The 45295-nt window shown below is 48.8% G+C and carries 42 protein-coding genes and 2 pseudogenes; 19 read left to right on the forward strand and 25 right to left on the reverse strand.

The window, feature by feature from the left end; genetic code table 11:
• The 7 genes and pseudogenes from ACN0TT_RS17225 to ACN0TT_RS17255 form a co-directional block, all read left to right on the forward strand.
• Nucleotides 1-521, forward strand: a pseudogene (locus tag ACN0TT_RS17225) (hypothetical protein); the annotation flags it as partial.
• A gap of 74 nt (nucleotides 522-595) precedes the next feature.
• Nucleotides 596-895 (forward strand): hypothetical protein, encoded by a 300-nt coding sequence (locus tag ACN0TT_RS17230; RefSeq protein ID WP_417763380.1) that lies wholly within the window; start codon nucleotides 596-598, stop codon nucleotides 893-895.
• On the forward strand, nucleotides 892-2349 hold the full coding sequence (locus ACN0TT_RS17235) for a protein adenylyltransferase SelO (protein ID WP_417763381.1): 1458 nt from the start codon (nucleotides 892-894) through the stop codon (nucleotides 2347-2349). Before ACN0TT_RS17230 ends, ACN0TT_RS17235 begins: the two co-directional genes overlap by 4 nt.
• A gap of 12 nt (nucleotides 2350-2361) precedes the next feature.
• The gene (locus ACN0TT_RS17240) at nucleotides 2362-2673 is read left to right on the forward strand and encodes a DUF3630 family protein (RefSeq protein ID WP_417763382.1); all 312 of its coding nucleotides are present in this window, start codon (nucleotides 2362-2364) and stop codon (nucleotides 2671-2673) included.
• On the forward strand, nucleotides 2670-3659 hold the full coding sequence (locus ACN0TT_RS17245; RefSeq protein ID WP_417763383.1) for a serine/threonine protein kinase: 990 nt from the start codon (nucleotides 2670-2672) through the stop codon (nucleotides 3657-3659). The genes ACN0TT_RS17240 and ACN0TT_RS17245 overlap by 4 nt, the downstream gene beginning before the upstream one ends.
• Nucleotides 3660-3776: 117 nt before the next feature.
• Nucleotides 3777-4385 (forward strand): thiol:disulfide interchange protein DsbA/DsbL, encoded by a 609-nt coding sequence (locus tag ACN0TT_RS17250; RefSeq protein ID WP_417763384.1) that lies wholly within the window; start codon nucleotides 3777-3779, stop codon nucleotides 4383-4385.
• A 284-nt stretch (nucleotides 4386-4669) separates the two neighbouring features.
• Nucleotides 4670-4894, forward strand: coding sequence for a DUF1107 domain-containing protein (locus ACN0TT_RS17255; protein WP_417763385.1), 225 nt, complete (start codon nucleotides 4670-4672; stop codon nucleotides 4892-4894).
• Here the strand turns inward: ACN0TT_RS17255 and zapB are convergent.
• A complete protein-coding gene (zapB, locus tag ACN0TT_RS17260; RefSeq protein WP_417763386.1) occupies nucleotides 4887-5090 on the reverse strand; it encodes a cell division protein ZapB in 204 nt (67 codons plus the stop codon). The two genes, ACN0TT_RS17255 and zapB, sit on opposite strands and share 8 nt — an antisense overlap.
• A gap of 256 nt (nucleotides 5091-5346) precedes the next feature.
• On the opposite strand from zapB, the gene ACN0TT_RS17265 reads away from it, so the two are divergent.
• A complete protein-coding gene (locus ACN0TT_RS17265) occupies nucleotides 5347-6435 on the forward strand; it encodes a branched-chain amino acid aminotransferase (RefSeq protein WP_417763387.1) in 1089 nt (362 codons plus the stop codon).
• A 92-nt stretch (nucleotides 6436-6527) separates the two neighbouring features.
• On the opposite strand, the gene ACN0TT_RS17270 is transcribed toward ACN0TT_RS17265, so the two are convergent.
• The 6 genes from ACN0TT_RS17270 to ACN0TT_RS17295 all read right to left on the reverse strand — a co-directional run bounded on the left by ACN0TT_RS17270 (nucleotide 6528) and on the right by ACN0TT_RS17295 (nucleotide 17860).
• Nucleotides 6528-10892, reverse strand: a complete 4365-nt coding sequence (locus ACN0TT_RS17270; RefSeq protein WP_417763388.1) for an EAL domain-containing protein — start codon at nucleotides 10890-10892, stop codon at nucleotides 6528-6530.
• Nucleotides 10893-11108: 216 nt separating this feature from the next.
• Nucleotides 11109-12299 carry a 2-methylaconitate cis-trans isomerase PrpF gene (gene prpF / locus ACN0TT_RS17275; RefSeq protein ID WP_417763389.1) on the reverse strand — a complete coding sequence of 397 codons (1191 nt, stop codon included), beginning with the start codon at nucleotides 12297-12299 and terminating at the stop codon, nucleotides 11109-11111.
• Nucleotides 12296-14890, reverse strand: a complete 2595-nt coding sequence (gene acnD, locus ACN0TT_RS17280; RefSeq protein WP_417763390.1) for a Fe/S-dependent 2-methylisocitrate dehydratase AcnD — start codon at nucleotides 14888-14890, stop codon at nucleotides 12296-12298. Before acnD ends, prpF begins: the two co-directional genes overlap by 4 nt.
• Before the next feature lie 87 nt (nucleotides 14891-14977).
• Nucleotides 14978-16102, reverse strand: coding sequence for a bifunctional 2-methylcitrate synthase/citrate synthase (gene prpC / locus ACN0TT_RS17285; RefSeq protein ID WP_417763391.1), 1125 nt, complete (start codon nucleotides 16100-16102; stop codon nucleotides 14978-14980).
• 156 nt (nucleotides 16103-16258) lie between these two features.
• Nucleotides 16259-17128, reverse strand: coding sequence for a methylisocitrate lyase (prpB, locus tag ACN0TT_RS17290; protein ID WP_417763392.1), 870 nt, complete (start codon nucleotides 17126-17128; stop codon nucleotides 16259-16261).
• Nucleotides 17129-17149: 21 nt separating this feature from the next.
• Nucleotides 17150-17860: a GntR family transcriptional regulator gene (locus ACN0TT_RS17295; protein WP_417763393.1), complete on the reverse strand. Its 711-nt coding sequence runs from the start codon at nucleotides 17858-17860 to the stop codon at nucleotides 17150-17152.
• A gap of 286 nt (nucleotides 17861-18146) precedes the next feature.
• Between ACN0TT_RS17295 and ACN0TT_RS17300 the strand changes: the two genes are divergently transcribed.
• Nucleotides 18147-18623 (forward strand): DUF523 domain-containing protein, encoded by a 477-nt coding sequence (locus ACN0TT_RS17300; protein WP_417763394.1) that lies wholly within the window; start codon nucleotides 18147-18149, stop codon nucleotides 18621-18623.
• On the opposite strand, the gene ACN0TT_RS17305 is transcribed toward ACN0TT_RS17300, so the two are convergent.
• From ACN0TT_RS17305 to ACN0TT_RS17315, 3 genes are all read right to left on the reverse strand, one after another.
• A complete protein-coding gene (locus tag ACN0TT_RS17305; protein WP_417763395.1) occupies nucleotides 18599-19549 on the reverse strand; it encodes an acyltransferase in 951 nt (316 codons plus the stop codon). The two genes, ACN0TT_RS17300 and ACN0TT_RS17305, sit on opposite strands and share 25 nt — an antisense overlap.
• Complete coding sequence (locus tag ACN0TT_RS17310; protein WP_417763396.1) at nucleotides 19549-20439, reverse strand: acyltransferase; 891 nt, start codon at nucleotides 20437-20439, stop codon at nucleotides 19549-19551. Before ACN0TT_RS17310 ends, ACN0TT_RS17305 begins: the two co-directional genes overlap by 1 nt.
• A 429-nt stretch (nucleotides 20440-20868) precedes the next feature.
• On the reverse strand, nucleotides 20869-21615 hold the full coding sequence (locus ACN0TT_RS17315; RefSeq protein WP_417763397.1) for an outer membrane protein OmpK: 747 nt from the start codon (nucleotides 21613-21615) through the stop codon (nucleotides 20869-20871).
• 438 nt (nucleotides 21616-22053) lie between these two features.
• Between ACN0TT_RS17315 and ACN0TT_RS17320 the strand changes: the two genes are divergently transcribed.
• The 3 genes from ACN0TT_RS17320 to ACN0TT_RS17330 are packed head-to-tail and all read left to right on the forward strand — an operon-like array spanning nucleotide 22054 to nucleotide 24387.
• Nucleotides 22054-22512 (forward strand): NfeD family protein, encoded by a 459-nt coding sequence (locus ACN0TT_RS17320; RefSeq protein WP_417763398.1) that lies wholly within the window; start codon nucleotides 22054-22056, stop codon nucleotides 22510-22512.
• A 19-nt stretch (nucleotides 22513-22531) separates the two neighbouring features.
• The gene (locus ACN0TT_RS17325) at nucleotides 22532-23458 is read left to right on the forward strand and encodes an SPFH domain-containing protein (RefSeq protein ID WP_417763399.1); all 927 of its coding nucleotides are present in this window, start codon (nucleotides 22532-22534) and stop codon (nucleotides 23456-23458) included.
• Nucleotides 23455-24387 carry an SPFH domain-containing protein gene (locus ACN0TT_RS17330; RefSeq protein ID WP_417763400.1) on the forward strand — a complete coding sequence of 311 codons (933 nt, stop codon included), beginning with the start codon at nucleotides 23455-23457 and terminating at the stop codon, nucleotides 24385-24387. The genes ACN0TT_RS17325 and ACN0TT_RS17330 overlap by 4 nt, the downstream gene beginning before the upstream one ends.
• A gap of 144 nt (nucleotides 24388-24531) precedes the next feature.
• Here the strand turns inward: ACN0TT_RS17330 and rho are convergent, their stop codons facing one another.
• A complete protein-coding gene (gene rho, locus ACN0TT_RS17335; RefSeq protein ID WP_417763401.1) occupies nucleotides 24532-25794 on the reverse strand; it encodes a transcription termination factor Rho in 1263 nt (420 codons plus the stop codon).
• A gap of 213 nt (nucleotides 25795-26007) precedes the next feature.
• Nucleotides 26008-26334, reverse strand: coding sequence for a thioredoxin TrxA (trxA, locus tag ACN0TT_RS17340; RefSeq protein ID WP_238897094.1), 327 nt, complete (start codon nucleotides 26332-26334; stop codon nucleotides 26008-26010).
• A gap of 152 nt (nucleotides 26335-26486) precedes the next feature.
• On the opposite strand from trxA, the gene rhlB reads away from it, so the two are divergent.
• Both rhlB and ACN0TT_RS17350 read left to right on the forward strand, forming a co-directional pair.
• Complete coding sequence (rhlB, locus tag ACN0TT_RS17345; protein ID WP_417763402.1) at nucleotides 26487-27782, forward strand: ATP-dependent RNA helicase RhlB; 1296 nt, start codon at nucleotides 26487-26489, stop codon at nucleotides 27780-27782.
• A 51-nt stretch (nucleotides 27783-27833) separates the two neighbouring features.
• Nucleotides 27834-28697, forward strand: coding sequence for an exopolyphosphatase (locus tag ACN0TT_RS17350; protein ID WP_417763420.1), 864 nt, complete (start codon nucleotides 27834-27836; stop codon nucleotides 28695-28697).
• A 57-nt stretch (nucleotides 28698-28754) separates the two neighbouring features.
• On the opposite strand, the gene ACN0TT_RS17355 is transcribed toward ACN0TT_RS17350, so the two are convergent.
• From ACN0TT_RS17355 to rraA, 11 genes are all read right to left on the reverse strand, one after another.
• Entirely contained in the window at nucleotides 28755-29291 is a 537-nt protein-coding gene (locus ACN0TT_RS17355; RefSeq protein WP_417763403.1) for a TlpA family protein disulfide reductase, read from the reverse strand.
• A gap of 138 nt (nucleotides 29292-29429) precedes the next feature.
• Nucleotides 29430-31331 carry a diguanylate cyclase gene (locus ACN0TT_RS17360; RefSeq protein WP_417763404.1) on the reverse strand — a complete coding sequence of 634 codons (1902 nt, stop codon included), beginning with the start codon at nucleotides 31329-31331 and terminating at the stop codon, nucleotides 29430-29432.
• Nucleotides 31332-31333: 2 nt separating this feature from the next.
• A complete protein-coding gene (locus ACN0TT_RS17365; protein ID WP_417763405.1) occupies nucleotides 31334-32125 on the reverse strand; it encodes a TatD family hydrolase in 792 nt (263 codons plus the stop codon).
• Entirely contained in the window at nucleotides 32122-32598 is a 477-nt protein-coding gene (locus tag ACN0TT_RS17370; protein WP_417763406.1) for a hypothetical protein, read from the reverse strand. Before ACN0TT_RS17370 ends, ACN0TT_RS17365 begins: the two co-directional genes overlap by 4 nt.
• 75 nt (nucleotides 32599-32673) lie before the next feature.
• Nucleotides 32674-33426 (reverse strand): twin-arginine translocase subunit TatC, encoded by a 753-nt coding sequence (gene tatC, locus ACN0TT_RS17375; RefSeq protein ID WP_417763407.1) that lies wholly within the window; start codon nucleotides 33424-33426, stop codon nucleotides 32674-32676.
• A 3-nt stretch (nucleotides 33427-33429) separates the two neighbouring features.
• On the reverse strand, nucleotides 33430-33843 hold the full coding sequence (gene tatB, locus ACN0TT_RS17380; RefSeq protein WP_417763408.1) for a Sec-independent protein translocase protein TatB: 414 nt from the start codon (nucleotides 33841-33843) through the stop codon (nucleotides 33430-33432).
• Between the two features lie 6 nt (nucleotides 33844-33849).
• Nucleotides 33850-34092: a Sec-independent protein translocase subunit TatA gene (gene tatA, locus ACN0TT_RS17385; protein ID WP_417763409.1), complete on the reverse strand. Its 243-nt coding sequence runs from the start codon at nucleotides 34090-34092 to the stop codon at nucleotides 33850-33852.
• Between the two features lie 63 nt (nucleotides 34093-34155).
• On the reverse strand, nucleotides 34156-35808 hold the full coding sequence (ubiB, locus tag ACN0TT_RS17390) for a ubiquinone biosynthesis regulatory protein kinase UbiB (protein ID WP_417763410.1): 1653 nt from the start codon (nucleotides 35806-35808) through the stop codon (nucleotides 34156-34158).
• Nucleotides 35805-36434, reverse strand: a complete 630-nt coding sequence (locus tag ACN0TT_RS17395; RefSeq protein ID WP_417763411.1) for a ubiquinone biosynthesis accessory factor UbiJ — start codon at nucleotides 36432-36434, stop codon at nucleotides 35805-35807. Before ACN0TT_RS17395 ends, ubiB begins: the two co-directional genes overlap by 4 nt.
• A 1-nt stretch (nucleotide 36435) precedes the next feature.
• The gene (gene ubiE, locus ACN0TT_RS17400; RefSeq protein ID WP_417763412.1) at nucleotides 36436-37191 is read right to left on the reverse strand and encodes a bifunctional demethylmenaquinone methyltransferase/2-methoxy-6-polyprenyl-1,4-benzoquinol methylase UbiE; all 756 of its coding nucleotides are present in this window, start codon (nucleotides 37189-37191) and stop codon (nucleotides 36436-36438) included.
• Between the two features lie 231 nt (nucleotides 37192-37422).
• Nucleotides 37423-37908 (reverse strand): ribonuclease E activity regulator RraA, encoded by a 486-nt coding sequence (rraA, locus tag ACN0TT_RS17405; protein WP_417763413.1) that lies wholly within the window; start codon nucleotides 37906-37908, stop codon nucleotides 37423-37425.
• 324 nt (nucleotides 37909-38232) lie between these two features.
• Here rraA and ACN0TT_RS17410 point away from each other — a divergent pair, with 324 nt between their 5' ends.
• The 3 genes from ACN0TT_RS17410 (at nucleotide 38233) to ACN0TT_RS17420 (ending at nucleotide 40197) form a co-directional block, all read left to right on the forward strand.
• On the forward strand, nucleotides 38233-38481 hold the full coding sequence (locus tag ACN0TT_RS17410) for a YgjV family protein (RefSeq protein WP_417763414.1): 249 nt from the start codon (nucleotides 38233-38235) through the stop codon (nucleotides 38479-38481).
• A 96-nt stretch (nucleotides 38482-38577) separates the two neighbouring features.
• The gene (locus ACN0TT_RS17415; protein WP_417763415.1) at nucleotides 38578-39099 is read left to right on the forward strand and encodes a phosphatase PAP2 family protein; all 522 of its coding nucleotides are present in this window, start codon (nucleotides 38578-38580) and stop codon (nucleotides 39097-39099) included.
• A gap of 3 nt (nucleotides 39100-39102) precedes the next feature.
• On the forward strand, nucleotides 39103-40197 hold the full coding sequence (locus tag ACN0TT_RS17420; RefSeq protein WP_417763416.1) for an MJ1255/VC2487 family glycosyltransferase: 1095 nt from the start codon (nucleotides 39103-39105) through the stop codon (nucleotides 40195-40197).
• Between the two features lie 10 nt (nucleotides 40198-40207).
• Here the strand turns inward: ACN0TT_RS17420 and ACN0TT_RS17425 are convergent, their stop codons facing one another.
• A complete protein-coding gene (locus ACN0TT_RS17425) occupies nucleotides 40208-40588 on the reverse strand; it encodes a gamma-butyrobetaine hydroxylase-like domain-containing protein (protein ID WP_417763417.1) in 381 nt (126 codons plus the stop codon).
• 221 nt (nucleotides 40589-40809) lie between these two features.
• Between ACN0TT_RS17425 and ACN0TT_RS17430 the strand changes: the two genes are divergently transcribed.
• Both ACN0TT_RS17430 and ACN0TT_RS17435 read left to right on the forward strand, forming a co-directional pair.
• A complete protein-coding gene (locus tag ACN0TT_RS17430) occupies nucleotides 40810-44040 on the forward strand; it encodes a winged helix-turn-helix domain-containing protein (RefSeq protein WP_417763418.1) in 3231 nt (1076 codons plus the stop codon).
• A 10-nt stretch (nucleotides 44041-44050) separates the two neighbouring features.
• Nucleotides 44051-44425: a DP-EP family protein gene (locus ACN0TT_RS17435; protein WP_417763419.1), complete on the forward strand. Its 375-nt coding sequence runs from the start codon at nucleotides 44051-44053 to the stop codon at nucleotides 44423-44425.
• Nucleotides 44426-44776: 351 nt separating this feature from the next.
• On the opposite strand, the pseudogene ACN0TT_RS17440 reads toward ACN0TT_RS17435, so the two are convergent.
• Nucleotides 44777-45295: pseudogene (locus ACN0TT_RS17440) on the reverse strand (alpha-amylase family glycosyl hydrolase); the annotation flags it as partial.

A 45295-nucleotide genomic window follows, 5' to 3' on the forward strand; every position in this document is an offset into this window, starting at 1 on the left:
AAGCAGAAGCAGAAGCAGAAGCAGAAGCAGAAGCAGAAGCAGAAGCAGAAGCAGAAGCAGAAGCAGAAGCAGAAGCAGAAGCACAGCAAGACGTTAACCAAGTTGCCCCATTAGCGGCGGCAGAGGTCAGCTGGGGCAACGCCTCACTGAAAAAAGCGGTAGAAAAATGGCAGGCCGCTAGCACGCCCGTTCCGCAGCATGATGCGATGTTAGCGGTGATTGCGGAGTGCTACAAACAACGTAAAAATGCGCCATATTTACAGTTGGGTACCCAACTGGCCGCCGAGTATCCAAGCGTATTTGCCGCCAGCAGCGAAGTGCTAATCAAACGCAAACCTAAAGGTGAACTCAAAGGGGTTGGCTTTATGCAGTTGTCTACCTTGTGTAACGACAGCGGCGACTTTGTTACTGCCGTCGCCTTGTGTCAGCAAGCACTTGACTACGGTCTACAAGATGGCACCGTCAGCGGCTTTGAGGGCCGTATACAACGGATTGAAAAAGCGCGTGCTAAAAGCGAATAACTAAGCAAGTATAAGTTGGAACAGGGTGGTCTACTGACCACCCTTTTTATTGCAATCACCTATGAGGAGCGGTAATGCGTATTGCAGTAACTATGGCGGCAGTGTCGCTAATACTAATGGTCAGCGGTTGTACTAAAACCCCCGAGTGGACTTTGTTTTACTACGCTGGTCAGCAATCGGTACCGGAGAGCGATCATTACCATGCCATCAAAGGGTATTACGCGAGCCTTGAGCAATGTAAAAAGAAAGCTGAGGGACTGGAATATCTCACCGAAACGGCCGCTGTTTACCAATGCGGCTTTCAGTGTCAGCTTGATGAGCATGATGTGGTAAAGTGTGACCAATGGCACACTTTTACGCCTAAGCAACCATGAAGTTAAAACAAGATTTTTTTGAGCAGCTCGACGGCTTTTATCAACAGGTGTTACCGACGCCATTGCCTGCGCCACATTGGCTGCTGTGGAGTGATGACGCCGCTGCCTTGATAGGGCTGCAACAGCCTAGCGAAGAGTTGTTGCAGGTATTTTCCGGCAATCAGCGCTATGCTGACGCACGTTATTACGCCCAAGTGTATAGCGGCCATCAGTTTGGGGGCTATTCACCGCAGCTCGGTGATGGGCGTTCCATTATTCTCGGTGAAGCTGTTGGCCCGCAGGGCAGTTGGGATGTGGCATTAAAAGGGGCGGGGCCTACGCCATATTCTCGCCGCGGTGATGGCCGCGCCGTAACGCGTTCGGCCGTGCGTGAGTTTTTAGTGTCTGAGGCGCTGGCTGCGTTAAGTATTCCAACCACGCGCGCGTTAGCGGTAGTGGGTTCAGCGTTACCCGTCTGGCGTGAAACGCTGGAGAAAGGCGCGACCACAGTGCGGTTGGCGCGTAGCCATATTCGCTTCGGCCATTTTGAACATAGCTTTTATGCCTTTAGCGGTGAGCAACAAACTGACCGTGTGAAACGCTTGGCCGATTTTGTGATCACCCAGCATTTTCCACAATTTAGCTGCGATACTGCGGGTTATAAGGCTTGGTTTACTGAAGTGGTGCAACTCACTGCCCGTTTGATTGCCAAGTGGCAGGCGTTCGGTTTTGCCCACGGCGTGATGAACACCGATAACATGTCGATTGTCGGCGATAGCTTTGATTTCGGCCCGTTCGCCTTCCTCGATACCTTCCAAGAGAACTTCATCTGCAACCATTCCGATTATGAAGGCCGCTACGCCTATGGTCAGCAACCTGGCATCGGGCTGTGGAATCTGCGCTGTCTGGCGCAAGCGCTAACCCCATTGCTGAGTAGTGATGATTTAGTGGATGGCCTACGCGCCTATCAGCCTGCGCTAGTGGCCGAGTATGTTGCCTTGATGGCGCGACGAATGGGCTTTGAGCCGCAGTTGGATGACTCGCATGCGCTTGATTTTGATCTGCAATTGATCGGCGGCTTTACCCAACTGCTGGAACAGCAAAAATTGGATTATACCAACACCTTGCGCCAGTTTAGTGCTATCGCCCCCACCGAGAATGCCGCAGCGCTGCGGGATGAATTTGTCGATACGCATGCTTTCGATAGCTGGTGGCAGCATTACTGCGGACGGGTTGAAGCCGTGGCAGATCTCGATGCATGGCAACAGGCGCGGCGCTTAGCTAATCCCAAGTATATTCTGCGTAACTATCAGGCACAGCAAGCCACAGAACAAGCGTTAGCTGGCGATCTGTCAGGCTTACGCACCTTACAGCAACTGCTGCAAAAGCCCTTTGACGAACAGCCTGAGCTGGCTCATTATGCGGCGCGTCCGCCACAATGGGGCGAAGGGTTAATTATGTCGTGCAGCAGTTAAGGACAAAAAATCATGAGTAATTCTGCGTTAGCCGCCGTGAGCGATCTGCGGCTTGATCGCGCCAATGTGAGTTTGTCGATGAGTGCCGACATCGACTTTGATGCATTTGATGGGCTAGCCGCAGCGTTGTGCCAAGCGATGGATCTGCGTGTGCTGGAGCGGCAGTGGGGCGCTGATCGCCATCAATGGCTGGTGGAATTTGAAGACAGCCGTTTGTGGCTTAACTTTGAGTTGTACGGCCGTTGTTGCTGGTTAAATAGCGAAGACAGTGCGGATGTGGAAGTGCTAGCCTATCTGCAGTCGTTATTGGAGGCACAACTATGAGCAGCTCCGCGTTTCATTTTGCGGGTTTAACGCCCGATCTGATTTTAACGGCAATTGAATCTGTCGGTATCTATCCAGAAACAGGCCTCATCGCACTTAACAGTTATGAAAACCGCGTGTATCAGTTTCGCTGTGATCGCGGCAATCGTTATGTGGTGAAATTTTATCGGCCTGAGCGCTGGAGTAAGGCGCAGATATTGGAAGAGCATCAGTTTGCGGCTGAGCTATTGGCGGAGGAGTTCCCCATTGCTGCACCCGTGGTCATTGATGGTGCCACGCTGCATGAATACCAAGGTTATCTCTTTACGCTGTTTCCTTCGATGGGCGGACGACAATTCGAGGTTGATAACCTTGAGCAGCTATTTGAGGTTGGTCAGTTTATTGGCCGTATGCATCAGTACGCCAAGGGCAGTCGCTTTAGTCAGCGCCGCAGTTTAACGCCGACGACCTTTGGTGCTGAGTCGCTGACAGTATTGCAGCAATCAAGTTTGATTCCCGCGCAGTGGCGCGAGCAAGTGCTCAGCAGCGCCACAGAGTTAGTGCAAGCCATTGAGCAACAATGGCATAAGTTAACGCCATCAGTGATGCGCCTGCATGGCGATTTGCATATCGGCAATATTTTGTGGACGCCCGATGGCCCAGGTTTTGTCGACCTCGATGACGCCTGCAACGGCCCAGCGGTGCAAGATTTATGGATGATGTTGTCAGGTGAGCGCGAGCAGCAACAAGCGCAGCTGGCAGAACTGGTGGAGGGTTACCAAGAATTCTGTGATTTTCATCCCGCTGAACTGCGCTTGATTGAACCGCTGCGTGGTTTACGCATGTTGCACTATAACGCGTGGCTTTGCCGCCGTTGGGACGATCCGGCATTTCCGCAACATTTTCCATGGTTTGCCGAACCACAGTATTGGCAACAGCAATACCAGAGTTTTACCGAGCAGTTACAGCAACTGTCACAACCGCCGTTGAGTTTGATCCCTTATTAAAAAGGTCGTATCTGATACATCATTACGGAACTGAATTGTTGGATTCGACTCAAAAGACACGCTATGTTATTGCCCAGCATGAATTTGCAGGCTTAGTTTAAAAATAAAGGAAAGGTCATGAGAAAGATTTGGATGTTGGCAGCCTTGTTGTTGCTTCCCTTGGCAGCAAATGCCGCAGATTTTAGAGAAGGTGTGAATTACAAGGTGATTAGCAGTGCGCCAGCCAGTGCCAAACCTCATGTCACTGAATTCTTCTCTTACTATTGCCCACACTGCTATGTGTTTTCTAAGCAGTATATTCCGCAGTTAGAAGCTAACCTGCCCGCAGGGATGGAGTTCAAACAGAATCACGTTGATTTTATCGGCGGCGATATGGGTAAAGTGATGAGCCGTGCTTTTGCGATCTCAGAAGTGCTTGGCGTGACCAAGCAGATTGAACCGCTGGTATTTAGCGAGATCCACGAAAAGCATCATCGCTTTCAGTCGCTGGAAGAGGTAAAAGCCTTTTACGTGGCGAATGGGGTTGATGCCAAGAAGTTCGAAGCGGCTGCCGGTTCATTTATGGTGAATAGCATGGTGGATTCAATGCGTCGTGCTACCCAAAACTCCGGTATTGAAGGCGTCCCTGCAATCATCATCAATGACAAATATCTGATCAAAAACGAATCGTTGAAGTCATTTGACGAGATGATGGAATTGGTAACTTATTTGAGTACTCAACCGTAACTTGCGACGGTGGTGTTAAAGAAGCGATGCTGTGGCATCGCTTTTTTTTATGTAAAAAAAACCGTACAACCTAGCGGTGGTACGGATTTAGAGCCAATGGCTCAGTTTTTTACCCTGAGTAACGTCAATAACTTAGCATTGCGTCAAAAAATTGGCAACATAAAAACAAGCAAATGATTCATGGAGTTAATCTGGAACTGCCAAAAATCGCGATCGCAGTATGAAACTAACTAGAGTGCACTGTGGTCAAATGTCTGGATTCAGCCGAAAATTAGGAGGGTTCAATGCGTGTTTTTCCGGTTTATGCCCCTAAACTCATTGCCAAGCATGCGCGAATTTTTATGCAGGGCGTTATTTGGGTAAAGGATTTAGGACGACTGGAATTCGAACGAGGGCGGTTTTTGTTACCAAAAAATGCGGGACTGCCAAAAGTGAAGCAAGCGGTAATTGAGTTAAATCAACTGCTTGATTCGCAAACCAAGCAGCTTTCACTGAATGACACTAATTAATTTCGTGATTCAGTAATCCTACCAGACCTGACACTTTGTCGCTCCACGTCTCAAGGTCTTGCTGCAACTGCTCGTTTTTCTCTGTGAGCTGCTGATTTTTTGTTTTCTCTTCTTCAAGTTCCATTTTCAGCAGCTCGATATGTTCCAGCGCTGATTGAATTTTTTGTTCCAGTTGGGACAGTAATTCAAGGCTCATGAGGGAGTCCTCCTGGGGTTAGTATAGGGATGGGATTCTAGCAGCCTGTTGACCATGCTGGATAGCGGGCAAATTTTGACTGCTGCATTTATCACCGTACTTAACCCCGTGATACTACTAAGTGCAAGGGAAAACAGTGGTTGTTGACAATTGTTGCCAAAAAAATTTTCATCCTTTTGACAAAGCGGCCTAATGGCTATTGACTTTCAATCGTACGATTCCTAGTCTGCCTAGACGATAATTAGGGTTGTACACAATGGAAATCAAGTATTGTTTGAAGCCTGCCGCAGAACGCCGTCAAGAGCAGTTCCGTCCGGAAGGTAATGTAGGGTTTGGTCGGTTACGTACTGATCATATGTTTTTGATGGACTACTACGATGGCGAATGGCGTGATCCGCGTATTGTGCCTTATGGCCCATTTGAATTGGCACCGGGTGCAATGGCATTGCACTATGGTCAGTCCATTTTCGAAGGTGCTAAAGCCTTTATGCATGACGATGGCGAGATTTACGCTTTCCGCATTAATAAAAATGCTGAGCGTTTAAACCGTTCTGCCGACATTCTTTGTATTCCGAATATTGCTGAAGCAGACCAACAGCAAGCGATTCAAGCGCTGCTGGATGTGGATCGTTTATGGTTCCCAATGCAAGATGGTGCTTGCTTGTATATTCGGCCATTCATTTTTGCGACGGAAGATCGCCTGTCAGTGAGTCCATCTACTCGCTACACCTTCTGCGTGGTGGTGAGCCCAAGTGGCGCCTACTACGGTAAAGACTTAAGCGCGATTCGCTTGCTGATCAGCAAGAAATATCACCGTGCCGTGCCTGGTGGTACTGGTGCATCTAAGGCGTCTGGCAACTATGCGGCCTCTTTGCGTGCTGGTCGTGCTGCGGCTGAAGCGGGTGCGGCGCAAGTGCTGTATCTGGATTCTACCAACACCTATCTGGAAGAAGCGGGCGCGATGAACCACTTCCATATTCTGAAAGATGGCACAGTGATTATTCCAGAATTTACCGACACTATTTTGCGGTCAATTACCTCACAATCCATCATTGAGCTGGCGCCAACGCTGGGTTGTGATGTACGCCAAGAAACCATCAAACTGGATGACTTCATTGCGGGTATTGAAGCCGGTGAGATTGTTGAAGCCGGTGGTTTTGGTACCGCCGCAGTGGTATCGCCTGTGGGCTCTTACATCTTTGAGGATGGCCGCGTGGTGACCGTGGCTGATGGTCAAGTGGGAGCTAACGTAAAACGTATTTACGATACCTACACCGCCATTCAAAGAGGTCACCACCAAGCCCCAACGGGTTGGTTGCAAAAAGTGCCTCATCTTGAGAAATAATCTCGAGTAGTTCCCTGTAAGACCTCAGCCAAGCGCTGGGGTCTTTTGTTTTATAGCTAAGTTGATCTATACGCTTTGCTGAGAATTCAAGATTAGGCAGGTGCTTGCTGTTGCAGTAATAACGCGAGGTAATCACTTGCCGCTAGCGGCTTACTGAGCAGGAAGCCTTGGATTTGGTCGCAACCTTGGCTGGCGAGGTATTGTAACTGCTCCTCCGTTTCTACCCCTTCGGCGACCACTTGCAGTTCTAAGCTGTGGGCGAGGGCGATAATCGCGCTAGTAATCGCGGCATCATCCGGGTCTTCTGAAATATCACGGACAAATTCGCGATCGATTTTTAGGGTATTGATCGGGAACCGCTTCAGGTAGGCCAAACTGGAGTAGCCTGTACCAAAGTCGTCGACGGCTAAGCTAAGCCCTAAGGCTTCAAGACGATTCAAGATGGCAATAGATTGCTTCGGATGTTTCATCACTGCTGACTCAGTTAACTCAATTTCTAGTAACTGTGCCGGTAGCTGATATTGCAGCAGGATCTGTTCAATCTCTGTTAGCAACTCATGTTGTAGCTGTTTGGCGGAGATGTTGACTGCGACAGGCAGCAGGCTAACCCCTTGCTGGCGCCACTGACTCATTTGCTGTGCCACATGATCGAGCAGCCAAGAACCAATACTGGTAATCAGCCCCGTTTCTTCTGCGAGCGGAATAAATTCGGCGGGAGAGACTGGCCCCAACTCGTTACTGTGCCAACGCATCAGCGCCTCACAACCGACAATGCAGCCGCTGGTGACACTGTATTTGGGCTGATACATCACTTCTAATTCGTTTTTACTGATGGCTTGTTTCAAGCCTGTTTCCAGTTGTAGATGGCGCACTGCGGACACATTCATGTGGCTGCTATAAAACTGGAAGTTATTGCGTCCCATCGATTTTGCGTGATACATCGCGGTATCGGCATACTTCAGCAGTTCTTGCACGTCACACGTATCGTCAGGCGAGAGACTGATGCCGATGGAGGTGGTGATATCGAGGGTATTTTGCGACAGCTCAAACGGTTGATCGAGCAGATGAATGATCTTCTCGGCAATCACAGTGGCGGCTTTGGCCTTGGCAACACCTTCCAGAATGATGGTGAACTCATCGCCACCGATACGGGCCACCGTATCGCCAGCACGCACGGCTCCAGCTAGTCGCTGGCCTACCGCTTTGAGTAGCTCATCACCGACATGATGACCCTTAGAGTCATTGATGGTCTTAAAGCGATCGAGATCGAGGAATAGTAGCGCGACTTTGGTGCCATTACGTTGGGCTTGGTCTAGCGCATGTTTCAGATGTTCTTTAAATAGCGTGCGATTAGGCAGCCCAGTGAGGGGGTCATAATTGGCTAATAGCCGTAGATCTTCTTCCACTTTTTTGCGATCGGTAATGTCGTTGAACACCATGACCAGATGGCTCGCTTCGGCGTTGTGGTCAACCACCTGATTCACTTCTAGCCACGCCAGAATGACCGTTCCATTGGCTTGCCGTAGTTGGATTTCGCCAGACCAATGGTGTTCTGTCAGCAAGATACGTTCGATATCGCGGTAATGGTTTATTGGGTACAAACCACGCGTGAGCGCTAAGCAGTATTTGCCGAGAATGCATGACTCTTGGTAGCCTGTGGTCTCGCTAAAGGCACGGTTTACCGAGATGACGCGATAGTCCAAATCACAAATCACCACCGCTTCATTCATGCTTTCCAGCACTTGATGCGACAGCTTAAGTTCATCTTCCTGCTGCTTACGATCAGTAATATCGGTGGAGGTCCCGGCCATACGAATTGGGGTATTGTGTATGCCCACTTCGGCAATTTTGCCGCGATCTAAGCGCCAACGCCATTCGCCATCCGCGGAGAAGCTGCGGTATTCCGCCTCAAAATAGGGGATCTTGCCAGCTAAATAACGCGCCAGTGTTTGTTGCAGCACTTGGCGGTCTTCGGGATGGATCAGCGCAAGATATTGCTGCCGAGTCAGTTGCTGCGTTAACTCATTATCTTGACTGAGTTGGGTCATGGTGAGCGTTTCGCTGACCAAGTGCCAGTCCCACAACCGATCCCCTGAGCCCCACATCGCCAGCTTAAAGCGCTCGTGTGAATCACTGATTTGCTGCTGTATCTGCTTCTCTTTATGCCACTTTTTGACATAGTGGCGTGCAAGCAGCGCAATCATTATCACGCAGAATAGGCAATACAGCACGTAGGCTGATGGTGTGCGATACCATGGCGCAATAATGGTGATATCGGCCAGTTGCTGTTGACTAAACTCAGCGCTACCAGTGAGTTTGTGGCGTACCAGTAATTGATAACTGCCAGCGGGCACTGCGGTGTAGCTGATCTCGTTCATCGCTTCGAACGGGTGCCAATTACTCTCCAAGCCTTTGAGTAAGAAGCTATATTGGTGGTGATTAGGGTAGCTAAAGTCGATGGGGGTGACTTTAAAACTCAGCAACTCGTTGCTGTAATGTTGAGTAATATAGATATTGTCAGTGAAGCGATAGAGCGGGAACAGTTGTTCACCTATTCGGTAGCTGGCGAGGGCAATTTCAACATTTTGCCGCGCTGCTGGAATCCTGCTAGGCTGAAAATAGTTGATGCCGTTGATGCCACCAAACCAGATGCTACCGTCCGGATCCTGCCAACGTACGCCACCGTTAAATTCCAGCGATTGCAGCCCTTCATTCTCGTTGAAACTGAGGAATTTACCGCTAGCGACTTCAAGACGACTGACCCCAGCATTGCTGGTAAACCACACATTGCCTAAGTGGTCATCAGCTAAGGCATAGATGGTGTTATTCGACAGTTTATGGGTGGCACTAAAGTTAGTTAGTTCATCGTCTTGTAGTAATACCAGCCCTCCGTGGGTGGCAATCCATATGTTGCCATCGTCCATTTCAAGTACGTCACGCACTATAGGATGTGGCAGCTCCTGCGGTGAAAAGTAGCGTATCAGATCGCCGTTGCTCGCCAGTTGGTATAAGCCGTTCATCGTCATCACCCACAGGCCGCTGCGGGTACGCCGCAGATTGAGAATGGCGCTATCGGGTTGCGGTGTGGCGTACTTGAGATTGATGTTATTGAGTTGCTTGTTGGCAACATCGTAGCGATATAAGGCATTTTGCGCCGCAAACCACAGTTGATGTTTACTGCTATCTAAACTGATTGCTCGAATGTGCGTAATGTTTTGTGGCAGCTCAATTGGCATAAGCGTATTGGGCAGCGCCAATTGAAATAGTCCTGCGCTGGTGGCTAACCAGAGGCTATTGTCGGTATCGGCGGCGATATCCAGCACGCGTAAATCGTCACTCGCTTCTGCACCAATGAGTGGCATAAACAGCGCGTTAAGTGATTCGAATTTGCCGCTATCTGTCAAACGGAACAGCCCTGAATCGTTGGTGCCAACGTACAATTGGCCATCACCAGCGCGGCAAATGGCGCGAATATTATTATTACGTCTGAGCCGTTGGGTATCGGTCTTGTTGTAGATATGGGCAAAATACTGACGATCAATATTGATACGGTTGAGGCCCGAGTAGTAACTGCCCACCCATAAGTTGCCTTGTCTATCGAGCAGCAAGCTGGTGATGTCATTATCGCTCAGGCTATCTTGCTCATCTGGTTGGTGCTGGATCTTTTCAACGAACCATTGCCCCTGCCGCGGCAAAAGGTGAACCAATCCGGTGCCGATGCCACCAAGCCATACGCCGTGCTGATGGTCAAAGATAAAGTCTCGAATGGTCTGGCGATGGTCGGTTAACTTAAAAATGCGCTGAGGCGGTTGCTCAAGCGAGGGATAACGCCAAAGCTCGCTACCGAGCGCCAGCCAGACTGCATTGTCCGCTGCCACATGCCCTTGGCTAATCTGCTGCGCACCATCGGGCAGTGGAAAGGGATTAAATTGACCGTCACGATACAGAAACGCGCCGTGGTGTTCAGTGCTGAGCAACAGCGTTTGCGAATCAATGCTGAGAATGCGCGTCACCACTGGGCTGGTCAGTGGCCCCAATTCCACTTTAGTTAATTGCAGTGGGGCCGATTGGCGATAAAGACCATCTTCGGTGGCCGCCCACAATTGATCGTTAAAAATGGCTAGCTGGTAAATACGTAAGCTGGGTTTACCATTTTTTATCGTGAGCTGCTTAAACTTGCCGGTCGTTAAGTCTAATGCATTCACCCCACCGCTGACGGTGCCGACCCACAGCGTATTGCCCTGTTGCAGCATATCGACGATAAAGGAATCACTAATACTGGTTGGATCGTCCGCTTGGGGACGGAAGAGGGTAAAGTCGGTGCCGTTATAACGATGCAACCCATCTTGAGTTCCCACCCACAGCATGCTGCTGTCGCTCTCAAATAGGCTGTAAACACTGTTTTGATGCAGGCCATCAAGACTGTTGATATGTTGAAAGCGATATTTCTGTGGCATAGCGGCTGCATTCGGCCAACAGCATAAAGCTGCGCCGACAATCAACATCCATTGGCAGAGAACTCGAAACAACGGCAACTCAGTCATCTAATTAGCAAAGCTTGTAACATACCTTATAACAAATGTAGTTGATATGGCTTTATCGCCGTAGGAATAAAAAAAAGGCCTTGCCGGAAGGGGGAAAAGCAAGGCCTTTTTGGCTTGAAACTCGGTGACTTAGAAGCTGTCCTCGGGAATGCGCACCCAGCCCTCCATCAAGACGCGGGCACTGCGGCTCATCACTACTTGGCGGACTTGCCACTGTCCAGCCACGACCTCAGCGCTGGCGCCCACGTTAAGTGTGCCTGATGGATGGCCGAAGCGCAGACGTTGAGGCTCGCCGCCACCTGCGGCACGATTGACTAAGGTGCCGGGCACTACTGCTGCGGCCGCAATGGCAACTGCCGCGGTGCCCATCATGGCGTGATGCAGTTTGCCCATGGATAGTGCGCGTACGCACAAGTCTATGTCAGTGGCGGCAATGGTTTTGCCGCTGGACGCGGTATAGCTTGCGGCTGGCGCCACAAACGCGATCTTCGGCGTATGTGGTCGTGCAGCTATCTCATCGAGCTGTTTAATCAGCCCCATTTTCAACGCACCATAGGCTCTAAGTTGCTCAAAACGGCTCAAGGCTTGTGGATCATCGTTGATGGCGGCTTGTAACTCAGTACCTTGATAGCCGATATCGGCGGCGTTAACGAAAATCGTCGGGATGCCCGCATTGATCAGCGTGACTTGTAGCTTACCGCTAGGCACCAGCGATGGTGGAACCTCCAGTTCATCTATCAGATTGCCAGTAGGGAACATACTGCCGCCGTCGTCCTCATCTGCAGGGTCAATAAAGGTGATTGGGATTTCAGCGGCGGGAAAGGTCACGCCGTCGAGCTCAAAGTCACCGCATTCCACCACGTCACCCGCGGCCATGGGAACTTGCGCCAAAATGGTTTTGTGAATATTGGCCTGCCAGATCCGTACGGTACAAACGCCATCTTGCGGGATTCGGCTGGCGTCAATTAGCCCTTTGCTGATGGCAAAGGCGCCGACAGCGGCGGTGAGATTACCGCAGTTGCCACTCCAATCAATAAACGGTTTATCAATTGCGACTTGGCCAAACAGGTAATCGACATCGTGCTCCGGCTGTTGGCTACGGCTTAAAATCACGGTTTTACTGGTGCTAGAAGTGGCACCGCCCATGCCATCGGTGTGTTTGCCGTAAGGATCTGGACTGCCAATGACGCGCAGCAATAGTGCATCGCGTGCAGGCCCTGGCTGTTGTGCGGCAACTGGCAGATCATCTAACGCAAAAAATACGCCCTTACTGGTGCCGCCGCGCATATAGGTCGCGGGGATTTTTAGTTGCTTGGTCATGTGTTTTGCTCCTCAAGAAACTCTTGTGCAAAACGTTGTAGTACGCCGCCTGCTTGGTAGATGGTGACTTCCTCTGCGGTGTCGAGGCGACAGCGCACTGGCACATCAATACTGCTACCGTTAGCGCGATGGATCAGTAACGTCAATGTGGCGCCTGGCGTCGGCTCGCCCAACACATCAAAGGTTTCACGGCCATCAATCGCGAGTGTATGGCGGTCAGTACCCAGCATAAATTGCAGTGGTAACACCCCCATGCCGACTAAATTGGTGCGGTGGATCCGTTCGAACCCCTCGGCAACGATGACCTCAACCCCCGCAAGGCGCACACCTTTGGCTGCCCAATCACGGCTTGAACCTTGGCCATAATCCTTGCCGGCAATAATACAAAGTGGCTGGCGGCGCAGCATATAGGTTTCAATGCCTTCCCACATACGCAGTTGCTTGCCGTCTGGTTCTAGCCGCATCAGTGAGCCTTGGATCACTTCGCCAGTGCTATCACGCACCATTTCATTAAACAGTTTCGGGTTGGCTAGGGTGGCCCGCTGCGCAGTGAGGTGATCACCACGGTGGGTCGCGTAGGAGTTAAAATCAGCCTCCGGTAAGCCCATTTTGGCCAAATACTCCCCTGCGGCACTGCTGGCCATAATCGCATTGGAGGGCGACAGATGATCGGTGGTGATGTTATCGCCCAGCACTGCTAATGGGCGCATGCCTTTGAGCGTGCGCTCGGCGGCGAGCGCTCCTTCCCAGTAGGGCGGGCGACGAATATAGGTGCTCATCGGCCGCCAATCATATAGCGGGTCAATCTTTTCGCCGTAGTCGACCTTGAGCGCAAACATCGGTTCATATACTTGGCGGAACTGCTCTGGCTTGACGGCGGTTTTGATAACGGCATCAATCTCCGCATCGTCCGGCCAGATATCTTTGAGATATACCGCTTGGCCTGCGGCATCATAGCCTAGAGCGTCTTTTTCGATATCAAAACGAATGGAGCCAGCTATCGCATAAGCCACCACCAACGGCGGCGATGCCAGAAACGCTTGCTTAGCATAGGGATGAATGCGGCCGTCAAAGTTGCGGTTGCCGGAAAGCACGGCGGTGGCGTATAAATCGCGGTCGATGATCTGTTGCTGGATGAGCGGATCTAACGCACCGCTCATGCCGTTGCAGGTGGTACAAGCAAAGGCCACCACGCCAAAACCTAGGCATTCCAGACTGGCGAGCAAGCCCGCTTCTTCCAGATACAGTTTGACGGTTTTTGAGCCGGGCGCCAGCGAGGTTTTCACCCATGGTTTACGCTGTAAGCCTTTAGCTACGGCGTTGCGCGCCAGCAAGCCTGCCGCAATCACATTACGTGGATTACTGGTGTTAGTACAACTGGTGATGGCGGCGATAATCACAGCCCCGTCGGGCATCAAGTCACCTTGCTGACGATAGTCGTTGGCGATACCTTTGTCGGCTAAGCTGCTGGTGGCCACCCGTTTGTGCGGATTTGATGGCCCAGCAATATTGCGCACCACGCTGGAGAGATCGAACGTCAACGTGCGCTCGTACTGCGCTTGCGTGAGGGTATCACTCCATAATCCTGCGGCTTTGGCGTAGGTTTCCACCAGCTGTACTTGCGGTTCATCACGGCCGGTGAGTCGCAGGTAATCTAAGGTTTGCTGGTCAATCGAGAACAGCGCCGCAGTGGCGCCATACTCTGGCGTCATATTGGAAATGGTGGCGCGATCGCCGAGTGTCAGATGTGCCGCACCGCTGCCGAAAAACTCCAAATAGGCTGATACCACGCGTTGATCCCGTAGAAACTCAGTTAATGCCAACACGATATCGGTCGCGGTAATGCCCGCCGCGGGTTTGCCGGTGAGTTCTACACCAACAATATCAGGCAAGCGCATCCACGAAGCGCGACCTAGCATCACGCTTTCCGCTTCTAAACCGCCAACGCCAACCGCGATAACTCCCAAGGCATCTACATGCGGTGTATGGCTGTCGGTGCCGACTAAGGTATCGGCAAAGGCCACGCCATGTTGGGCGTGTACCACTGGTGACATGCGCTCAAGGTTAATTTGATGCATGATGCCGTTGCCGGGGGGGATCACATCGACATTATCAAAGGCAGTTTTGCACCAGTTGATGAAGTGGAAGCGATCTTCGTTACGGCGATCTTCAATGGCTCGATTCTGCTCAAAGGCATCGGTTTCAAACCCTGCGTGTTCTACCGCGAGCGAGTGATCGACAATCAACTGAGTCGGCACCACCGGATTCACTTTGGCCGGATCGCCACCTTGCTCGGCAATCGCATCACGCAACCCTGCTAAATCGACTAATGCGGTTTGGCCGAGAATATCGTGGCACACCACGCGGGCAGGAAACCAAGGAAAATCTAAGTTGCGTTTGCGCTCGATTAGCTGGTTTAAATAGCTGTCCAAGTGGGTGGGGTCAGCCTTGCGCACTAAGTTTTCAGCATGTACCCGCGAGGTATATGGCAAGCCTTGCCAACTCCCCGGTTTAATGGCGTTCACCGCCGCTGCAGCGTCGAAATAATCCAGCCCTGTATTTGCTAGAGCTTTGCGATAGCGTGTGTTCATAATCCTTGCACTCAACTGATGACCGCGGTTTGCGCCGCTGCCTGATGACTCGTTGGCGTGGTTGGCACGTCGTTCAAAACTGACTCATTAACGCTGACTTATCGGCGTTACTGGGCGTAACTGTTCACCGACATAATCGGCACTTGGACGAATTATGCGGTTGTTAGCACGCTGCTCCATCACGTGTGCCGCCCAACCTGTCAGCCGTGAGCAGACAAAAATGGGCGTAAACAGTTTGGTGGGAATGCCCATGTAGTGGTAGGCGCTGGCGTGGAAGAAATCCGCGTTACAGAACAGCTTTTTCTCTTGCCACATCAGCGCTTCACATGTGACAGACACCCGATATAAGCGGTCATCACCGATTTCGTTCGCCAGTTTTTCTGACCATGATTTGATGATGGCATTACGTGGATCGGACTCGCGATAGATGGCGTGACCGAAGCCCATGATTTTCTCTTTGCGCTCAAGTTTACCCAGCAGCACTTCGCGGGCGTGCTCTTCATTGCGCATATCTTGGATAAGTGCCATGGCGGCTTCATTGGCGCCGCCATGCAGCGGGCCGCGCAGCGAGCCGATAGCGCCAGTGATGCAGGAAAACATGTCCGACAGCGTGGAGGCACAGACGCGGGCAGTAAAAGTGGAGGCGTTAAATTCGTGCTCGGCGTAGAGGATCAGCGAGACGCTCATCACTTTGGCATGCAGCGGTGAGGGCGCTTTTCCATGCAGTAAATGCAGAAAATGCGCGCCAATTTCATCATCGTCGGTTTCGGTATTGATACGCACCCCGTCGTGGCTAAAGCGATACCAATAGCAGATGATTGACGGAAAGGCGGCTAGCAAACGGTCGGCGACATGCAGTTGCTCACCAAAATGATGTTCTGGCTCTAAGTTGCCTAGCATAGAGCAACCAGTACGCATCACATCCATTGGGTGGGCAGTGGCTGGAATACGTTCCAGTACCTCTTTTAATGCTTGCGGTAGGCCACGCATTTTTTTTAGTTGGTGTTGATAGTCCGCCAACTGGGCCGCTGTGGGCAATGCACCGTGAAGAATGAGATAGGCGACCTCTTCAAAGCCGGTATTCTCGGCCAGATCTTTGACATCGTAACCGCGATAAGTCAGGCCTGAACCTGATTTTCCTACCGTGCTGAGTGCGGTTTCTCCGGCGCTTTGACCGCGCAAACCTGCGCCGCCCAGTTTTTTGTCAGTCATGACTGCTTCCCTCGTTCCGTTAACGCTTTATCGTATGGCGACCTCAGTCGCTATCGGTTATGGCAACGATATACTCATCCCATATGAGTGCATCGCTGTACGGCATTGGGTCAAGCCACCACCTGGACGCGTTCGCCCGGATTGACCAGCTATGTGTTACTTAAATAGTTGATCTAATTTGTCTTCGTAGTTGTGATAACCCAGAAAGTCGTAAAGCTCTTCTCGGGTCTGCATCGTGTCGATCACATTGCGTTGATGGCCATCTTGCAGCAGCGCTTGCATCACTTTCAGCGCCGCTTGGTTGGCCGCGCGGAAGGTACTGAGCGGATAGAGAATCATCTCGACACCCACCTCAGCTAACTGTGCTTTGCCGAATAGTTCTGTTTTACCAAACTCGGTCATGTTGGCGAGAATTGGCGCTTTCACTACCTCTTTAAAGTGGCGATATTGCTCAAGCTCAGTCAGTGCTTCGGCAAAAATCATATCGGCACCCGCTTCGATATATCTGGCGGCACGTTCAATGCCTGCTTCCAACCCTTCCACGGCTACCGCATCGGTACGCGCCATAATCACAAAGTTATCGTCTTGGCGGGCATCCACCGCAGCTTTGATACGGTCCACCATCTCATCGGTGCTCACCACGGCTTTATTGGGGCGATGTCCGCAGCGCTTTTGTGATACTTGGTCTTCCATGTGCACCGCAGCAACGCCTGCTTTTTCAAACTCTTTGATGGTACGGGCAATGTTAAACGCGCCGCCCCAGCCAGTATCGATATCCACTAACAGCGGTAAATCTACGGCAGAGGTAATACGGCAGGCATCAATCAGCACGTCGTTCATTGACGTCATGCCAAGATCGGGTAAACCGTAGGAGGCATTGGCTACCCCAGCGCCTGACAGATACAGCGCTTGCACGCCAGCCTGTTGCGCCATCAAGGCGAAATACGCATTAGTGGTGCCGACAATTTGCAGCGGTGAATTGGCATCTAGCGCTTGGCGAAAGCGTAATCCAGCACTCTTTTTCATAGTGTTGCTCCTTGAGTTAGCTCAGGAAACGGCGCTAGCTTCTTGCGCGGTTAACTGTCGCAGTCGCTGTTCGGTGTTTTGGCGACCTTGTTCAATATGACGGCGCATCAACAAGCCTGCGAGTTCTGCATCACGCGCAGCAATGGCTTCCACAATGCGTCGATGTTCGGCAATCGCGCGGACTGGCCGCGAGCTGCTAGTGCACTGATAACGGTACATGCGCAGCAGGTGGTACAAGCCGCCAATCAGCGTTTCTTGCAGATGGCGGTTACCGCTGGCTTGAATAATTTGATAGTGAAAGTCAACATCACCTTCCTGCTGAAAATAGCTATCTCCGCGCGCGAGATCTGCTTCTTGCTGTTCAAGCAGCGCCCATAATTGGCTTAGCTGTTGCTCGTCAATCCGTTGTGCGGCAAGTTCGCAGGCCATGCTTTCTAAAGTGCTGCGCAGCTCGTACAGGTCGTTAAGTTCTTCAATGGTGAGCGTTGCTACTCGAGCGCCGACATGGGGAATGCGTACGACTAAGCGTTGGCGTTCTAGCTGTTGCAGCGCTTCCCGCGTTGGGCCACGGCTGATACCGTATTTTTCCGCAAGGGCTTGTTCATTAATCTTACTGCCGGGGCGGAGTTCGCCTTTGATGATGCTCTCTTGGATCTGCACCAAAATCTGCTCAACCAGCGTCTGGTTTTTATCTGTTGTGGCAGACTCAGCAGTGATTTTTTGCGGTTGCATACGGCTTACTCAATGAGAGATTGTTGACAATGTTGTTCACAATATGAACGGTTTGGCTTGTTGTCAACAATCTATATGGCTAGACGTAAGTCTAAAAGTAGCTAAAGTTATCAATTATAATATTGATAAATAGTGATATTTTATATTTTGGCTCATGCTTTTGTCTAATAAGCTGAATTAGTGATGAAGCAATCTTTTGTCAACAATGTGGCGAGGCGATGGAGTGTCATTGCATGGCAAGGTAAAGTAAGCCGCTATTAGCGATACCCATAAAGGATAGTTCACAATGCAAGCAAAAGTGTTGGTGAGTGCCTGTTTGCTAGGCGAATTGGTGCGTTACGATGGCGGCCACAATTTGCAGCAACATCCGTTGTTGGCGCAGTTACGTGAGCAACAGCGGTTGGTGCCATTTTGCCCCGAGTGTGCAGGTGGCTTGCAGACGCCACGGCCACCGGCGGAGCAGCAAGGTGAGCGTGTGCTTACCATTAACGGGGATGATGTCACTGCTGCTTTTCAGTCGGGGGCAGAGTTAGCCCTACAGACGGCGAAGGCTCAAAGTGTGGTTATGGCCATTTTGAAAGCGCGCAGCCCATCATGCGGGGTTGCGCAGATCTACGATGGCAGTTTTAGTAAAACCTTGATTGACGGTGAGGGGGTGACCGCCGCCCGTTTACAGGCGGCGGGCATCGTGACATTTTCTGAGTTGCAGTTGTTACAGGCGAGCCAGTGGCTGGCTGTTTATGACGCGAGTTGTGAGTTGTAACTGCTGTCTTTCGGTTTGCCGCTTTGGTCTGGCTGCTCAGTTAATAACGCATCAATTTGGTCATCTTTTTGTTCCCACACACCGTTTAACCAACGTTGGAACTCTACGCGATATTCTGGCTCGCTAAAGTAGCGTTCAGCATCGACTTGTGGTACCGGCATCGGCTCCACTCGCACAATGATTTTATGCACTCTACCGTGCATCACGCTGCTAAGAATATCCGCGGGGGCGTCAGGGTAAACCACTGTGACATTCAACAACGCATCAAATTGCTCACCCATGGCTGATAGGGTAAAGGCAATACCGCCAGCCTTAGGTTTGAGCAGGTGTTTGTACGGCGATTTTTGGCGGTGACGTTTCTCTTCGGTAAAGCGGCTACCTTCGACATAGTTGATGATCGATGTCGGCAAATCTTTAAACTTCTCGCACGAGCGGCGAGTTGTCGCTAAGTCTTTACCTTTCAATTTGGGATTCTTTTTTAGCTTTTCTGGGCTAGTGCGGTTCATAAATGGCATATCTAACGCCCAGCAACCTAGTCCCATCAGCGGAATATACAGCAGTTCTTTTTTCAAAAAGAACTTTAGCATTGGAATATGGTTACGTAACACATAGGTGTGTGCCGCAATATCAAAGCCACTGAGATGGTTGCTGATCACCAAGTACCAGCCATTTCTGTGCAGCGATTCTAGACCTTGTACATCCCATTCGACTTTGGCTATCAAGTGCAGAATGCCACCATTCCAGGTAGCCCACGCCCACATGAACCTGTTCATGACACGGGTCATGTTGATGCGGATCGCTTTGATCGGCAATAGCAATTTCACTAAGCCGCCTAGACACACCAGCAAGCTCCACAACAAAGTGTTTAACACCAGCAATACCGAACTAATAAAAAACAGTAGCGGGCTCGGCAGAAAATTGAGCATTAAACGTCCTCCTTAGAAGCTTTGGATTGCAGCTGTTCAAACACTTCATCTTTGTGCTGCCAAATCTGGTTCAGCTTTTCTTGAAACTGCTGTTTGAATTCACGGTCATTCATATAATCGCCACGCATTTCGGCCCCGATCTCGCTCAATTCCACAGCCACGTAAACATGCTTCACTTTGCCGCTGATATATTCCCAGAAGGTCGGGATTTTGCTGGGGTAGTGAATAGTGACGTTCAAAAGTTGCTGAATCTGGTCACCCATTGCTGATAGCGCAAACGCCATGCCGCCAGCTCGTGGACGTAGCAAGTGTTTATAAGGTGAGTTCTGCTTGGTGTGTTTTTCAGGCAGAAAACGAGTGCCTTCGACAAAGTTCATCACGCTGACCGGATTGTGCTTAAACTTGGCGCATGCTTTACGGGTGATCTCGATGTCTTTGCCCTTTAATTTAGGGTTTTTCTTCAGTTGTGCGGTGGTATAACGGCGCATGAATGGAAAATCGAGCGCCCACCACGCCAGCCCCAATACAGGCACATAGATGAGTTGCTGCTTTAAGAAGAACTTCAAAAATGGTACGCGGCCATTGAGTAGGCGTTGCAGCATCAGAATATCCACCCAGCTTTGGTGGTTAGCAATCACCATGTACCACTCTTTGGTTGAGAGTTCTGGCATCGCCTCAATGTGCAGCTGCACCGGATGGAATATCTGTTCAATGAGCCCATTGGTGCTGATCCAGCCAGTGGCACAGGCATCAAGAAAACGGCTACAAACCCGTTGCAATGGCTTGAGCGGAATCAGCTTAACTAAACTCCCCAGTAAAATTGGGATTGCCCAAAATAGGGTGTTGATGACGTAGCAGATAAACGCCAATGAACCACGGATGAGTGCCAACTGATAAGCTCCAAAAATACGAGGGGGAATAATTAAGAGGGCTTATGTTACCTGCTGTTGCCATTTGGCTCAATCGCCGAGCCGTGCTTGGGAAGGTGCGAATAAGTCCTATGCGTGCTCTGCGTGGGGATACAGCTTTCAGATGCAAGGCACAGTTTGCCGCGAATGGTGAACCCTTTGCAAAAACTGCAATCTGGTAGATGACGCTGTATGCCTCGCCCTGCGGGGATTTGTAAGCTAACGCATTTCTTCGTTAGCCAACTTTTCCATGCTCCAGCATGTCCGTGGTTAGCTGCCTGGAACTGCTATGGCTTACCAATCCAGAACTTGTTCACACCTTCCTTTGTTCGACCTGTGAAGTTGCCGTAGATACGGCACAAACAAAAATTCCCCGGCGAGCCGAGGAGTTTCAAACCAAGCGATGGCCGCTTAGAAGTGGTATTTCACAATCAGTGAATAGGTGTTTTGGTTTACGCCATCCACGCCATATTTATTTTTCCAGTAATCATACTCGATACCTACCATCAGACGGTTTTTCTGTGATTGGCCAAAGATTACCGAACCCAGATCGTACTTGATCTGCGGGTTGATATGGATGTTGTTGGAGTAGTCGTTTTCGTCAGAGGCAAATACCCAGTCGATATAACCATCAATGACTAGGTTGCTGCTACCTACTGGAATATCAACACGATATACCGGGGTAAACTGCCAGCCGCTGCTGTTGTTGTCATTGGCATCACGACGGTAAGTGTTCAGCTGCAAGTAGGTGAAGTAAGGCACTTGCACATCTAAACCTACACCGTACAGAAAGGTTTCTACTGGGCCTTCGCCATGTTCCATGGTGAACGCTAATGACACGTCAGATATCGCGCCTGCCCCCACTTTAGTACCGAGAATTTTACTGGCACTAAAACGTGGCGAGATTTCACCGTAGTTAGTGTGCGAATCACCCACACCACCGTTGAAGTTGATAAAGTCATGGAATACAAACCAATCACCGTATTTCCATGCACCAGCTGATTCCACTGTAACAGTAGTTTGTTCATCGGAATTCGCTAGCTTGTAATCATCGCCATAAAGTACGGTGACGCTGGTGTCAGTCCACTGAACCCAATCTTCACTATATGCCTGAGGGGCGGCAGCGAGTAGCGCCAGACATAAACAGGTTTTCTTCATCGTTTTTCCCTTGGTAGAGTCGGAAGCAAAATGTCGTTTTACCGGCTATTGCGACGTCCGCTAAATTCAGTCTGCGACTAAGTCTGGTGGGCGAATTCTATTTGTTGTCACCGAGTAAAAATCCCGAGCACTATAGGGAAAAACGCCCTCAGACTCAAAGATTTTTTGCTTATTAGCATTAAATTGAATATTTATCGTTAACGCTATGAAAAATAATATTTTTTATAGATGATAAGTTAAGTTTTAGACCCAAGCTTATGCCGTAATCCATAAAAAAATTAAATATTTGTGATCAGATTTAAAATTCGTCAACGGCTTAACAGGTCACCATCAGCCCCTATGAACGATAATTTTAAGTAAATTTTGACATAATATGTCGCTAGGCGGTAAAACTGTTGTTATAGTGCTGCTGTGGAGGCAGTTACAGGGGGAGAATGAATGTCTTCAAATTCACTGTTTTGGTGGGGGATCGCTGGCGTGCTATTAATGCTGGCCGAGTTGATCATCCCAGGCGGTATCGTCGTGTTTCTCGGCGCGGCGTGTTTAGTTGTTGCTGCAGCACTGTGGCTGGGGCTTATCAGTGGCATAGCCCAAGCCTTTACGTTGTGGTTTATTGCTTCCATCGTGTTACTGCTGGCTTTTCGGCAAGTAACCCAAAGATTGGTGGGGGGCGATTCCCATGTAGACAACACCGATGAAGAACTCGATATTTACAACAAAATTGCCGTTGTTAAACAAACCATTGGGCCGGGCGAACAACTTGGGCGCGTGAGCTTTCAGGGCGCAGATTGGCCCGCTTTGGGCGACGGAAGTCAAATTGCTGCTGGCAGCCAAGTTCGCGTGGTATGCCGTGACAATATAGCGCTAGTGGTGGAGCCGCTAGTCAACATCGAATGATAATTGCAGGGAGATTGCAATGTTAACCATTACCATCCTATTTTTGTTGGTGCTGTTCATTCTGTACAAGCTTATGTTGATTGTACCGATGCGTGAAGTACATGTGATTGAACGATTAGGAAAATTTCGCACTGTATTAGCACCAGGATTTCATTTTCTTATTCCGTTCTTTGATCGTGTGGCATATAAACACGACACCCGCGAGCAGGTGCTCGACGTACCCCCACAAAGCTGTATCTCAAAAGATAATATCCAACTGGAAGTCGATGGCTTGGTCTATCTGCGGGTGATGGACGGCAAGCTTGCTAGTTACGGTATCGAAGATTATCGCTTGGCCGCCATCAATTTGGCGCAAACCACCATGCGCTCAGAAATCGGTAAGCTGAGTCTTAGCCAAACTTTTTCAGAACGTGACAACCTCAATGAATCGATTGTGCGCGAAATAGATGAAGCTTCAAACCCTTGGGGCATCAAGATGTTGCGCTACGAAATCAGAAACATTACCCCGTCGCGCCATGTGATCCACACGCTTGAGAAACAGATGGAAGCGGAACGCCGTAAGCGGGCGGAAATCACCCTCGCGAGCGCTGAGAAAGAAGCTACCATCAATATGTCGCAAGGCGAGCGTCAAGAAGCGATCAACATTTCTGAGGGTAAAAAGCAGCAGCGCATCAACGAAGCTAAAGGTACCGCACAAGAGATTGCCATCGTAGCAAATGCGCAAGCTGAAGCTATGAGTATGGTAGCCAAAGCCATTGCGGTTAACGGCGGTAATGAGGCGATGAATATGCAGTTAAAAGAGCAATTTATTGATCAACTCGGCGCTATCATGAAAAAGTCAGAAGTGGCTGTCGTACCAACGGAACTCGCCAAGCTGGAAGGTTTTTTTGAGGGGATGCAGCAAGTGGCTGGTAGTGTGAATGCGGCTAAAGGAGTAAAAGCATGAACAACGTCGATACCGATTTAATCGTACTTGGCATTTGGGGCGTTATCTTTTTGGTGTTCATTGTGAACCTGTTTCGCTCTATTCGCTTAGTGCCCACCAAATCAGCTTATATTGTCGAACGCCTAGGTAAATACCACGCTACTTTGGATGCCGGTTTTCACGCACTGATCCCGTTTGTGGACAAAGTCGCCTACATTCACGATTTGAAAGAGGAAACCATCGACGTACCGCCGCAAGAGTGTTTCTCCAGTGATGAGGTGAATGTTGAAGTGGATGGGGTGATCTACATGTCAGTGGTTGACCCAATTAAAGCCAGCTATGGCGTAACCAACTACCGTTATGCCGCGATTCAATTAGCGCAAACGACCACCCGCTCAGTGATCGGTACCTTAGAACTGGACCGCACTTTTGAGGAGCGCGATTTGATTAGCGCCAAGGTGGTTGAAGTCTTAGATCAAGCCGGTGCAAGCTGGGGGATTCGGGTGCACCGCTACGAGATCAAAAACATCGCTCCACCGGAAACCGTGAAAAATGCCATGGAGATGCAGGTGAATGCGGAACGTGAACGCCGTGCGTTATTGGCAAAAAGTGAAGGCGACAAGCAAAGCCGCATCAATCGCTCTGAAGGGGTGAAGCAGGAGATGATTAACGTCTCCGAGGGGGAAATGCAGCGCCGTGTTAATGAAGCGGAAGGTCGCGCCGAAGAGATCCTATCAATCGCTAGAGCCACAGCCGATTCGATTGAGAAACTGGCAGCCGTCATTAGTGCGCCGGGCGGCGAAAATGCGCTGCGGATGCAACTGGGTGAGCAATATCTGGCAACGCTGGGTGAGCTAGGAAAAGCGGGCAACCGCGTCATTGTGCCCGCGAATATTATCGACTTTGAACAGTGGATGACCACCGTTGGGTTAGAGGAAAAACCACAATAACGTGCTAAGCTGTCCCGCGCTAACATAGGTTGCTAGTTTTAGGTCGGCACTAGTCGCTGACCTTTGCATTGGCACTTGATTAGATGAAATTCCTAAAACAAAAAAGCCGCTAATGAGCGGCTTTTTATGGGGTTAACCAACAGATTACTTAGAACGCTTCATAGCGCTAAAGAACTCATCGTTAGTTTTGCTCATCGCCAATTTGTCGATCAGGAATTCCATCGCGCTAACTTCATCCATTGGGTTGAGGATTTTACGCAGGATCCACATTTTCTGCAGTTCATCAGCAGAAGTGAGTTTCTCTTCACGACGTGTACCTGAGCGGTTGAAGTCAATCGCTGGGAAGATACGTTTTTCAGCCGCTTTACGAGACAGGTGTAACTCTTGGTTACCAGTACCTTTAAACTCTTCGTAAATCACTTCGTCCATTTTCGAACCCGTGTCGATCAACGCAGTGGCGATAATGGTCAAGCTACCACCGTTTTCGATGTTACGTGCAGCACCAAAGAAACGCTTCGGACGATGCAGTGCGTTAGCATCTACACCACCGGTCAGTACTTTACCTGATGAAGGTACGACGGTGTTGTAAGCACGCGCTAGACGAGTGATAGAATCGAGCAAAATCACCACGTCTTTTTTATGTTCAACTAAACGTTTGGCCTTTTCGATCACCATTTCCGCAACTTGAACGTGGCGGCTTGCTGGTTCGTCGAAGGTTGAGGCGATAACTTCACCATTCACCAGACGTTGCATTTCGGTCACTTCTTCAGGACGTTCGTCAATCAGCAACACCATCAAGGTCACTTCAGGGTTGTTGTAGCTGATAGATTGCGCAATGTTTTGCAGCAGCATGGTTTTACCCGCTTTTGGCGGAGCAACAATCAAACCACGTTGACCTTTACCGATAGGTGAACACAAATCCAGAATACGAGCAGTGATATCTTCGGTCGAACCGTTACCACGTTCCATTCGCAGACGTTCTTCTGCATGTAGCGGGGTTAAGTTCTCAAACAGGATTTTTGTGCGGGAGTTTTCAGGTTTGTCGAAGTTGACTTCAGCGACTTTCAGCAGTGCGAAATAGCGTTCGCCTTCTTTTGGCGGGCGGATTTTACCAAAAATGGTGTCACCCGTGCGCATGTTGAATCGGCGAATTTGGCTCGGCGACACATAAATGTCATCGGGGCCTGCAAGATAAGAACCATCGGCACTACGTAAAAATCCGAATCCGTCTTGCAAAATCTCCAGCACACCACCGCCAAAAATGTCTTCACCACTTTTAGAGTGGGCTTTCAGAATGGCGAAAATAATATCTTGCTTACGGGCACGCGCCATGTTCTCGATGTTCATGGCTTCGGCCAGCGCGACTAAGTCAGCAATAGACTTGTTTTTTAATTCACTTAAGTTCATTTCTGGTGGGTCTTGTTTTAGCGAAAAAGCTACGCGGTCAACCACTCAATTATTGACTCGAAGAAGGATGATTGAACTGCGAAGAAGTGGGTTTAGATAGAATCTGGTTAATACGTTAGCACTGAAAGATGGGATCGTCCAGAGATTTAGACCGTCCAACACGCTTTTTAGATAAGAGCGTGTTGGACGTCACTCAAAACTTAGCCTAATGGCTTAGATTTGAGCGTCAATAAACTCTCTTAATTGAGTTTTAGACAGCGCGCCAACTTTCGTTGCAGCCAGCTCACCGTTTTTGAACAACAACAAAGTTGGGATGCTGCGCACACCATACTTCACTGTAGTTGTGTTATTTTGGTCAACGTTAAGTTTGGCGATAGTCAGTTTACCTTCGTATTCACCAGCTAAGTCATCGAGGATTGGCGCCACCATTTTACATGGTCCGCACCATTCGGCCCAGAAGTCTACCAATACTGGTGTGTCAGATTTCAGCACGTCGTTACCAAAGCTGTCATCGCTTACGTAGATAATTTTGTCACTCATGATGTTCTCCAAATGGGTGCCTTTACTGGTATGTAATCGGCTTAACCTTTATATTGGGCCACAAAACAGCGTTTCAAGTCGCCATTTTCCCTTGTGGCTATTTCAAACTATCGTATATCTTATTGCAACCCTAACTGCTATGCTTCTCCGCTATGAGCGAAACACATTTATCCCAACAAAAATTTGCCGACTTGCCGTTGCAGCCTCAAGTGCTCGCCGCGTTGCAAGAAACTGGCTACGAACACTGTACACCCATTCAAGCGTTATCTTTGCCTGTGCTGTTGCAAGGTAAGGACATTGCCGGACAAGCACAAACGGGTACTGGTAAAACATTAGCGTTCTTGGTAGCAACGTTTAACCACTTGTTGACGACCGCTAGTCCAGAAGGGCGCCAGTTAAATCAACCGCGTGCAATCATTATGGCACCTACCCGTGAATTGGCGATTCAAATTGCCAAAGACGGGAGCTTGTTAGCCAAACATACTGGGTTAAAACTCGGTATCGTTTATGGTGGTGAGGCGTACGAAACCCAACGTAAAGTCTTAGATCAAGGCGTTGATATTCTGGTGGGTACCACCGGCCGTATCATCGACTATGTACGTCAAGGCGTTATCAACTTAAACTCGATTCAAGCTGTGGTGCTGGATGAAGCCGATCGTATGTTCGATCTCGGCTTTATTAAAGATATCCGCTTCCTGTTCCGTCGTATGCCGGATGCTGCTGATCGTTTGAATATGCTGTTCTCTGCCACGTTATCGATGAAAGTGCAGGAACTGGCTTATGATCACATGAATGATCCCGTCAAAGTCGAAATTGCACCGGAAGAGAAGACTTCACGCAACATCAAAGAAGAGTTGTTCTATCCGTCGATGAAAGACAAGGTGTTGTTGCTGCTCAGTCTGATTGAAGAAGACTGGCCAGATAAAGCGATTGTTTTTGCCAATACCAAGCATCAGTGTGAAAACCTCTGGAGCTGGTTGGAAGGTGATGGTCACCGTGTCGGTCTGCTGACGGGTGATGTCCCACAGAAAAAACGCCTGAAAATTCTCGACCAATTTACCAAAGGTGAGTTGGATATTCTGGTGGCTACCGATGTGGCCGCCCGTGGCTTGCACATTGCTGACGTGACTCATGTGTACAACTTTGACCTGCCAGATGATTGCGAAGATTACGTGCACCGTATCGGTCGTACTGGCCGCGCGGGTCACAAAGGTATTTCTGTCAGCTTTGCTTGTGAAGAATACGCGCTGAACTTACCCGCGATTGAAAGCTACATTCAGCACTCAATCCCTGTGAGCTCTTATGACAGCGATGCGTTGCTTAGCGATGTTCCTGCGCCTGTTAAGATCCAGCGTCGCCGTCCCGTAAACAGTTCCGGTGCGAAGCGTGAACGCAGTAATACTGGCCGTCCACGCCGCAGCAGTAGTGACCGCAGCCGCAGGAAATAAGTCATCTTGAAGTCGTACGCAGCTATCACGCTTGGTTCTAATAGTTTCAATATGCTGGTTGCGCACACTGTCGGAAATCAGCCGCAAATTATTGCTAAATACAAGCGTAAGGTGCGGCTGGCAGAGGGCATAGCGGCTGATGGTACGCTGACAGAAGAGGCGATGTTACGCGGGCTCGATTGTTTGCAAATGTTCGCCGCCATGTTGCAGCAACACAAAGTGGGCAAAGATGCCGTGGCGGTGATTGCTACCGCCACACTGCGTTCTATCAACAACGCCGATGAATTTAATCGTCGTGCGCTCCCCATATTAGGCCACCCGATTGAAGTGATATGCGGCATGCGTGAAGCCGAGTTGATCTATCAAGGCATGGTGGCGACGACGCACAGTGAAGGGCGCCGTCTAGTGATCGATATCGGTGGCGCCAGCACTGAGTTTATTATCGGTGATGGTGAACAACTGCTATTTAAAACTAGCTTACCCTTTGGTTCGGTGACATTTAATCGCCAATTTTTTAGTGAAGCGCCGCTACAGCCATTAGATTTTGATGACGCTGCGGCCGCAGTTGCTAGCTGTCTAGCCGAATATCGACAACAGTTATTGACGCTTGGTTGGCACACGGTGGTTGGGGCATCTGGTGCGGTGCAATCGGTGGTGGAAGTGTTGCAACATCGCGGCGTATCGGAAACTATCACTTATCCTGTGCTGGAAGCGCTCAAACAAGAGATCCTCAGTCAAACCTCTCTATCACTTACGCACATCGTGGGTTTATCACCTGAGCGTGCGCCAACCTTTGCCGCTGGCGTAGCTATCTTGCTGGCGCTCTTTCAACAACTGCAAATTAGTCAACTCAGCCTGTCAGGCGGGGCCTTGCGAGAAGGCGTCTTGTTAATGTTACAGCAGCGGTTAACGTGATATGCAGCCGAAATAATAAAGGCTCCCGTGGGAGCCTTTAACGTGGTTAGCGAGTGGCTATTTAAGGATGTTAGCCAAATCTTTTTCTAACGACTCAGTTGGACGTTCCACAATACGGCCAATCTCCTTACCGTCTTGGATCACCATAAAGGTTGGAATGCGTTTGAAATCGTATTTCGCGGCTAGGCCGTCAGGATCTTGTTTTTGACGATCAACGCCGATGAACGTCACCTTAATATTTGGGTTGTTCACCGCTTCCATGATGCGAATAAAGCGCGGTGTTTCACGGTGACAATCGGGGCACCAAGTACCGATAATTACAACAATTTCAGTAGGTTTAGTAACAGCTTTAATTGGCGAAATTGCCGTGGTATCAACTTGATACTCTTCATAGCCGCTCATAAATGGTGGCAGCTCTGTCACGAGTTTATGACCATTAACCACACCCGTTAATATCACTTCTTGTTTCTCCTGCTTACAGGTGGACATGAAGCCCCCCTGATTTTCTTCAAAACTGCATCCTGGATCTGCAACGCTGTGACCAGCAAAAAAGATAGCAGTAGTCGCCAGAAATGCTTTTATATGGTTATGCATTCTACGTCCTTAACAACTGTGACTCTAGTCTTGCTTGATTGAAGCACTGTTGATTAAGGTTGAGAAGTGCGCAACGTTACGGCTGTTACAGGGATCACTAAAGTTTTTTAAAAGGCAGTTGTAGGCCGCAATGCGACATTAAGCGTTTGGCGCCAAGACCCCAAGTGTGGGCTCGGCGTCCTGTTCTGGTTGATAGAGGCAGACCTGATTGCGTCCTTGCTTTTTAGCACGATAGAGCGCTTTATCCGCTTCACTCAATACCAAGGTTATGTGATCATCTGAGTGAATAATATTGGAGCTAACACCAATGCTCACTGTGAGTGGTACTTTTTGGGTATTCCAATGCACATTGAGATTTGACACCGCGATGCGTAACGTTTCTGCCAGTGCTAATGCGCCTTCGGTATCAGTATTCGGCAGAATGACAGCAAACTCCTCACCACCAAAGCGACAGACGATATCGCCCGGACGCTTCAAATTGGTGCGCAACGTTTCTCCGATAGCCTTCAAGGTGGCATCCCCCGCGAGGTGGCCAAAGGTGTCGTTAATGGTTTTGAAATGATCGATATCCAACATTAGTAAGGCGAGTGGTGTTTGCTGCCGACGGCTAATGCGTCCTTCCGCCTGTAAACGTTTTTCAAAGCTAGCGCGGTTGCGCACGCCAGTCAGGCTATCGATTTGCGTTTGTTCAGTAAGCTTATGGTTGACGTCATTCAGTTCACGCAAGGCAAACTCCAGCTCTAAGGTGCGCTCTTGTACCATACGTTCTAGCCGTGCGTTGCTTTCGGCTTCGTTTTGCAGTGCTTCCTCTTTGGCTTCTCTAATACGTTCAGCTTGTAATAATGCCTGCTGTTGAATATCGGCCTTGGCTTTGCGTTCCTCGTTATAACGGATAGCCAAGACGGCTGCTTTCAAGATGATCTCTACTGTTAGGCCGATCAGGATCGGTGTATTTGGGTTAACGGGCAGTACAATCAGACCGAAATATTGGCTACACGTCAATAGTGAACCAATAATGACCCCTAATGATGAAAAGGCATAAAGTTGGGCTAGCTTATTACCCGCGACCGCCTGCATGATGGTCATCACTGCCAATGCTAAACATCCCGTTATTACCAGTACCATGCCCAAAAACAGCCCAGCATACTGGCTCACCACTAACGTTATAGCGGCGCAGACTATTGATACTGCCGCCATCGCGCGGCAAATACGTAGCATAGGTATGCTGTGATATTTGAGCAGTAAAGTCTTCTCGGTAAACAGGGCACAAAATGCGACGATTAAAGGAATGGTTAATGGCAATACAATCTGCTGCAGAGTCGGAAATTTTGGCCAAAGGTACTGAAAGGCAGTGCCATTCATACAACCAACCAACAAAGCCATTAGCAACACATAGACTGAGTAATAGCCATAAGTAAACGAGCGGGTCACTAATGCCATAAATAACGAAAATAATCCGATGGCACATAAGATCCCCAGCTGGAACCCTTTAATTAGCTCCCGAGGTTGGTGGCGCTGCATTAATGCACTGGGCGACCACAAGTGCACCGGTAGATAATTACTGCCTTCCGAACTTAAATGAAGCCAAAACTCATGTTGTTCTCCCTCATTCATCTCAAATGGCAGGAGGAAATTAGCATGTGCTTGTGGACGTTGTGAGAAGGGTAAGGTGTCACCAAGGACTTTCTGTTCAACTAATACACCATTGATGCTGTGATAAATAGTCAGTCGGTCAATGTTGGGATTAGCTATTTCTATAATGCGGTCACGTTGGCCCACACCTGCTTGTGATAATTTTACGTAAAACCACCAGCCTTTCAGCCCCATTTTGAGTGGTGTCCCATCATTGGCGGGGTGCCACTGGTCTGCAGATAATTGTAGAATTTGTTCGAAACTGACATGAGCTGGTTGTTCGGTGACTAAAGCGTAAGGAACAAGTGCCATATCAAGCGCTTTACTGTTACTGACCTCAATTGCGGCAGCAGAACTGCACATGAGCAGCAATAACAATCCAGCTAAACCTTTCAGCCAATATCCCATGCTTAATCCAGTCCGAAGAAACGCAAACTATTGTTATAGCACTGGTTGGCCAATTCTTCCGCGGGTTGTTGCCGTAACTGCGCAACATAATCGGCAATATGGGGCAAGTATTGCGGTAAGTTTTTACTCGATTTAGGTTTGGGTCTCAGTGTTCGCGGTAACAGATAGGGACTGTCTGTCTCTAACAATAATCGATTGTTTGGGATGATAGTGACCGCTTCGGCAAGGGCTTGACCGCGTCGTTCATCACAGACCCAACCTGTCACCCCAAGATGCAGATCGAGTGCTAAATAGGCTTCTGCCTGTGCAATATCACCCGTAAAGCAATGTAATAGCGCCCCTTTGAGCTGTGGACGATATTCTTGCACCATGGCCAGAAATTCTTGGTGCGCATCACGTTCATGCATTAATACTGGCAGCTGCAACTCAACGGCTAATGCCAGTTGGGCGGCAAACGCTTGGCGTTGTTCCACTGGGGTTGAATAGTTGCGGTTAAAGTCCAAACCGCATTCACCAACCGCCACAACGGCATTGGCGGCGCATAACTCTCGCTGCCGCTCAACACTGTTAAGCTGCCAACTGCTTGCATGATGAGGATGCACACCTGCAGTACAGTAAAGCTGTTGTGGGTATTGCTGGCAGAGACTAATGCAACGTGCGCTTTCATCTAGTTCGCTACCGATCAGTATCAGTGGCGATACGCCCGCAGCAGCGGCGTCAACAATCACTTGCTCTGCGTGTGATTCTAGACTGCTACCTAACAGATTGACGGCGATATCTATGTAGCGACTCACTGTTCGCGTTGCACTCTTGTAGACTGATTACGTCCTTCCGCTCGCAGAAGGAATGACCCCAAAGCCGCTTTTTCAATGGTTACCTTATCGCCTGGACGCAAGCGATAACGTTGAGCTTGCAGTTGCCGCCAGATCTGGCCATTTTCAAAAGTAATAATTAAGGCACCGCGGGGCGATTTATTAATACTGGCAACTGTGAGCTTGATCTCGTCAGGTTCGTTGATGGCTTCTTTCGGCTTGGCGCCAAAACGATCAACGGCAGAACTGCTGGGCGAGGGTACAGATGAGGTAGCTGGTGTAGCTACCTCTATCTGAATGTTTGCGGTATTGATTGATGCGCTGAGTTCATCAAAGCAGGCGAGGCGTTGTGTATCATTGGTTATCTGAACACATTGCTGCAATGATTGTTCAACTGAGGCCATTGCTGGCAGCGTGAAACCTACTGATAACATAGCTAACCATAGGTGGCGCATCAAAAACGTCCCTTATCAATCAAATAATGTCGTTATCTTAATATGATGCGCAATAGGTTACTAGCGTTACTCGCGTTAGGGCTGCTCGGTTTCCTCAGTTTCATCCTCTTCATCTGCAGCGGGTCTGTAGAAACGCGCGGCTAACAAACCACCTTCAAATAGCAGCAACATAGGGACTGCTAACATGGTCTGTGATAACACATCAGGCGGGGTCAGTAACATACCGACTACAAAGGCACCCACCACAATATATGGACGTTTTGACTTCAAGTCTTCAGGTGTTGTAACTCCCGCCCAGCAAAGCAATACGACCGCGATGGGAATTTCAAAGGCTAAACCGAAAGCAAAGAACAATTTGAGAATGAAGTTTAGATAACTACTAATATCGGTGGCGACTTGCACGCCTTCAGGGGCAACGTTGGCAAAGAAGCCAAACACCACGGGAAAGACCACATAATACGCAAACACAATACCGAGATAGAACAGTAAGGTACTGCTCACTAACAGTGGAAAAACTAGACGCTTTTCATTCTTGTACAAACCGGGTGCCACGAAGGACCAGATTTGAAACAGCACGTAAGGAATCGCAATAAACAGCGACAACACGATGGTGAGCTTAAATGGCGCAAAGAACGGCGCTCCCACATCGGTGGCAATCATAGTGCCGCTTTCAGGCATCGCTTGCAGTAACGGCAAGGCGACGTAGTGATAAATATCTTTTGCCCAATACACTAGGCAAACAAATACCAGCAAAACACTGGCAATGGCTCTGAGCAAACGATTGCGCAGTTCCAGCAAATGACTGATTAACGGCTGCTGTTGCGACATGGATTACTCGCTTTTTTTATCTTTTTCAGAATCAGCGGTTGGAGCAGGAGTCACCGATATGCTGCCAGTTTCACTGTCGTCGTGAAACTTGGGCGGATTTTTAGAAAATGGTGATGAGTCAATCTCATAGGGACGATTAACTGCCTGCGCAGCTTCTTTGAGCTGATCGAGAGAATCTTTAAGTTCTGGCGACAGGTTGCCAAGGCCCTTTTGCTCAGCCTTTTTAAGATCGGCCTGCAACTCTTCAAGCTTAAGTTCTTGCTCAAGCTCGTCTTTAACCGAATTGGCCATTCGCTTCATAGCGCGGATCCAACCGGAAACCGTGCGCACTGCAATCGGTAGACGTTCGGGGCCGAGAACCACCAGCCCCAAAATCCCGATCAGCAGCAGCTCGGAAAAACCGATACCGTCGAACATATAGGATTACGCCTGTTCTTTTTCCTTGGACTCAGATTTAGGCTGCTCGTTGGTTTCAGCAGCGTTGTCTTTTGTTGCTGCAGTATCTTCAAGAGATTTTTTCTGCTCTTCTTCAGAAGACATAGCTTTCTTAAAGCCTTTGATTGCACCGCCCAGATCACCACCAATGCCGCGCAGTTTTTTCGTTCCGAATAATAGAACTACGATCAATGCGACGATAAGAAGTTGCCAAATACTGATACCACCCATGAAGGTTTCCTCTTGAATCAATTTTTCGGCTCTATTATGAACCGTTGATTAGTAAATAACGAATTAAAATTTTCGGATCTTTGGTCTGGATCGCCATCCGAGTAACCAGATTATCGCTCCAGCGCTCACGCAGGCATTTGCGCCCCAAAGTGTAACGTCCTGAGTGAATAATATCGTGCCACAGATCAACAAAACCGCAGATGTAATTAGCAGATAATTACTTGTATGCGACCGTTGTTGATGGCGCAGATATCTATCCAGCATCTGCTGTTGATTGCCCAGCAGATTGCGTCCAAGTTTGAGATTATCGTAGATCAGTTCTGGCAGCTCTGGCAGTTTGTCAGACCAATAAGGCAGCTGGGTTTTCGCTTTCGAAAACATTGCCTTAGGCCCAACTTGTTGCGCCATCCACTGTTCGAGAAACGGCTTAGCGGTTTTCCACAAATCCAATTGTGGGTAGAGCTGCCGTCCCAATCCTTCGATATAAAGCAGGGTTTTTTCCAGCAGCACTAACTGTGGCTGTACTATGATGTGAAAGCTGCGCGCGGTGCGAAACAACTCCAGTAGCACGTGGCCGAAGGAGATCTCGTTCAGCGGCTTGTTGAACATCGGCTCACACACCACTTTCACCGCTTGTTCAAACGCTTGCATATCGGTATCTGCTGATACCCAACCGGACTCAACATACAGTTGTGCAATACGGTGATAATCGCGATTGAAAAACGCTAAAAAGTTTTCCGCCAAATAACGGGTGTCGGTATCGCTCAGCGTGCCCATAATGCCGCAGTCGAGCCCAATGTAATGTGGGTCTTGTGGATTTTCGCGCGAGATAAAGATGTTGCCGGGATGCATATCGGCGTGGAAAAAATTATCGCGAAATACCTGAGTAAAAAACAGCTCAACGCCTTTCTCGGCCAGCCGTTGTAAATTAGTGCCTTGCGCTTTCAGTGCCGCAATATCGGATACCGGAATACCGTTAATACGTTCCATCACCATTAAGCGTGGATAGCATAAATCTTCATACACATAAGGCACATACAGCGCATTAGAATCGAGGAAGTTATTGCGTAAACGTACGGTATTTAGCGCTTCAAGCTTGAGGTTAAGTTCGCCCAGAATCGTGGTGCGGTAATCATCAACCACTTCGGCTGGGCGTAGGCGGTTGCCTTGTCCCAGCAGACTATCAAGCAGATGTGCGGTTTGGCTCATCAGTTGCAAATCCGCCAAAATCTGCTTTTCAACGTTCGGGCGCAGTACCTTAAGCACCACTTTTTTGCCGTTCGATTTTAGCGTGGCAGTATGCACTTGTGAGATAGATGCTGAGGCCAACGGCTTGTCATCAAAATCATCAAATAATGATTCAATTGGCGCTTTAAGCTCAGTTTCTATCGCTGTGCGCGCCAATGTCGAATCAAACGGTGGCACGCGATCTTGTAGCATCGCCAGTTCATAAGCCCATTCGTCGCTGAGCAAATCTCGGCGAGTCGACAGCATCTGACCAAATTTAATGTAAACCGGCCCCAGTTCCTGCATTGCCAGTTTGAGACGTTCGCCCCCCGCTTTTTGCTTATGTTTATTGCGCAGCCAAAATAGGCTACGACGCCATAAGCGAAAGTACCAAGGAGTCATCTTTTTCGGCAGTAACTCATCCAACCCGTAGTGCAGGAAAATAGCGACGACCTGATAGGCTCTTTTGATACTGCTGAGGAAACTCATGGAGTGGTGATGTCCTTCAATTTAGCGATACGTTGCTCAAGCGAAGTGACTTGAGTCACAAGCTCCTCAATTCTGTCGCACTGGCGAATAAATTCAAGCTTGTGCGGCGCAACTTGGTATTCCTCAGTGGCTAGTTGCCCAAGGTGTGACCAAGTTTTACTGGCGACGGTGCGCAACTCGCTGCCAGCGCGCGCCAGCCCCGTTGTTAGCCAGTGTGTTGGCGCATCACCAATGTAACGCGACAGCGGCTCAACCACATCTGGATTCAGCTGTTGCAAAAACTGGCTAAACTGTTGCAGCAAGGCCAAATCACCTTCAATACTGAGTTTATCTTGTTTGATCAACTCGGTCAGGTTTTGTCCTTCACGCAATTTTAGCAACTGCGTGGCATCCGCTTTAACGCGTACATCTACCGCAGCGCTGTAATCGCTTAGGATTTGGATTTCGTCGCTAAATACCCAATACATCGGCCATGACAACTCTGACAGCTCAAAGCAAAACACTTTGCCGAGCAGTGGCTTTAGTTTGTTGGGCTCAATGGTAGAGAGGCTCATCGCCTTAGCGAGTGCCGTTTCAATGGCGCCGCAGCACAGCAAACGCCATTGATGGACTGGAGTGAATTGCATCTTAGAACTTGTACCCACGGTGCAGTGCCACAACGCCATCGGTCATGTTGATGTAATCCACTTGCTCAAGGCCTGCGTTTTCCATCATGCCTTTCAGCGTTTCTTGATCGGGGTGCATACGAATAGATTCTGCCAGATACTCATAGCTGTCGGCATCGTGTGCGATCATCTTGCCGATCATTGGCAGCATCTTAAAGCTGTACAGGTCATAGGCTTTGTTCATGATGGCGTGTTTAGGCTTAGAAAATTCCAACACCAGCAATTTGCCACCTGGCTTCAATACACGTTGCATTGACTTCAATGCTGCATCTTTATCGGTCACGTTACGCAGCCCGAAAGCGATGGTGATAATGTCAAAGGTATTGTCGGGGAATGGCAGGTTTTCAGCGTTGGCTTGGACATAGTTAACATTATTCACAATGCCTTTATCGCGCAGTTTGCTACGACCAACTTTGAGCATGGAATCGTTAATATCGGCCAATATTACTTCACCTGTGTCGCCAACTAAGCGAGAGAATTTGGCGGTCAAGTCACCCGTACCACCGGCCAAATCCAATACTTTCATGCCTGGGCGAGCGCCGGCACACTCAATGGTAAAACGTTTCCAAAGACGATGAATACCAAAAGACAGTACATCATTCATGATGTCGTAACGTGTGGCTACCGAGTGGAAAACACCTGCGACCATATCCGCTTTCTTATCGGCTTCAACTGTTTTAAAACCAAAATGGGTGCTCTTGGATGAGTCTTCAGACATTCGTGTATTCCTATGACTGCTATAAATTGCGTGAAAGTGTATGCGCTAATACTGATGTACTAAAACCCTTTCGTTTCAGGGTGTGATCATCCCTTAAAAATTAGGCATATCGCTGATAATTTAGGTGGTGCATTAGACCACAAACCGTGCGTTGTGAATAGTGATCGGCTCAGAGTTTACCCCGACAAAAAAGCCGACACTTGAGGTCGGCTTTTACGGCGTTAATGCGGTTTATTCAATATCAAGCGGCTCTGGCGACAGGATAATGCCTGTATTGTCGGCGTAGATATGGTCGCCCGGTAAGAAGGTAACCCCGCCAAAGTTAACCGGAATGTCGACTTCACCCACCGCATTGGCATCAGCACCGACAGGGATAGACGCCAAGGCTTGAATGCCGATGTCGAGGTCTTCCAGTGCATCCACTTCGCGCACGCTACCGTAGATAACAATGCCTTCCCAGTTGTTTTTCACAGCCAGTTCAGCCACTTCTGCATCAACCAGTGCGCGACGTAATGAACCACCACCATCAACTAACAGTACTTTGCCTTCTCCGTCTTCTTGCAATACGTCAAGGATCAGACCGTTGTCTTCAAAACATTTGATCGTGCAAATCGCACCACCAAAGGAACTGCAGCCACCATAGTTACTGAACATGGGTTCTACTACATCAACAACATCCAGGTACATATCACACAGTTCGGAAGTGTTGTATTCCATTTTATTACTCCTGTTTTTTCAGCTCGGCCTTGTTGGACAAGGGTTAGCACAACATCGTCAGTATATAAGGGTTTCTTCAAAAGAAAAGTGTATTTAGTCACGCAAGTTATGAGATTTACACCTATTTCAATGCGCCCTTCCAGCAGTAACCCCCGTGATCTGCACTTCAGTTTACCGTGAAATTGCATGACCCGATCTACTGCGATCTGCTATTATATGCGCCTTAAAAATTCCTTTCTCTAATTTTGTTGCTGCTTTAGGGGCACGGATCCCCCACTTAGCTTATGGATGGCAGAGGGCCTTGCTGGTTTGAGGTACCTGAATATGGATACACTAAATACCGTGGAAATTGTAGGTTACGCTGCTTCATTGATGGTCGCTATCTCTCTGATGATGAAAGATATTATCTGGCTGCGCTGGATAAACTTTGTCGGCTGCGTGCTGTTTGTGGCTTACGGTATTTCGATTAATGCCATGCCCGTCGCAGTGATGAACGGCTTTGTCGCTATTGTTAATATCGTTCATCTGGTGCGCTTATATCGCAATAAATCTTCCGAGCCGGTAACCGCTTAATCATCAACTTTGTCATAAAACTGTCGAGCAACTGTCACTCTCACGTCATCGCGGTTAGCTAATTTAGCCCGCATACGATGCACAGGAGTGACCGCTATGCTGCTACGACTCGCAGAATGGGATCGCTTAGGCTTTTGCCAACTACTCTATTTGGGGCGTAAATATCGCTTACGTTCATTGGCGCTTGCTTGTTCAGCCTCAGGCAATGGGCCGCTTTATCTCTACATTGCTGTGTTGTTGCTACTGTTTTATGAACAAGGGCAGCACCTCTTCAACCTGTTGCTGGCCGCATTTTTAATTGAGCTGCCGTTTTACTTGTTACTGAAACATACCATTCGCCGAACGCGCCCTTGCCATACATTAGCGGCTGATATCGCCGTTGATTTTGAACCTTCTGATCGCTTTAGTTTGCCGTCCGGCCATACCGCCGCAGCTTTTGTATTTGCTACCGCGCTGGCGCTGGAGCTACCGATGTTGACCTTGCCATTATTACTGTGGGCGTCATTGGTGGCTTGCTCGCGCGTGGTGCTTGGCGTGCATTATCCCACCGATATCATCGCGGGCATGCTGCTCGGTAGTAGTGCCACCTTCTATGCTTCTTACTGCCTGCAAGGATAAAACATGCGCATTTTGTACGGTGTTCAAGGCACCGGAAATGGTCATTTAAGCCGCGCTCGCGTCATGGCGAAGGCCTTTGCCAACCATCAAGTGGAGGTTGACTATCTATTCTCTGGCCGTGCGGCCGCAGGCTACTTTGATATGGCACCTTTTGGTGAGTATCAAGTGCGGGCAGGGCTGTCGTTTGTCACCCGCAACGGCAAAATCAATGTGCCTGCTACGGTAGTCGATAACTCGTTATGGCGTTTATGGCGTGATATTCGGCAGCTAGATTTAAGCCAATACGATCTGGTACTCAATGACTTTGAACCGATCACAGCATGGGCAGCTAAGCGCCAAGGGGTTAAGTGCATCAGTATTAGCCACCAAGCGGCATTACGTTACCCTGTGCCTAAAGCTGGCAATAGTTGGTTTAATGATTGGTTGCTGGAAAACTTTGCCCCGGCCGATCTGGCGCTCGGTTGTCACTGGCACCATTTTGGTTACCCCATTTTGCCGCCGTTTGTTGAGGTGGATAGCCAAGCAAAGCGGCAGGCGCACATTATTTTAGTCTATTTGCCGTTTGAATCAGCCAGCGATATTGCCGCGTTACTCAGCCCACTGAGCGATTACCAATTTTTGGTATATCACGCCAGTGCTGCACCGCCTGAACTAGCAGACCACATTCATTGGCATGGCTTTAATCGCGAGGGATTTAAGCGGGATATGGGGTGTTGCAGTGGGGTTATTGGTAATGCGGGTTTTGAGCTAGCCAGCGAAGCGATGGCCTTAGGCAAAAAATTACTGGTTAAACCGTTACAGGGGCAGTTTGAACAGTTATCCAATGTAGCAGCATTGGCGTTACTGGCCGCAGCTGACCACATGTACACGCTTGACTCACAAGTGCTTAAACGGTGGCTTAAAGGCAATAATCCGCAACCCATTCACTATCCGGATGTAGGTGAAGTGTTAGTCCCTTGGCTGTTGGCGGGTGATTGGCATGACCCACAAAGCTTATGTCAAACATTGTGGCAGCAGGTGGTATTGCCCGATAGCTGGCGTTCTAAGCGGGATAATCGCGCGCTGGGCGAAGCCATTGTTGGCCCGCTCGCGCGCTGAGGGTAATGGCTTAGTTGTAGCTGATGTTCATCGCAATCAACGGCTCACGTGAACCTTTTTCAGCACGCAAGCGCGCTAAGTATTGCTCCCAGTAAGCTTGCTGATTTTCACAAAAGTCATGCAGCAGATCCCACGAGAACAAACCGCTATCGTGGCCATCATCAAATACGATTTTAACGGCGTAGTTGCCTACTGGTTCCATGGCACTGATATTCACATTGCGTTTGTGGGTCACCAACTTGGGGTTACCGTGGCCTTGTACTTCGGCAGAAGGGGAGTTAACCCGTAAAAACTCGCAGGTTAATTGGTGCACGCTACCATCGCCAAAGGTGATCTCTAACAAACGGGATTTACGCTTGAGCTTGAGATTGGTCACTGTGTGGCTGCTCATAAGATATTCCTTAACATCACTCACTTCGCGCTATGATCGCCTGAACCGCTGCAAAATAAAACCCCATATGTATCGCATTTTTACCATCTCATCCTTGTAACTAAATTTACACAGCTTGTTAATAAAAGTGACTGGTGATTAGATGTTAACATTGACATAATGCCTTGATGTGTCAGATTTTTGCTGCACTGACAAATTATTGACCACATGGGAATCGTTTCATGGCGGAACACATCTTTTTTTTCGGCGAGTGGCAGGTAAGCCCCGTCGCGAATACATTGCAACAGGGACGTAAAAAACGACAGCTCGAACCTAAAGCGATGGATGTGCTCAGCTACTTGTGTCAGCACGCAGGTGACGTCATTAGCAGCGATGAACTGCTAGAACACTGCTGGGCGGGCATTGATACGGGCGACAACCCACTGCATAAAACCATCGCTCAACTGCGGCGGGCGTTGGACGATAGCGCTACTGCGCCGATCTACATTGAAACCATCCGCAAACGTGGTTATCGCACGCTGGCCGAGGTGCGCTTTCCTGTTGGCTCTGAGCAAGCGGTGGCGACTACGCCCGCGTGGCAAGGCGAATCCCCTTTCCCAGGCTTGCGCGCCTTTAGCGCTGAAGATGCCGAGGTGTTTTTTGGCCGCAGTGAGCAGATCCAATTGCTGCTGGAACGCATCGGCCAACAAGTCAAATATGGGCGCGACTTCTGCTTAGTGCTGGGCCCGAGTGGTAGCGGTAAATCATCGCTAATCAACGCAGGCATTATGCCTAATCTCATGACCGCACAGGGCGCCTACGGCGTACAACTGCTGACGTATGCCACACTGGATATGGCGGATGTCAGTGGTGACAATCTATGGCTAGCGCTCGGTTCCGCCATGCTCGATTGGGAACTGGACGACATGCCAGTGCTCGCTGGCGAAAGCGCCGACACGCTCGCCAGCCAACTGCAGCAAGATGCCACAGCGGTACTGAACCGCTTGGCGGCTCACACACAAGCTCATCGCCACAATAACTGCCGTTTTGGGCTGTTTATTGATCGTCTCGAAGTATTGTTATCTTCACCAGCGTTTGATGAGCAACAGCGGCAACAATGGATTGACCTGCTGGAACAGCTGGCCACCTGCGGTGCGGTATTACTGCTCAGTGCCTGCCGTAACGAATTTTACCCACAGTTGGTGAGTTACCAGAGCCTGCGTGCTGGTAAAGGCCGTGGTGCCCACTTTGACTTAGCGCCGCCAAGCCGCCAAGAACTATTGCAGATGATCCGTCTGCCCGCCGTGGCTGCTGGGCTCAGTTGGCAAGTTGATGAAAGCACTGCTACCCCGTTGGATGAAATCCTCTGCAGTGAAGCGGCCAACTACCCCGACGCGCTGCCAATGCTGCAATATATGTTGCAGCAGCTGTACCTCAATCGCGCTGATGACGGCACCATGTTAGTGAGTGTTTACCACGAGTTAGGTGAGCTAGAAGGGGCCATTGGCGTCACCGCCGAAGAGGCTATCGCCAAACTCAGTGATAATCAACGCCAAGCACTGCCACGGGTGTTGTCCTTGCTAGTTACCTTGCGTGAAGATGAGCAGTCTGTCACCAGTCGTAGTGCGCTATGGCAACAACTGCAAAGCGACAGCGAACGCGCCTTGGTCGAAGCTATGGTCGAACGGCGGCTGTTTGTCTCACAACTGCATCAAGGTGAACCCAGCTTTCATATCGCCCATGAAGCGTTACTGCGCCGTTGGTCGCGTGCCAGCGAATGGATTGAACAACATAAAGAGATGCTAGCGCAGCAAGCGCGGTTGATACACAGCGCCAGCCGCTGGCAAAGCGAACAGCGAGCGAGTGCCTACTTGCTGCAAGAGGGTAAACCGCTACAAGATGCCAAGCAGCTTACTGATAATCCGCTGCTCATGCTGGATGACACCGAGCAGGCGTTTATTCAAGCTTCCCAGCAGCGCGCCAAACGCCGCAGTTGGCTACGTCGTGGCACTATCGCCACGCTCGCAGCACTGACGCTGATTTCGGTGTTGATGAGCGCCCGTAGTATTGATGCCGAACAGCAAGCTAACGCCCGCAGGCTCGATGCAGAAAACCTGCTGGGCTTTATGGTGGGTGATTTTGCCGACAAGCTGCGTAGCATTGGCCGTATGGACTTACTGGACGGTATCTCCAGCAAGGCGCTGGAATACTTTACCGCCAAAGGCAACATTCAGGACAAAACCTTGGGCTTTGAAGGCCGTTTTCAGCATGGGCAAACCTTGGAACTCATTGGCGAAGTGGCTTACTCCCGTGGCAAGAACGATGAAGCCAAAAATGCCTTGCTCGCGGCAGAGCAGGAGTTTTTGCCGCTATTAAAACAGCAGCCCAACAACCTCGAATTGCTGAAGTCCCTTGGCGCTAATGCGTTTTGGCAAGGGCAGATGGAGTATGATTCATCAGTTTGGTTACGAGCTGCTAAGCATTTTGGTGATTACTTATTTTTTAGTCAGAATATGGTTGATATAGAACCTAAAAATTATGATTCGTTAATGGAACTTTCATACGCGAATAGTAGTTTAGGATCTGTAGAAATGAAATTGCAGCGATATGATAAGGCCATAGAATTATTTGAAAAGGCATTATCTATTAAGGAAGATTTACTTGAAATCAATCCTCATGATGAACATTTATTAGCAGATATTGCTGATACTCGCTCTTGGGTCGCAAATGCTGATGATGCCGCTGGGAATAGCAAATTGTCCATAAAAACTCTTCATGAAAATATTGATATTTTATTGAGTATTAAAACTTCAAACAACGCTTATTTATTGGATATTTTATCCAATAATCAAAGGCTGCTAGCTAGATATTACAATTTTTTGAAGGATTATAATAAAAGTTATTCTTTATTCTTGGAGTCAATAAAAAATAAGAAGGAAGCGCTAAAGCAGGATCCTAATAATAAAATATGGGAAAGTGATATTGAAAGGATTCAGTTGGAGATATTTTCACTACCTATAAATAAAAATGTAGATTTATATGGAATTTTTGGTATTTATAATAAAGATTTGAGTGATTTTGATATTATGTTAGTAAATTTGGCAAAATCATATAAATCATTTTACGAAGGAAAGTATGAAGAATCTATTGCTTCATCTAAGAAAGCTGGAGAATATTTTGATGAGAGTAAGTTGTCAACAATAGATGATGATTATCTTTTTTATTGGATATCATCGAAGCTAATTTTAGCTCAATCGTTAAAAAATAATCTTAATGAAGATGAATATAAAAATATTATCGATATAGTTTTTAATGTTTTGAAGGATAAGGTATCCAATGATAGTTCAATATCCAAGATATTGCCGTTTGTTCAAACTTGTTATTTACTTAATCGTTATGCCGAGTGTAATAAACAAATAAAGATTCTTAAAAAGTCAGGTGTTAAAGAAACTGTATTCAATCACTACATGTAAGGATGAAAAAATGATCACTGAACAAAATACAATTATAGAACTTAGTATTTCTGCTGATTCTGAAAATGAACCTGTTTTTAGTTACTCTATTAATGGTGCTGAATGCACTGGTAATGTCATAATGAAAGAAGGTGGGACTATTACTTATCAAATAGTTGAAGTAGCTTCAGTCTTTGGTGAATTAAAGTTCATAGGCGCTGGTTTTGTTACTCCATTTGATGGGGTTGTGGATGAGGTTGCTATTTCTAATGATGGAAAGGAAATTTATCTAAGCGATTTAGACCACTCTGTAGGTACAACAAGTTTCCGTCTAATCTTAAGTAATAGTATTAACTCTCTCTCACTAATTAGCCCAGATCCACAGGTGATTAATCGTCCAAAATAATTCGAGAGAGAATAATTGAGACAGCCACGAATTGTGTTTGTTGGTTGTTCCTTTTGTTTGGATTTTCGAGAGAATAATTGGGACAGCCACGAATTGTGTTTGTTGGTTGTTCCTTTTGTTTGGATTTTCGCGAAAAATATAAGGACAGACATCATTTTTGTAGGCTATTTCTTTAGTTCGTTCTTTTGTTGTTAAACCGCTTTTAGGTGAGAAATAAAGCTGTTTAGCGTCGTTCTGTTGGTATGACGGCGATCAAATCGGTGTAATCGCATGATTTGGGGTATACGAAGTGGGTGAAACGCCACGCTAGTTTCACTGGTTACTGATGAAAAGCCGGTTTATCTGTTTGTGTTACTGATACAGCTCACTGCTGTATTGCTTGCCACGGCACCATCTACCGCCTTGGCGGCTTTTAAATTCGCACATTGCCGCCCAACTACCACAAGCGCGGGCATATTGTTTGCTAAACTCCATGGCACTTTGCATCCATGCATCGGTCGCAATGCCTAATGTTAGTAGTAGCTTAGGTGCTGATGTTGCAATAGCTCCACGCTTATCTCGCCGAATGGCACGTCCCGTCCAGTCAATCAATTCAAGGTAGTCAGCAAAATGGAAAGGAATACCGTTTTGCGTGTCTGCATGGGTTGCGCCATCAAAAGGCAGTAAAGGTTTTAATGTGGTAGTGGCGTTTTGTTGTTTGTTTTTTCGCGATGGAGCGGAGATTTCATCTGGCGCTACGGGTTGATTTTGCTGCTCTTTCAAGCGTGCTTGTATGGAGGTGAAATCTGAGTCGGTAATGCTGTCGGCAATGCCTGCGCGAATCGGATTTAAATCGACATACATCATGCAGGTTAACAGCGCTTGTTCATC

The sequence above is a fragment of the Shewanella sp. genome, from assembly GCF_048265805.1.
Classification (GTDB): Bacteria; Pseudomonadota; Gammaproteobacteria; order Enterobacterales; family Shewanellaceae; genus Shewanella.

Coding starts and splice junctions, on each gene's coding strand:
- ACN0TT_RS17315 (WP_417763397.1), bottom strand. CDS start 21,615: ATGAAGAAAACCTGTTTATGTCTGGCGCTACTCGCTGCCGCCCCTCAG.
- ACN0TT_RS17355 (WP_417763403.1), bottom strand. CDS start 29,291: ATGCATAACCATATAAAAGCATTTCTGGCGACTACTGCTATCTTTTTT.
- ACN0TT_RS17430 (WP_417763418.1), top strand. CDS start 40,810: ATGGCGGAACACATCTTTTTTTTCGGCGAGTGGCAGGTAAGCCCCGTC.
- tatB (WP_417763408.1), bottom strand. CDS start 33,843: ATGTTCGACGGTATCGGTTTTTCCGAGCTGCTGCTGATCGGGATTTTG.
- tatC (WP_417763407.1), bottom strand. CDS start 33,426: ATGTCGCAACAGCAGCCGTTAATCAGTCATTTGCTGGAACTGCGCAAT.
- ACN0TT_RS17420 (WP_417763416.1), top strand. CDS start 39,103: ATGCGCATTTTGTACGGTGTTCAAGGCACCGGAAATGGTCATTTAAGC.
- ACN0TT_RS17325 (WP_417763399.1), top strand. CDS start 22,532: ATGTTAACCATTACCATCCTATTTTTGTTGGTGCTGTTCATTCTGTAC.
- tatA (WP_417763409.1), bottom strand. CDS start 34,092: ATGGGTGGTATCAGTATTTGGCAACTTCTTATCGTCGCATTGATCGTA.
- ACN0TT_RS17395 (WP_417763411.1), bottom strand. CDS start 36,434: ATGCAATTCACTCCAGTCCATCAATGGCGTTTGCTGTGCTGCGGCGCC.
- ACN0TT_RS17245 (WP_417763383.1), top strand. CDS start 2,670: ATGAGCAGCTCCGCGTTTCATTTTGCGGGTTTAACGCCCGATCTGATT.
- ACN0TT_RS17300 (WP_417763394.1), top strand. CDS start 18,147: ATGCAAGCAAAAGTGTTGGTGAGTGCCTGTTTGCTAGGCGAATTGGTG.
- ubiB (WP_417763410.1), bottom strand. CDS start 35,808: ATGAGTTTCCTCAGCAGTATCAAAAGAGCCTATCAGGTCGTCGCTATT.
- ubiE (WP_417763412.1), bottom strand. CDS start 37,191: ATGTCTGAAGACTCATCCAAGAGCACCCATTTTGGTTTTAAAACAGTT.
- ACN0TT_RS17265 (WP_417763387.1), top strand. CDS start 5,347: ATGGAAATCAAGTATTGTTTGAAGCCTGCCGCAGAACGCCGTCAAGAG.
- ACN0TT_RS17330 (WP_417763400.1), top strand. CDS start 23,455: ATGAACAACGTCGATACCGATTTAATCGTACTTGGCATTTGGGGCGTT.
- trxA (WP_238897094.1), bottom strand. CDS start 26,334: ATGAGTGACAAAATTATCTACGTAAGCGATGACAGCTTTGGTAACGAC.
- rho (WP_417763401.1), bottom strand. CDS start 25,794: ATGAACTTAAGTGAATTAAAAAACAAGTCTATTGCTGACTTAGTCGCG.
- ACN0TT_RS17270 (WP_417763388.1), bottom strand. CDS start 10,892: ATGCCACAGAAATATCGCTTTCAACATATCAACAGTCTTGATGGCCTG.
- rhlB (WP_417763402.1), top strand. CDS start 26,487: ATGAGCGAAACACATTTATCCCAACAAAAATTTGCCGACTTGCCGTTG.
- ACN0TT_RS17230 (WP_417763380.1), top strand. CDS start 596: ATGCGTATTGCAGTAACTATGGCGGCAGTGTCGCTAATACTAATGGTC.
- prpF (WP_417763389.1), bottom strand. CDS start 12,299: ATGACCAAGCAACTAAAAATCCCCGCGACCTATATGCGCGGCGGCACC.
- ACN0TT_RS17235 (WP_417763381.1), top strand. CDS start 892: ATGAAGTTAAAACAAGATTTTTTTGAGCAGCTCGACGGCTTTTATCAA.
- ACN0TT_RS17255 (WP_417763385.1), top strand. CDS start 4,670: ATGCGTGTTTTTCCGGTTTATGCCCCTAAACTCATTGCCAAGCATGCG.
- ACN0TT_RS17415 (WP_417763415.1), top strand. CDS start 38,578: ATGCTGCTACGACTCGCAGAATGGGATCGCTTAGGCTTTTGCCAACTA.
- prpC (WP_417763391.1), bottom strand. CDS start 16,102: ATGACTGACAAAAAACTGGGCGGCGCAGGTTTGCGCGGTCAAAGCGCC.
- ACN0TT_RS17435 (WP_417763419.1), top strand. CDS start 44,051: ATGATCACTGAACAAAATACAATTATAGAACTTAGTATTTCTGCTGAT.
- ACN0TT_RS17425 (WP_417763417.1), bottom strand. CDS start 40,588: ATGAGCAGCCACACAGTGACCAATCTCAAGCTCAAGCGTAAATCCCGT.
- ACN0TT_RS17305 (WP_417763395.1), bottom strand. CDS start 19,549: ATGCTCAATTTTCTGCCGAGCCCGCTACTGTTTTTTATTAGTTCGGTA.
- ACN0TT_RS17295 (WP_417763393.1), bottom strand. CDS start 17,860: ATGCAACCGCAAAAAATCACTGCTGAGTCTGCCACAACAGATAAAAAC.
- ACN0TT_RS17350 (WP_417763420.1), top strand. CDS start 27,834: ATGCTGGTTGCGCACACTGTCGGAAATCAGCCGCAAATTATTGCTAAA.
- ACN0TT_RS17370 (WP_417763406.1), bottom strand. CDS start 32,598: ATGCGCCACCTATGGTTAGCTATGTTATCAGTAGGTTTCACGCTGCCA.
- zapB (WP_417763386.1), bottom strand. CDS start 5,090: ATGAGCCTTGAATTACTGTCCCAACTGGAACAAAAAATTCAATCAGCG.
- prpB (WP_417763392.1), bottom strand. CDS start 17,128: ATGAAAAAGAGTGCTGGATTACGCTTTCGCCAAGCGCTAGATGCCAAT.
- ACN0TT_RS17360 (WP_417763404.1), bottom strand. CDS start 31,331: ATGGGATATTGGCTGAAAGGTTTAGCTGGATTGTTATTGCTGCTCATG.
- acnD (WP_417763390.1), bottom strand. CDS start 14,890: ATGAACACACGCTATCGCAAAGCTCTAGCAAATACAGGGCTGGATTAT.
- rraA (WP_417763413.1), bottom strand. CDS start 37,908: ATGGAATACAACACTTCCGAACTGTGTGATATGTACCTGGATGTTGTT.
- ACN0TT_RS17250 (WP_417763384.1), top strand. CDS start 3,777: ATGAGAAAGATTTGGATGTTGGCAGCCTTGTTGTTGCTTCCCTTGGCA.
- ACN0TT_RS17240 (WP_417763382.1), top strand. CDS start 2,362: ATGAGTAATTCTGCGTTAGCCGCCGTGAGCGATCTGCGGCTTGATCGC.
- ACN0TT_RS17320 (WP_417763398.1), top strand. CDS start 22,054: ATGTCTTCAAATTCACTGTTTTGGTGGGGGATCGCTGGCGTGCTATTA.
- ACN0TT_RS17410 (WP_417763414.1), top strand. CDS start 38,233: ATGGATACACTAAATACCGTGGAAATTGTAGGTTACGCTGCTTCATTG.